We start from the raw sequence: 57,671 nt of genomic DNA on the forward strand, positions 1-57,671 counted from the left end.
ACAAAACGGAAATCCTTTGCCAATAAAATTTAATGAAACAGCGACTTCTGCTAGTGAATTTTCTTTTGTTGTCGACAAGATTCAAAGGGGAAACCAAGACGGCGTGATTAAAATCAAATGGGACGGGGACGAAGCGGGTATTGATAAAAAAGGCGAAAAAGAATTCCAAATTCCCGGAAAGGATAATTTTAAAATTGTGGATGTAAAAATCGGAGATGAAAATAACCAGTCCGTTCATATTAATTTTTCTGATCCGGTAAAAAAAGATCAAAATTTTAACGGATTAGTCGCTCTTGAAACGGCTAATAATCTGAGATACGGAGTTGATGGAAATGTTTTAAAAGTTTTCTCTGATGTTGCTTTAGACGGAAAATTATTGCTTGAAGTCTTCCAAGGAATTGAAAATACAGACGGCTTCAAGATGAAAAAAGGCTATGCTGCAAAAATCACTTTTGAGCAAATTAAACCAGAAGTTCGTTTTGTAAAAAGCGGAACTATTTTGCCTAGTTCCAACAATTTAAAAGTAAATTTTGAAGCCGCAAACTTGAAAAAAGTCGATGTAAAAGTCTATCGCATTTTTGAAAATAATGTACTTCAGTTTTTGCAAGACAATAACTTAAACGGCAATTATGATTTAAGAAAAGTGGCGCTTCCAATTGCGAAGAAAACATTAGAATTGACTACAAATAAATTGGCAAATTATAAAAAATGGAATACGTATTCTATTGATTTATCTACGTTAATCAAGCCAGAACCAGGCGCGATTTATCGTGTGGAAATGACCATTAAAAAATCGTATTCGTTATACAAATGTGACGCTTCCGCGGAAGAAGAGCCCGAAGAAGTTGAAGAAGAAACCGATGACGAAATGTCTGAATATGATTCGTACGATTACGATTATTACGACTATGATTACAATTGGAACGAACGAGAAAATCCTTGCGACAGAAGTTTTTATTCCAATAAAAAAATTGCCACAAATATCTTGGCGACAGACCTAGGCGTGATTGCCAAACGCGGTGAAAATAATTCTTATTTCTTTGCCGTAAATAATATTGTGACCACAGAACCAGTTTCTGGAGCAACGGTTGATTTGTATAATTATCAAAAACAAAAACTGGGAACTTTCACAACTGACGGCGACGGAACCGTGCACACCACGTTGGACAAGCGCGCCTTTTTTGCGGTAATTAAAAAGGACAACAACACGACTTACGTCAAATTAGATGACGGAAGTTCGCAGTCTGTAAGCAGTTTCAACGTCGATGGCGAAGCTTTGCAAAAGGGGTTGAAAGGATTTATTTATGGGGAAAGAGGCGTTTGGCGACCTGGCGATACCGTTTATTTGTCGTTTCTTTTGAACGATAAATCGAGCCGTTTGCCAAACACACATCCGATAAAATTAAAATTAACCGATCCAAATGGCAAAGTCGTATATCAAAAAGTACAGCAATATTCGGCTTTAAATCATTATAGATTTGCGTTCAACACACAGCAAAATTCACCTACGGGAAATTATGAAGCAGTGATTTCTGTCGGAGGCGCGCGTTTCTATAAATCCATAAAAATTGAAACAATTAAGCCAAATCGCCTTCGAATCAAAAACGGTTTTGAAGGAAAAACGCTTTCTGCTTTCCACCAAAATAACGCAACAGTCAACGTTGCATGGCTTCATGGAGCAATTGCAAAAGATTTGAAACTGGAAATGCAGGCAAAATTCACGCAACAAAAAACCGAGTTTAAAAACTACAGCAAATATATTTTCGATGATCCGTCACGCAAATTTTCCACGGAAGAAGTAAATATTTATTCCGGAAAAATTGACGAAACAGGAAAAGCAAATGTCAGCATTCAGCCAAGATTGCAATCGCAAGCGCCGGGAAGGTTGAAAGCCGCGTTTATTACAAAAGTCTATGAAAACGGAGGCGATTTTAGTACCGATGTGATTACCGCAAGTTATTCTCCGTTCGAAACTTACGTCGGCGTAAAAGTTCCAGAGCCAAACAAATATGGAATGCTGGAAACCGATAAAAGCAATCCTTTTGACGTAATTACGGTAGATGAAAATGGTCGTCCAAAAGCAGTCAGAAATCTGGAAGTTCGTGTGTATAAAGTCGATTGGCGTTGGTGGTGGGATGCTTCCGATGATTTGTCAAATTACAGTTCTTCGACCACAAATACGCCTTTTTATTCCCAAACTTTAAACACAGATTCATCAGGAAAAGCACGTTTTCAATTCAAAGCGGATGAAGACGAATGGGGAAGATATTTGGTGCGAGTTACCGACCCAAATGGCGGACATTCTGCCGGAGAAACCGTGATGATTGACTGGCCAAGTTGGTCTGGAAAAACAAGGAATGCAACCGGAGCAGAAGCCAAAATGTTGGTATTTTCTTCCAATAAAGAAAAATACAATGTGGGCGAAAAAGCAATTATCTCGTTCCCATCAAGCGAAGGAAGTCGCGCGTTGATTTCTTTGGAAAATGGCTCTCAAGTGGTACAAACGCTTTGGGCAAAAACCAAAAACGGAGAAACGCAAGTTGAAATTCCGATTACTGAAAAAATGGCACCGAACGTGTACATACACATTACGTTGTTGCAACCGCACGCGTCCACGAAAAATGATTCGCCGATTCGTTTGTACGGAATCATTCCGATTGAAGTTGTCGATAAAAATACCGTTTTAGAACCACAAATTGCCATGCCGGCCGTTTTAAAACCAGAACAAAAAACTACGATAAAAGTCAGCGAGAAAAACGGAAAAGCAATGACTTATACCATTGCAATTGTAGATGAAGGTTTGTTGGATTTAACTCGATTTAAAACACCAAACGCGTGGAACAGTTTTTATGCAAGAGAAGCTTTGGGCGTGAAAACTTGGGATGTTTATGACGATGTAATCGGAGCTTATGGTGGAAAGGTAAACCAAATTTTCAGCATTGGTGGTGATGAAGATTTAGGCGGAGGCGCGGCCAAAAAAGCAAATCGTTTCAAGCCAGTCGTGATTTATCTCGGACCATTTTCTTTGGCAAAAGGCCAAACAAAAGCGCACAATATTACGATTCCAAAATATGTGGGTTCAGTAAGAACAATGGTTATCGCTGGAAATGCAGAAACAAGTGCTTACGGAAGTGTGGAAAAAGCAACTCCGGTTAGAAATCCGTTGATGATTTTGGCTTCGTTGCCACGAAAAGTATCTCCTGGCGAAAAAGTGACGTTGCCGGTGACGGTTTTTGCAATGGAAAAACATGTGAAAAATGTTTCGTTGCAATTGAAAACAAATAACGGTTTCAGAGTAATCGGAAGCTCAAAACAAGCAATGTCGTTTGCAAATCCTGATGAAAAAATAGCTTATTTTGACTTGGAAGTCGGCGAAGTTACTGGAATCGGAAAAGTTACCGTCGTCGCAACTTCTGGAAAAGAAAAGGCAAGTTTTGATGTGGAATTGGATATTATGAATCCAAATCCAGTGACGCAAGATTACAAGGAATTGATTTTAGAACCAAATAGTTCAGGAACAATTGATTGGAATGCCTTTGGCGTAGCCGGAACAAATAAAGCCAAGTTGGAAGTTTCCGCGTTTCCTTCGATGGATTTCAATAAGCGCCTTGATTATCTGATCCAATATCCACACGGATGTTTGGAACAGACGACTTCCAGCGTTTTCCCGCAATTGTATTTGGCAGATATTGCTGATATTGACGCAACTCGAAAAGCAAAAATCCAGAAAAATGTAACGGCTGGAATCCAGAAATTATCACAATTTCAAGTCGCAAATGGCGGTTTTGCATATTGGCAAGGTCAGCAAAATCCAGACGATTGGAGCACTTCTTACGTCGGACATTTCTTGATAGAAGCCGAGCGAAAAGGATATGCACTTCCGGCAAATGTGAAGAAACAATGGATTTCATACCAATCGAAAATGGCGAAACAATGGCGTTATTACGAAGCATATCATAATGATTTCCCACAAGCTTACCGACTTTACACGTTGGCGTTGGCCGGTTCTCCAGATTTGTCATCGATGAACAGATTGCGAGAAACTTCGGGAATTTCTAATGAAACCAAGTTGAGATTGGCCGCAACTTACGCCTTATCCGGACAAAAGAATGTAGGCTTGGCGTTGCTAAATCAAAGTACAATAGACGAAGAACAGCAATACGGTTATTACTATTATTATGGTTCAAGCGAAAGAAATCGTGCAATGGCTCTAGAAACTTTATTATTATTAGGAAGAAAAGGCGAAGCGTTCACAATGGCAAATAAATTGGCTAAAAATATGTCGTCAAATCAATGGATGTCAACGCAAACGACGGCTTATTGTTTGTATTCAATGTCGAAATTTGCCTTGCAAAATGGTACAAAAGGCATCGATGTAACATTCACAAGTAAAGGAAAATCAGAAGCGATAAAAACAGCCAAGACTTTTGCTGACAGAACCTTACAGGTTTCAAACAATGGAAATTCGGTAACGATTAAAAACAATAAAAACACTACATTATATGTGAAAGTAATTTCAAGTGGCATTTTGCCAATCGGTCAAGAACAAACCGAACAGCGCGGTCTGGCAACTGATATCGTGTTCCGAGACAGAAAAGGAAATACAATAAATGTAAGTTCACTTTCACAAGGAACTGAGTTTGTGGCCGAAGTTACCGTTGCCAATATGAAAGGCGAAAGTGTTGAAAATGTTGCTTTGACGCAAATCATTCCGTCGGGTTGGGAAATCGTCAACACGCGTTTCACAGATTACGGAAATTTTGCAGAAAATAAAGTAGATTACACCGATATTCGCGACGACAGAACCAACTTTTATTTTACGCTAAAATCCAATGAAACCAAGACGTTCAAAATACTTTTAAACGCATCTTACCTCGGGAAATATTACCTTCCGGGCGTTCAATGCGAAGCGATGTATGACAATTCTTATTTTGCGAGAACGCAAGGTCAGTGGATAAACGTGGTGAAATAAAAAGGATTTGAAGCGAATGGCTCGGGCTTTTTCAGCAATCCATTTTCCCGGTGTTCAGCACTATCTTTCTTTTTTAAAGAAAAAAAAGAAAGGATAGTCACTGACATCGGGGCTATTTGAGAAACTATTTGAACTTTTGTAAACTTTGCTGAAGACGATAAAAGCGTTTCTAAAACGCATCCAAAATAAAATTAAAAGCAATCCGAAGAAATCTATTTTTTTCGGATTGCTTTTAATTGCCTATTATTTTTGTCTGCCAAGAACGCTTTTCGAACAACCTTATTCCACAGTTATCGAAAGCGAAGAAGGCGAACTTCTTGGTGCAAAAATCGCTCGTGACGGACAATGGCGATTCCCGGCACAAGATTCTATTCCAGAGAAATTTAAAAAGTGCATCGTTTATTTTGAAGACGAACATTTTTATAAACATCCCGGATTCAATCCAATTGCGATGGTCAAGGCCATTAAACAAAATCACGATGCCGGAAAAGTGGTTCGTGGCGGAAGTACATTGACACAACAAGTTATCCGACTTTCACGTGATGGAAAAAACCGTAGTTATTTTGAAAAAATCATTGAATTGGTTTTGGCTACAAGATTGGAATTTCGGTATTCTAAAGAAAAAATCATCGAATTATATGCGGCGCACGCACCTTATGGTGGCAATGTTGTTGGTTTAGAAATGGCTTCGTGGCGTTATTTCGGAGTGCAACCACATCAATTGTCTTGGGCAGAAACAGCAACTTTGGCAGTTTTGCCAAATGCGCCAAGTTTAATTTATCCAGGAAAAAATCAGCAGAAATTATTGAACAAAAGAAACGGTTTGCTACGAAAATTATATGATGAAAATGTAATAGACAAGACGACTTATGAATTGGCAATCTTGGAAGATTTGCCTCAAAAACCGTATGATTTGCCACAAATTGCACCTCATTTATTGCAAAATGTTGCCAAGAAAAATGAAGGCGAAAGAATAAAAACTACAATTAAATTTGCCTTGCAAAATAGGGCAAATCAAATCGCAACGCAATATTACAACCAATATCGACAGTCAGAAATTCATAATCTTGCGATTATAATTGTGGATGTCGAAACCAGAAATATCATCAGTTATATTGGAAACTCTCCAACGGATGTGGCACATCAAAAAGACGTGGATATCATCACAGCGCCACGAAGTACGGGAAGTATTTTGAAACCATTTTTGTACGCGTCAATGTTGGACGCGGGCGAAATTCTGCCAAATACTTTGGTTGCGGATATTCCAACACAGATTGCGGGTTATACGCCAAAGAATTTCGATTTGACTTATGACGGCGCGGTTCCGGCTCATCGAGCGTTGTCGCGGTCGTTGAATATTCCGTCGGTTTTGATGCTGAAAGATTTTGGCGTTTATCGATTTTATGACCAATTGCGACAGTTTAAATTGCGTGATATTAACAAACATCCGAATCATTATGGACTTTCGCTGATTCTTGGCGGAGCGGAAAGCAATCTTTGGGATTTGACAAAAACGTATGCAGGTTTGACTTCTACGGTAAATTATTTTACGACGCATTCGGCAAAATATAGGACGAATGAATTTACAGAATTGAATTGGTCGCTTGACAAAAAGATGGATTTTGGAAAAGAATCGTACGATAAAAAAAATCTTGGTGCAGGTTCCATTTGGCTGACGTACAATGCAATGAAAGAAGTAAACCGTCCGGAAGGTGATGAAGCTTGGAAATTCTATGATTCATCCTTAGAAATTGCTTGGAAAACAGGAACCAGTTTTGGGAATCGTGACGGTTGGGCCATTGGAACAAATTCGAAATATGTTGTCGGCGTTTGGGTTGGAAATGCTTCAGGAGAAGGTCGTCCGTCGTTGACTGGCGTTGGAAGTGCGGCTCCAATTTTGTTTGATGTTTTTAATTTACTGCCTAGAAAAAAATGGTTTGCGACTCCGTTTGATGATTTGGAAGAAGCCGAAGTTTGCCAATTAAGCGGTCATATTGCGGGAGAAAATTGTCCGAAAATCAAACAATGGATTCCGTTGAAAAGTAAAATGACCACGGTTTGTCCGTATCACAAAATGGTTCACTTGGATAAATCAGAACAGTTTCAGGTAAATAGTAACTGCGAGTCTGTGGACAATATGATTACGAAATCGTGGTTTGTTCTGCCTCCGGTTATGGAATTGTATTATAAAAGCAAGCATATTGATTATCAATCTCTGCCTCCGTTTCGAGCCGATTGCTTGGGGAATTCCTCTTCTTCAATGGATTTTATTTATCCGAAGGAAAACGGGAAAGTATATCTCACAAAGAATTTTAATGGAGAAATTCAGCCTTTTGTTTTGAAAGTGGCGCATTCTGATTTGAAAGCAAAATTATTTTGGTATTTGAATGATAAATTTTTGGGAACAACGCAGACTTTTCATGAAATGCAGGTGGAAGCGAAGACTGGGAAATATTATATTACAGTGACCGATGAAAGCGGGAATGAGATTAGTCGAAGGATTGAGATTGTTCGCGAATAGTTTTTTTATTTTAACGCAAAGATTCGCAAAGATTTTTCGCAAAGTTTCACAAAGCTAAATGAAAAAACTCTGTGAATCTCTGTGATAACTTCGTGAATCTCCGCGAAATAAATCCATAAAAAAACCGCCAATCTCACGAATGGCGGTTTTTTATTAATCCTTAATTTCATTTCCATTTTTATCATAGAAATGATATTCTAAAAACGTGTAAGCGTCACGAGGTATGATTTTCACCCACTTTTTATACTCAAAAAACCATTTTGAGCGTAATGATGGAAAACCTTTAGTAAGGTATGCTGCCACAAAAGGATGTGCATTTAGCACTATTTTCTTATGGACTTTCAATATTCTTTCAATGTCAGAAGAAATCTTATCGACTATCAAAATTGGTGCTTCGATTTCCCCATTTTCATTGTTAGGGTCTTCTTCTCTGGTTTTGATATTTACTTCTGGTCTTACTCTTTGTCTTGTGATTTGGACTAATCCAAATTTACTCGGAGGTAAGATCTTGTGTTTGGCTTTATCGTCGCTCATTTCGTCTCTCAAAAATTCGTAAAGTGTTTTACGATTTTCTGGATTTGACATATCAATAAAATCGACAACTATGATGCCTCCCATATCGCGGAGACGAAGTTGTCTTGCCACTTCTGCAGCGGCGATCATGTTAACTTCCAGCGCGGTGTCTTCTTGATTTGTAGCTTTATTTGAACGGTTTCCGCTGTTCACGTCAATAACGTGCAAGGCTTCTGTGTGTTCAATAATCAAGTAAGCTCCTTTGCTCATCGATACTGTTTTACCGAATGAAGTTTTGATTTGTCTCTCTATGTTATATTTTTCGAAGATAGGCGTGTCGTTTGATTGATAAAACTTAACTATTGATTGCTTTGAAGGTGCAATTTCTTGCAGATAATCCTTCGTTTCGTTGTACAACTCTTCGTCATCTATATGAATTCCGGTGAAGGAATCATTAAATACGTCTCTTAAGATAGAAGAAGCTCTGTTGAGCTCTCCTAAAACTTTTGACGGATGATGAGCAGTTGGTAATTTTTTACACATTGCAGTCCATCTGCTGAGCAGATTCTGCAAATCTTTGTCTAGTTCGGCTACTTTTTTGCCTTCTGCTACTGTTCTCACAATAACACCGAATCCTTTTGGACGGATTGATTGCACTAATCGTTTAAGACGATCTTTTTCTTCTTTGGATTCTATTTTTTGTGATATAGAAACTCTGTCAGAAAAAGGAACGAGAACAATAAATCGACCGGCAAGAGATAGTTCTGAACTAATTCTTGGGCCTTTTGTCGATATAGGTTCTTTGACGACTTGTACTAAAATGGATTGATTTGCACTAATTACATCAGTGATAACGCCATCTTTGTCAATCTCTTTCTCGAAAGGAAAGCTTTTTAGGGAGAAATCTTTTATTTTACCTGCGCTTACAAGTTTGATGAATTTCAATTGGGAAGCTAAATTGGGGCCCAAATCGTGATAATGTAAAAAGGCATCTTTTTCAAAGCCTACATTTACAAAAGCAGCATTTAATCCCGCAACTGGTTTTCTGATTTTGGCAATAAAAATATCACCAACCTGAAAGTTGCTTTTTTCTTCTTCTTTGTGTAATTCAACTAGTTTTCCATCTTTCAATAAGGCAAAATCTACGGCTTCCGAACCTGACCTGATGATCAGTTCTTTATTCACACTGTAAATTTTTATCCAAGGTGGTTGTCTGTTCTTAGTTTTTGGTTGTTAGAAAAAATCTGCCAACTGCGAACTAGTAACCGCCAACTAAACAAGGATGGATTAAACAATAATTTAACAGGTATTGTACCCGGAGAATTTCAGGCAGCAGAAGCCAGTTTATAATAAACAGTAGCTGTTTTTTGTAATCTTACTTCTGCAATCTGATTTTCAATTTCAATGAACTTTTTGTAATTCTTTTAAAAAAGAAAAAAGTAGTCAGACTACTTTTTCTTCTTGTGACGGTTAGCTCTCGCTCTTTTTTTACGTTTGTGCGTCGCTACCTTATGTCTTTTTCTTTTTTTACCACTTGGCATAGTGTGAAATTTTAGTGATTAATAATTAGTTTACTTTTGTTTCAGTATTCGTTTTAACTCCTTCAACAAAAACCTTAGCTGGTTTAAATGCAGGAATATTGTGTGCAGGAATTTTTATTGTAGTGTTTTTTGAGATATTTCTACCTGTTTTTTCAGCTCTAGTTTTGATAATAAAACTACCAAAACCTCTTAGATAAACATTATCGCCTGTTTCCAAAGAGTTTTTTACTTCGTCCATAAAAGACTCAACTGTTGCTTGAACGTCTCCTTTTTCAAGACCTAATTTTTCTGAAATTTTCGCAACGATATCTGCTTTCGTCATTTTCTTTCGTATTTAAATTTATTGTGTAAAATTTTGAGGTTGCAAATATATGAATTAAAAAAACAATATTTCAACCATAAACGATTAAAATTTAATAACATAAACTTTTACTTTTGCTAACCAATTTTCCTCAATGAATTTTTCTAAAACTCTTATTAAGTGGTATTTACAAAACAAGCGCGATTTGCCTTGGCGAAACACTACCGATCCATACCAAATTTGGCTGTCAGAAATCATGCTGCAACAGACGCGAGTTGCGCAAGGTTTGCCTTATTTTTTGTCTTTTACGTCTTCATTCCCAACAGTTTTTGATTTGGCCAAAGCCGATGAAGAACAAGTATTAAAGTTGTGGCAAGGTCTCGGATATTATTCAAGAGCCAGAAATTTACACGGAACTGCAAAACACATCGCATCTGAATTGAACGGAATTTTCCCCGATAATTATAACGACTTATTAAAATTAAAAGGCGTGGGGGAATATACCGCGGCAGCAATTGCTTCTTTTTCTCATAACGAAGTGGTTCCGGTTGTGGACGGAAACGTGTTCAGAGTGCTGTCTAGATATTTTGATATTGAAACCGATATTGCTTCCAGCAGAGCTAAAAAAGAATTTACGGCTTTGGCCAAAGAATTAATTCCGAAGGATAATCCGGCGATTTTTAACCAAGCAATTATGGAATTCGGAGCGCTGCAATGCGTTCCAAAAAACCCGAATTGTGAAATCTGCGTTTTAAATTCAGGATGCCTTGCTTTGAAATATAATAAAGTGAACGAACTTCCGGTGAAATTAAAAAAGACAAAAGTCAGAAATCGCTACTTTAATTATATTATCTTTTCAGATGAAAATCAAGACCTTATTATAAGGAAGCGAATCGAAAAAGGAATTTGGCATAATTTATATGAGTTTCCGTTGATCGAAACCGAGTCTGAAGTAGATTTTAAAACCATTTCGAAATTAATTTTGGAAGAATATTCAGGAAAAAATATGATTCTCTCAATAAAGCCGTTAAATAAAAGTAAGATTTTACATAAATTATCGCATCAACACTTGTTTGTTGATTTTTATAAAGTGGAAGTACAAGGTGTTTTAGAAGGGGCAATCTCTTATGAATCAATGATTTCATATCCTTTTCCCATAGTAATTTACAATTTTATCGAAAAAGATTTACTATAATATTTCATATTTAATTGAAATTGCTATATTTGAGGGTTTACTAACTCCCCACGAAAAAATGAACGGAACATTAAATAAAGTGATTTTAATTGGGCACCTTGGCGACGAAGTTAAGATGCACTATTTTGAAGGCGGAAACTGCATCGGCAGATTTCCATTGGCTACAAACGAAATTTATATCAACAAGCAAACGAACGAAAAAATTGCGTCAACAGAATGGCACAATCTTGTGGTTCGTAATAAAGCTGCAGAAATCTGTGAAAAATACCTTTCAAAAGGTGATAAGATTTATGTTGAAGGAAGAATTAAATCTCGTCAATGGCAGACTGAAGAAGGTGTTACAAAATACACTACAGAAATTCAAGTTACTGAATTTACTTTCTTAACTACGAAGAAAGATATTGACGGTGGAAAGCAAGGATCTTCTGTGGATGTGAAAACAGCCAACTTTGATTCTAGCAATCAGGCTGACGATGATATGCAATATTAAAAATGTTTAGAAAAAGTATATCTTTTCTGGTTTCTGGATTTATTTTGGCTTCTGTGTTTAGTTGCAATAACGATACGGTGCCAAAACCTGCAAGCCATTTAAGGTTAGAATATCCAAAAGCAAGGTACGTTGGCTTTGAAAATAATTGTCCGTTTTCATTTGAAATGAATGACGATGCGATTATTTCGGATAAAGGAAATTGTAATTTTACAATCAGTTATCCAAAAATGAAAGCTACAATTTACTTGACTTACAAGCCTGTGAAAAATGATATTGATGCGCATTTGAGAGATGCACAGAAATTGACTTACGGCCACACGGTCAAAGCAGATGATATCACAGAACAGCCTTTTTTAAACAAAGACAATAAAGTTTATGGAATGTTTTACAAAGTGGGCGGAAACGCTGCTACCAACGCTTTGTTTTATGCTACTGACAGTACGCGACATTTTGTAACGGGTTCGGTTTATTTTTATGCCAAGCCTAATTTTGATTCTATAATGCCGGCGTCCAGTTACGTCAAAAATGATATGCAGGTGATAATGGAAACATTACGCTGGAAATAAAAAAAGAGAACCAATTGGTTCTCTTTTTTGTTTTTATGTCTTTAAGAAATTAAGCGCTTTTTGCTTTTTTCTCGTCAGAAGAACAAGATTTTTTTCCTGCGCAACAAGCCGGTTTAGCATCTTTAGATTTTTCATCTTTTGAAGCGTCTGCCTTTTTCTTTTTGTCTTTCTCTTTGTAAAGCATCGCTTTGTCGCCAGACGATTTTACGTTAGATACTTTATATGTTTGTCCGTCAGCTTGTGCTTCAACAACTGTTGCAAGCGTTTCTGGAGTTTGTTTTGCCGAATCATAAGAAACAGTTGCAGTCTTTTTATCGAAATCAACTTTTGCATCTTGAACACCTTCAAGACCGGCTAATTTTTTCTCGATGGTTTTTGCACAGCCAACTGCACAAGACATTCCTTCAATGTTGAAGCTTGCGGTTTGAAGATTTTCTGCAGTAACTTTTGTTGCGGTTGTATCAGCTGGAGTATCTGCCGGCTCGCCAACTTGCGGTCTTCCGTCATTGTTTTTGCAACTCACGAACATAAATCCTGAAAGCGCAAGAACTAATAATGATTTTGAAAAATTCATAGTGTTGTAATTTAAATTAACAATTCCTTTGAAATTAAAGGTTTACAAAAATACTAAAAAATTAAAGTAGAAATCCATTAAAATAGCAGAATTTTGGGCTTCAAAAATTTTCCTATGAAAGCGGTGCAATCCAAATGGTTTTTCTTAATTTTTTTATCCTTGATTTGGGGAAGTTCCTTTATTTTGATCAAAAGAGGTTTGGTGGGTTTAACGCCATTTCAACTAGGATCGCTCCGAATGATTTTTGCAGCGACTTTTTTATTGATCGTAGGCTTTAAAAGTTTGAAAAAAATCAAGCAACATCAATGGAAGTTTATTGCGCTGACGGCAATGATGGGAACTTTTTTTCCGGCGTATCTCTTTGCGATAGCGCAAACCCAAATTGACAGTTCGATTAGTGCTATTTTAAATTCATTAACGCCATTGGGGACATTGGTTCTGGGAGCTTTGTTTTTTGGGCTAAGTTTTCAAAGAAGACAAATTTTTGGAGTACTGATCGGTTTGGCCGGAAGCGTACTTTTGGTTTTAAGCGGTGCCGTAAATCATCCGGGACAAAATTATTGGTTTGCGACTTTGGCGATTGCCGGAGCGCTTTGTTACGCGGTAAACGTCAATTTGATTAAAAAATATCTTTCAGATTTGACTCCTTTAAGTATTACCGTTGGGAATTTTGCAGTTTTACTAATTCCTGCTTTTGTAGTTTTGTGCTGTTCCAATTTCTTTGAGGTGGCGCATCTTCCAAATGTAAAAACCTCAATGCTTTTTATCGGAATTTTGGCCGTCGCCGGAACTTGCGTTGCCAATGTTGTTTATTTCAAATTGATCCAAATTTCATCACCAATTTTTGCTTCGTCAGTAACTTATATGTTGCCTTTGGTGGCTTGTTTCTGGGGAATTTTGGATGGAGAAAGTTTGACTTTGGTTCAAGGTCTTGGTGCATTTATTGTTTTGGTTGGCGTTTATCTTTCAGCTAGAAAATAGTCGGCAGTATTTAGAAAGCAGTGTTTTGAGTTTTGGTTTCCGCAAATAAATCTTAAATCAAAAATATAAAAAAAGACCGCCATTTCTGACGGTCTTTTTTCATATAAATTTTTAATTAAATTTTGAAATCAGCATCAGTAACACCTTCGTTTACTTTTACGCTAGTCGCATTTAATTCAATTTCAATTCCAACATTTAAAGCAGTTTTGTGTGCTACTTTTACGCCTTTTACATCTTTGTAATCAGAGAAAGTTATCACTTGTGTCATTTGCTGACCTTGAACTTCTTCTGTTTCAGATTGACCAATTTTCAAGCCAGTTGCCACATCATAATAAAGTGTTTTTTTACCATCTTTAATCGCGTAAGCATCTTTTCCGTCGAAAGTTTCGATTCCTGATAAAGTTACACCAGATTTTGTAGCCAAATTTAATTCTGGAAACGGAGTTGCATAGAATTTAACTTCAGCCAATTTATCAGCATCATAGTCTGTTTTTTGGCCTTGCGCTGATTCATAGCCTTTAGTTCCGTCAAAAACATCTTTGCTTAAAGTCTGACCCATTCCGGTAACTTCATCTAATTTTTTACCAGCAGAAGTTGACTTTCTTACCATGGTAATGTCGATTCCTTGTACTTTTCCTGTCATTGTTGCAAAAAGAGATTTTACTGATTTCGCGTTTTTCTCGCCACCAATTGCTTTGATGTAAGAATCAAGAACAGTTTTTGCAGTAACTCCAGCCGGAACTTGTTTTTTAGCAATCGGTTTTTCAATTGAGTTTCCGAATTTATCGAAATAGAACATCGGAATACCTAATTTTTCTAATGAAGGCAAAACTTCGCTTCCTTTTCCGGTAACGATAACTCTTGTGTTGTCAGCTAAGAAATATTTGTTCGCTGCTCTTTGAATATCGTCAACAGTAACTGCATTGATATTTTTAATGTAGTTTTCATAAAAATCTGCAGGAAGACCTTGAGTTTGTGTTTGCAAAGCATAACCAGCAACTGTTCCTGGTTTTTGGATTTGCATTACAAAGTTTCCGATATAACCCGCTTTTACGTTTTTCAACATTTCGTCAGAAACTTTTTCAGTTCTGATTCTTTTTAATTCTTTGAAAAATTCTACAACGGCGCTGTCTGTAACTGAGTTTCTAACTTGCGTTGACGATTTGAATTTTCCAACATATTTGTTTCCGCGGATTCCTGAACGCGCTCCATAAGTCCATCCGTGCGCTTCTCTCAAGTTCATGTTCAAATAGCTGTTGAAATCTCCACCAATGATTTGATTTGCCAAAATGGTAGCAAAATAATCTTTGTCAGTCATTTTTAGATTTGAAATATTTACCAAAGAAATCTCTGATTGAACAGCATTCGGCATGTCAATAAAATTGATTTGCGTGTACTGAACATCTTTTGGAGCCGCATAAACAACTTCTGGTGCGGCAGCTTTTTTCCAAGAGCCAAAATATTTCTCAACTGCTTTTTTAACGTCTTTAAATTTAACGTCGCCAATTACAACCAAATACGCTTTTGCCGGAACAAAATAAGTATTATAGTTTTGAACCGCATCGTTTAAAGTCACTTTGTTGATCACTTCTTCAGAAAGATATTCTCCCGCAGGATGATTTTTTCCATAAACCAAAACGTTTTCAACTCTTGCTGCAACAGCCTGAACGCTTTTTTCAGAAGTTTTTAACCCTTCGATTAATTTCGCTTTTTCTTTGTCAAATTCTTCTTGTGTGAAAACCGAATTTAAAGCTCCGTCAGCCATTAATTCAAGGATTCTGTCAGCATATTTTGAAAGTCCAGAAGCATAAGCGCCTTCTGAATTGAATCCTATGTTTGCTCCAAGGAAATCAATTTCTTCGTTAAAAACATCTTTCGACATTTTTTTAGTACCGCTTCCGATCAAAGCGCTTGTCAATTCAGAAACACCTTTTTTGTCGCCTTCAGCATATGGCATATTGTCCATAGTAAGGTTGAACGAAACTCTTGGAAGCTTGTTGTTTTCAACAACCATAACTTTTAATCCGTTTTTCAATTCAAAGGTTTGCGGTTTCCCGATATTTATCACCGGAGCTGGTCCTGGTTTTGGCTGTGGTCTGTCTTGTGCTTGCATAATTACTGTTAAAAACAAGCTTGATAAAATAAATATAGTTTTTTTCATGATGTATATCTTAGTTTTGAGCTTTGTCTTTTGCTGGTACATAATCCAAAATCAATCTCTGATTTGGGTTTAAATATTTTTTTGCTGCGTCTCTAATTTCTTCACGAGTAATCGATTGATAAATCTCATTCTCTGTGTTAATTAAGTTTACGTCGCCATAAAGCAAATAATATGTAGCTAAGTTTTCAGCGATTCCTTCAACAGAAGCATTGCTGTTTACATATTGATTCTCAAACTTATTTTGTAATTTTTGGAAATCTTTTTCAGAGATTAATTCGGTTTGAAGTTTTGTAACTTCTTCGTCAATTTCTTTTGTAAGACCTTCTAAAGTTGTTGGAGCCATCGGCAAACCATAGATGAAATAAACGCCATAATCTTCTTGGCTATAATTAAAAGCGCCAATTTCTAAAGCCATTTTCTTTTGGTCAACGATTTTTTTGTACAACCTTGAGCTTTTTCCGTCACTTAAAATTGAAGAAATCATATCAAGAACTTTAGCGTCACGTGTTTTCATTGACGGAGTTCTGTAAGCAGTTACCAACATCGGAAGCTGAATGTTTGGATCTTCAAACGTCGCCTTGATTGGCTGTGTGATTGGATCTTCTGTGAAAACAGTTTTTGTAAGATCTGTTTTTCCTTTTGGAATTGATCCAAAATATTGTTTCACCCATTTAATAGTCTGTGCATAATCGATGTCTCCGGCAACCACAAGAACTGCGTTATTTGGAACATAGAATTTTTTATTAAATGCTTGAAATTCCTCTAAAGTCGCAGCGTCTAAATGTTCCATAGAACCAATTGGAGCCCAACGGTAAGGGTGTTTTTTAAACATATTTTGTTTAACTGCCGTGAAAAGATTTCCGTAAGGAGAATTGTCAACACGAAGTCTTTTTTCTTCTTTAACGACCTCATTTTGTGTATCAACACCAATTTGGTTGATCACCGGATGCATTAATCTTTCAGATTCCATCCAAAGACCTAATTCTAAGCTATTGGAAGGGAAAACTTCAAAATAATAAGTTCTGTCGTCAGAAGTATTTGCATTGTTCGTGCCTCCGTTTCCAGAAACAATTTTAAACCATTCGCCACGGCCAATGTTTTTTGTGCCTTCAAATAATAAGTGTTCGAAAAAGTGTGCAAAACCAGTTCTTTCTGGATTTTCGTCTTTTGCGCCCACATGATACATTACAGAAGTGATTACAACCGGAGCCGATTTGTCTTGATGCAAAATAACATGAAGACCATTATCAAGTGTATATTCTTCGAAAGCTACTTTTTGAGCTGAAGCAACACCACCAAGCATGAGAACTGAACCCAAAGCCATTAATGATTTTTTCATAAAGATTAATAATTTGTTGTTTGATTTATTGTATTTGTATGCGGAATATAAAATTTGTTACGCCAAATTTAGTTTTTTTAAATTTATTCCTTTATATTATGGTAAAAATTATAGGTAACTTATTGTGGATTTGAAAGATGTGAAAATAATTTTTGTGGATGAATTGCAGGTTTGGGAAATAGTTGTATATTTGCAACCTTAAAAATTAACTAAACATCATTGTTATGTACGCAATCGTAGAGATAGCAGGGCAACAATTTAAAGTAAGCAAAGACTTAAAGGTTTATGTTCACCGTTTGGCTGACAAAGAAGGAGATGCAATTTCTTTTGCAAAAGTTCTTTTGTTAGACGATAACGGAACAATCACTTTAGGCGCCCCGGCTGTAGAAGGTGCTTCTGTAGAAGCTAAAGTGTTACAACACTTAAAAGGAGACAAAGTAATTATCTTCAAAAAGAAAAGAAGAAAAGGTTACAAAAAGAGAAACGGACACCGTCAATATTTGACTCAAATCCAAATCTCTGGAATCACTGCTCCAGGTGCTAAGAAAGCTGCTGCTAAAAAAGAAGCTGCTCCTGCAACTGAAGAAGCTGAAGCTCCAAAGAAAAAAGCTGTAAAAGCTAAAAAAGAAGAAACTCAAGAATAATTAACATTTAAAACTAATACGTCATGGCTCACAAGAAAGGTGTCGGTAGTTCCAAGAATGGTAGAGAATCAGAATCGAAACGTTTAGGTGTTAAGATTTATGGTGGTCAAGCTGCAATCGCTGGGAACATCATCGTTAGACAAAGAGGTTCTAAACATAATCCAGGTGAAAACGTTTACATGGGTAAAGATCATACTTTACATGCAAGGGTTGATGGAGTTGTTAAGTTCCAGAAAAAAGGAGATAATAAATCTTTCGTTTCTATCCTTCCATTCGAAGCATAAGAATCAAGATTTTTTGATACTAAAAAAGCCCATTCAATTGAATGGGCTTTTTTTATATTCTATAAATTTTAAATAAAAAAAACGCACCGAAGTGCGTTTTAAAAATTACTTAGCTTTTGCTTTTTCAAGAGTGCTATTATAACCTTCTTTCAAATCAGCTTTAGCTTTTGCAGAAGATTCTTTGATGTTTTCTTTTGCTTCGGCAGCAGAGGCTTTAATATCCTCTTTTGCTTCAGCGGCTTCAGCACTAATTTTTTCTGAAGCATTGTTTACCCCAGTTTTTGTAGCTTCCCAAGCACTTTTTGCATTGTCAACCGCAGCTTGAGCTAATCTTTCAGCTTCTTTGTCGCCTTTTGCTTTTGCTTCAGCCAATTTAACTTCAGCTGCGTCTAAATCAGCTTTTGCTTTTTCGCTTAGTTCAAGGTCAATAGTGTTCTCTGTTGTAGTTGTTGTAACAGTTGTAGTTCCGTCAGTCGCTTCTGTCGTTACAGTTTCTTCTTTTTTACAAGATGTAGCCATAAGCATTCCGCATACTGCTACTGATAACATGATTTTTTTCATTTTGTTTTTGTGTTTTAAAATTGTTATAAATTTATAATAAAAATTGTGCCAAAGTTATTTTTTTAGGAAATAAAAAACCCTCGCTTTTCAGCAAGGGTTGTATTTTTATTGAGATTGCTTCGTTTCTCGCAATGACAATCTAGTATCTGTAATATTCAGGTTTAAACGGACCTTGAACTTCAACTCCGATGTAAGCTGCTTGGTCATCTCTCAATGTTTCCAATTCAACTCCCAATTTCGCCAAGTGTAAAGCAGCTACTTTTTCATCTAAATGTTTTGGTAACATATAAACTTCATTTTTATAAGCTGCGCTGTTTTTCCATAATTCGATTTGAGCCAAAGTCTGGTTTGTGAATGAATTACTCATTACAAAACTTGGGTGACCAGTTGCACATCCAAGGTTTACCAAACGACCTTCCGCCAAAATGATGATGTCATTTCCAGCAATTGTATATTTATCAACCTGAGGTTTGATTTCGATTTTTGAAGCTCCGTGGTTTTTGTTCAACCAAGCCATGTCAATTTCATTGTCAAAGTGGCCGATGTTACAAACAACAGTTTTATCTTTCATTTTCTCGAAGTGAGAACCAAGAACGATGTCTTTGTTTCCAGTTGTCGTGATGATGATATCTGCGTTAGCGATAACTGTGTCAAGTTTTTTCACTTCATAACCGTCCATTGCAGCTTGAAGCGCACAAATTGGGTCAATTTCAGTAACCGTCACAATAGATCCAGCACCTCTGAATGAAGCAGCAGTTCCTTTTCCAACGTCACCATATCCACAAACGATTACTCTTTTTCCAGCCAACATCAAGTCAGTTGCACGACGAACCGCATCAACAGCAGATTCTTTACAACCATATTTGTTGTCAAATTTCGATTTAGTAACCGAGTCATTTACGTTAATTGCAGGCATTGGCAAAGTTCCAGCTTTCATTCTTTCATAAAGTCTGTGAACACCAGTAGTCGTTTCTTCAGAAAGACCTTTGATTCCAGCAACTAATTCTGGGTAACGATCGATAACCATATTTGTCAAATCTCCACCATCATCAAGAATCATGTTTAACGGCTGACGATCTTCTCCAAAGAATAAAGTTTGCTCGATACACCAGTCAAAAGATTCTTCGTCAAGACCTTTCCAAGCATAAACTTGAATTCCAGCAGCAGCAATTGCAGCAGCAGCCTGATCTTGAGTTGAGAAAATATTACAAGAAGACCAAGTAACTTCAGCCCCAAGAGCAATTAAAGTCTCGATCAAAACCGCAGTTTGAATTGTCATGTGAAGACAACCTGCAATTCTAGCACCTTTCAATGGTTGCTCCTCTTTATATTCTGCACGAAGCGCCATCAAACCTGGCATTTCAGCTTCCGCCAATTCAATTTCTTTTCTTCCCCAAGCCGCAAGAGAAATATCTTTCACTTTAAAAGCTACAAAAGGTAATGTCGTTGTACTCATCTATTTGTATATATTTGTATTATCAAATTTTTTGCAAATTTACGGAATTACTTTCTATTAAAATAATCTGAAATTTTTATTTAAGGTTTGTTTAATAGTAGGCAATTGAGCAAATTATAACTTCAAATAAAAAGCTTAGTGAACTTTGCGAAAACTTTACACCTTTGCGTTTAAATAATTCCAGTTAAAAATGCCCTTATATAAAACCATCCAATATAATCCCACCACAAAAATCTTAATCTGGAAAATCACAGAAACCTTCGACACGCTTTTCTCTGAAGTAATTTTAAAAGAAAAAACGCTAATAAGGCTTCAAGGAATGAAATCAGAAACGCACCAAAGAGCATTTTTAAGCGTCAGAAAATTACTCCAAGAAACTGGCCACAACGATGTTCAACTTCATTATGATGAATTTGGGAAACCGCATCTTGACAATGAAAATCATATTTCAATTACGCACTCTTTTGATTTTTCTGCCATCATTTTAAGCGATAAAAACGTGGGAATCGATATCGAACAGCGAAGAGAAAAAATCATCAGAATTGCCGATAAATTTGTCGATGATTCAGAATTTTTATTCTTAAACAAAGAGAATTTAGAAGAATACGTTTCAAAATTAACGGTAATCTGGGGCATCAAAGAAGCTGTTTTCAAAATCAGAAACGAAAAAGGAATCAGCTTCAAAGATCACATTTTTGTTGCTCCATTTGAAATGACAGATTTAAAAGCAGAAGCACTTTTGACTTTCGAAAATCTCAATATCAAATTTGATATCAGCTTTGAAGAAATCGAAAATTACACGCTGGTTTATGCCTTTGAAAAGTAATTTTCGATGAAGCTGAATCATTATGACATTATTCAATTGCCAAATTATCTGATTTTCTTTCCGTAGCTTTGTGAAAACTTAGCGAAGCTCTACGGAAAAAATGCAAAACATTTACCACGAAATATTCCAAGCAAAAAAAGCAAATAAGAAACTGTTAGCCATTCTTTTAGATCCAGATAAAGTTGATTTGAAAAATATAAAAAGCTTGGTTTCTAAAATAAAGCAATCTCCAGCGACACACATTTTCATCGGAGGAAGTTTGGTTTTAAATAATTCAATCGACCAAATTATCTTAGAATTAAAAAAAGAAATAAGTCTTCCGGTCCTGCTTTTTCCTGGGAATCCTTCGCAAATTTCAAATGAAGCGCACGGAATTCTATTCTTAAGTTTACTTTCCGGAAGAAACCCAGATTTTTTAATTGAACATCAGGTAAAAGCAGCTCCGATTTTAAAAAAATCAAACTTAGAAATTATTTCTACGGGATATATTTTGATCGAAAGCGGGAATAAAACTGCCGTTGCTTCGGTTAGTAAAACGATTCCGTTGCCACGTCATAACGCTGAAATTGCTGTTGATACCGCTTTGGCCGGAGAATTTTTAGGCAATAAATTAATTTATCTCGAAGCAGGAAGCGGCGCGAAACTTCAGGTTCCGTTAGAAACCATTTCCTTGGTGGCAAAAAATATTTCAATTCCACTAATCGTCGGGGGTGGCATCACAAATTTTGACGGAATCCATGAAGCTTTTCTTGCCGGAGCCGATTTAGTCGTGATTGGAACCGCTTTTGAAAACAACCCAAATTTCTTCACTAATTTCAACTTATAACTGATGATTGATTTTTTTCTTGAAGCCTATAAAAATAAAACCGCTTTTGATATCACAATGGAAGCAATCGTTTTTGTTTTCGGAATCTTAAGCGTTTATTATGCGAAAAAGGAAAATATTCTAGTGTATCCAACCGGAATTATCGCCACAATAATCACGGTTTATCTGTTGTTTCAAGCAGGATATTTCGCTGATATGACATTGAATATTTATTTTTCAATTATGAGTATTTATGGCTGGATAAATTGGTCAAAAGTCAAAGGAAACGAACACGTTTATAAAATTTCAAGAACGAATGATAAACAAAAAATCATTGGAGTCTTGCTATTTTTTCTTACTATTGTGGTAACATACTTTGTATATCATTTATTTGGGCAAGAAATTTTACCAGAAAATTATATCGATATAATCACGTCAGGGATTTTCTTTACAGGAATGTGGTATATGGCGATGAAAAAAATCGAAAACTGGACGCTTTGGATCATCGGTGACATCATCGCCGTTCCGTTATACGCGTATCGAGGCCTCGGAATGTTATCATTGCAGTATGTATTTTTTACAATTTTGGCTATTTTGGCTTATATCGAATGGAGGAAAATCTTAAACAACAAGGAACTGATAAAATAAAAATAGCTTTGTATGGACCCGAATCTACAGGGAAAACTACCTTAGCAGAACAATTAGCACAACATTTTCAAGCTACTTGGATTCCAGAATTTGCTCGAGAATATCTTCAGAATAAATGGAATTCTTCGCAAAAAATCTGTGAGCCAGATGATTTGCTCCCGATTGCTTTGGGACAGATGAAACTGGAAAATGACGCTCTGAAAACCACAAAAAAATATCTTTTTGTAGATACTAATTTGATGTGTACCAAAGTTTTTTCTGAAATTTATTATGGTTTTTGTGATCCAATTTTAGATAAAGCCGCAAGAAAACACAAATACGATTTGTTTCTTTTGACCAATGTCGATGTACCGTTTGAAAAAGATGATCTTCGAGATAAGCCGAATGAGCGCGAGATGCTTTTGGAGAAATTTGAAAAAGCGTTGGTCGACAATAAAAAACCTTATATTTTATTGTCTGGAAATCAAGAGGAAAGACTTGAAAAAGCAACTTTTATAATTGAAGAATATACAAAGGCAAAAGAACTCGGTTTTTCGTCGTATGATTTTATTCAGATTTATAACCAAGGAATAAAAATTGACGTCGTAAAAAACTGCCTTGACATTTTTAAAAACGGAATTCCGAAGATAATTCTAGAGAAGTCGGCTTCACTTCACAACGGAATCAAACTGCTTTCCGAAAATGAAGCTACTTATTATTCAAATTTATTTGACTCTAAAAAAGAAAAACTGAAGCTTCAGAAATTTGTTCCGGCTTCTGGAGCGGCAAGTCGAATGTTTAAGTTTTTGAGTGAGTTTTTAAACGAATTTAAGCTCGGCGAAGAAACGATAAACGCTTATATAAACCGAACAAAATGTATTTCATTGCCAATTTTTTTGATCGGAAAAAATAAGTTTCCGTTTTATAAAGATTTAAAAGAATACACAAAATCAAAATATCCAGAATATAAAAATTGGGACAGCGATACCAAGTCATATCATTTGATCAAGTCGCTTCTGGGTAAAAATCATTTCGATTTTGCTTCCAAACCAAAAGCAGTTTTGCCGTTTCACGAGTATAAAACGCACATTGCAACGCCAATCGAAGAGCATTTAAAAGAAAGCGGATTTTATGCTTCTTCAAAAGGAATTTCAAATCTTCATTTTACGATTTCTGAAGAACATCAGCAGGAATTTAAAGAGATTATCAACGAAATTAAGCCAAAAATTGAAGAGGAAAGTAAATCAAAAGTCAATGTTGATTTCTCATACCAACACAAAACAACCGACACAATTGCTGTTGATTTATACAACGATCCTTTTAGAAGTGAAGACGAAAAACTATTTTTCAGACCGGGAGGTCATGGCGCATTGATTGAAAATTTAGACAACCTTTATGCGGATATTATCTTCATAAAAAATATCGACAACGTTATTCAAAATCATATAGAAATCGTTGCATTGTATAAAAAAGCGCTCGCCGGAATTCTGCTTGAAATGCAAGAAAATATTTTTAACTTTCTAAAAATGCTCGATTCAGAAAGTATTTCTAAAGAAGTTTTCGACGATATTTTAGAATTTTTAAAATCGAAATTGCAGATTTTAGTAACATCTGAATTTAAAAAATATACAAAAGAATATCGCGTTGAATATTTAAAGGAAATTTTAAACAGACCAATTCGCGTTTGTGGAATGGTGAAAAACGAAGGCGAACCCGGCGGAGGTCCTTTTTGGGTAAAAGAAATTGATGGAAAAAGATCGCTTCAAATCGTTGAAAGTTCTCAAATTGATTTAGAAAACCCAGCACAAAAGAAGATATTGGCGAGTTCCACACATTTTAATCCGGTAGATTTGGTTTGTGCTACGAAAAATTACAAAGGCGAAAAATTCGATTTAATTGAATTTATCGATCACAAAAGTGGTTTTATCGTCGAAAAAACTAAAAATGGAAAACCAATTAAAGCCTACGAACTTCCAGGATTATGGAACGGTGCAATGGCAAAATGGATCACCATTTTTGTTGAAGTGCCGTTGATCACTTTTAATCCGGTGAAGACCGTCAATGATTTATTAAAACCGCCACACCAGCCTCAATAATTTGGACCAAGGAAAAATCATATCAGAATTAAGTTTCAAAGCAGTCAGAAGCAGCGGCGCCGGCGGACAAAACGTAAACAAGGTTTCGTCAAAAGTCGTGCTGTCTTTTGATTTATTAAATTCAAAAGTATTGTCTGACGATGAAAAATTACTTTTGGAACAAAATTTAGAACCAAGATTAACCAACGACAAAATCTTGATTTTAAACTGCGATGAAGACCGAAGCCAATTAAAAAACAAAGAAATTGTTATCAAAAGGTTCTTGCAAATCATCAACCAAAACTTAATTGTTCCAAAGGAAAGAAAGGCCACAAAAGTTCCTAAATCAGTGATTAAGAAACGAATCCAAAACAAAAGGAATCTCTCAGAGAAAAAGCAGAATAGAAGAAAACCTGATTTTTAAATTAGTTACCCAGAAAAAACTGCCTACTAATTACTGAAAACTGAATACTTTCTCTATATTTGTCCTGTCTCAAAGGGGTGCTCTAAATAACGAGCTGAGATTATACCCAAAGAACCTGGGCGGGTAATGCTGCCAAGGGAAAAAACGACAACTTTTTTAGAGTGCACGCTTGAAAATTGTCGTAGAACATCAATTTTAATTTTAACAACAGAATAATTACCCCTTTTATTTCGTAAAATTTTTACGAATGAAACCTTTATTCAAACAATTTCCTCTTTGCCGAAAGAGTCCTGAACGATCGGGATTTTTTACTGCAAAAACCATTTTTACCATCACATTATTTTCTTCCGTTTCCCTTTTTGCCCAAGAAGAAAAAGTGCTTGACACCACAAAAGTTACCGCTTTAGATGAAGTTTTGGTGTCCGCCGTTCGTGTCACAGCGCAGACTCCAGTGACTTTTACCAACATTACCAAAAAAGATTTAGAATCCAGAAATTTAGGCCAAGACATTCCGGCGTTGCTGAATTATTTGCCATCGGTTGTCACGACTTCTGATGCTGGAAATGGCATCGGTTACTCGGCGATTTCGGTGCGTGGTTCAGATTCGCGACGCGTGAATATTACGCTGAACGGAATTCCGTACAATGATTCAGAATCGCAAGGAACGTTTTGGGTAAATATGCCAGATTTCACTTCTTCGGTTCAAAGTATGCAGTTACAGCGCGGTGTCGGGACGTCCACGAACGGTGCGGGAGCTTTTGGCGCCAGCTTAAATTTGCTTACGGATTCGTATGCTTTGGAATCTAACGGAGAAATTTCGAATTCCTTCGGAAGCTTTAATACTAGAAAACATACGGTAAAATTCAGCACAGGCTTGATGAATGACCATTTTGAATTAGCCGGAAGAGTTTCCAATATCAAATCTGACGGTTATATCGACAGAGCAGAATCTGACTTGAAATCTTACTTTTTCCAAGGAACTTATGTTGGGAAAACGACTTTAATCAAGGCTTTGGTTTTTGGTGGAAAAGAAAAAACGTACCAAGCTTGGAACGGACTTGAAGACCCAGAAAAACTGGCAAATGACAGAACTTACAACGTTTCGGGAGAATATTATGACGACGAAGGAAACCTGCGTTTTTATGACAATGAAACCGATAATTATGACCAAGACCATTATCAATTGCATTGGAATGAAAAATGGGGCGATAACTGGAGCACGAACTTAGCGTTTCATTACACAAGAGGTTTGGGTTACTATGAAAATTATAAGCAAGGAGAAGATTTGTCAGAATATGGAATTGCGCCTCAAATTATTGACGGAGAAGAAGTTACCGAAAGTGATTTAATCCGAAGAAAATGGCTGGACAATGATTTTTACGGAACCACTTTTTCTGCAAATTACAAAACAGATACTATCGATTTTATTCTTGGCGGAGGCTTAAATAAATATGAAGGAAAACACCGCGGAAACGTGCTTTGGACCAGAAGCGTGGTTCTTCCAGAATATGATTTAGAATATTATAATGATTTTTCAACCAAAACAGATGCTAACTTTTTTGCAAAAGCGAATGCGAGAATCAACGAACATTTCAGTCTCTTTGGAGATTTGCAATACCGAAATGTGACGTATAAAGCCAACGGAAATGAAACCGGTTTGGTGGATGATAATTTCAATTTTTTTAATCCAAAAGCAGGAATCACGTACATCGTGAATGAAACAAACGACATTTACTTCTCTTACGCACGAGCAAATCGCGAGCCAAACCGAAGCGATTATGAGGGCGGAAATCCAAAGCCTGAAAAGCTGAACGATTTTGAATTAGGTTGGAGATACAACACGCCAAAAACCAAATTGAACATCAACGGATATTTCATGCGTTACAAGGATCAGTTGGTTTTAACCGGAGCTTTGAACGATGTGGGCGCGCCGATTCGTCAAAATTCAGGAAATAGTTATCGATTAGGTTTGGAAATTGACGCGACACTTTTGGTTACAGAAAAATTAATTTTGCGTCCGAATGTAACTGTAAGTTCGAACAAAAACGAAGATTTTTATTTCCAAAGAGATGGCGTTTTGCAGAATTTAGGAAACACAGATATCGCTTTTTCACCAAATTTAATTTTTGGAAACGCAATCACTTTTCTTCCTATAAAAAATATGCAGGTTTCGCTTTTGACAAAATTTGTCGGCGACCAATATATGGGAAATATTGATTCAGAGGGTTCAAAATTAGAAAGTTACACGGTTAGCGATTTGAATGTTTCGTATGAAATCAAGACGAATTCTATTTTTAAATCAATAATTATTTCAGGTTTGGTGAACAATATTTTTGACTATAAATATGAATCAAACGGATATTTTTATACTTATGATGACGATTTCTCAAATCCCGGAAGCGTGAGCACAATTGAAGGCGCAGGCTATTATCCGCAAGCCGGAATCAATTTCTTGGCCGGATTGACCTTAAAATTTTAAAGTTAGTTTTTTAATTTCCCCGAAAGGCTTGGCAGAAGTACCACATTCTGTCAAGCTTTTTTATTTCTATTTTATTGTAATATCTTTAGGCAATCGATTTCCCAAAACTACAATTCATTTCAGATGAGACACAAATTCTTGCTTTCAATCGCATTATTGCCTTTATTTTCGATAGCTCAAAAAACACAAAACTTCAAATACATCCGGCCTTTGATTGGAACGGAAAGAATGGGACACACTTTTCCGGGAGCGACAGTTCCGTTTGGTTCGGTGCAATTGAGTCCGGATACTGATACAATTTCCTACGAATTAGACGGAAAATACAACGGAAAAGTCTATGAATATTGCGCCGGATATCAATATGAAGACAAGACTATAACCGGTTTTAGCCACACGCATTTCAGCGGAACCGGACATTCTGATTTGGGCGATTTCTTGATTATGCCAACAACTGGTGAATTATTTCTAAATCCGGGAACGGCAACAAATCACGCAAAAGGCTATCGTTCGGCATATTCGCACAAAAATGAAATTGCAGAAGCCAATTATTACAAAGTAAAACTAGACGATTACAATATCACGGCAGAATTGACGACTTCACAGCGCGTCGGCTTTCATCAATATACTTTTCCAAAATCTGAAAAATCGCATGTGATTTTAGATTTGATGGCCGGAATTTACAATCACAACGAAAAAAATGTGTGGACATTCGTGCGTGTTGAAAACGACACTTTAATTACCGGATACCGACAAACACAAGGCTGGGGAAGAACCAGAACGGTTTATTTTGCGATGTCAGTTTCTAAACCTTTCAAAAGTTATGGTTTCCAAAATAATGATGACAAAAATATTTACAAAGGTTTTTGGAGGAAATTTGACCAATCAAAAAACTTTCCAGAAATGGCGGGTAGAAAATTGAAAATGTACTTGGATTTTGATACCAATGAAAACGAAAAAGTAAAAATAAAATTTGCGCTTTCACCAGTAAGCACTTCTGGAGCTTTGGAAAATATGAAAGCAGAAATTCCGCATTGGGATTTTGAAAAGACTAAAAATGAAGGCCAAATGCTTTGGGAAAAAGAACTGCAGAAAATTGAAGTTGAAACGATTTCCGAAGAAGATAAAATCAATTTTTATACGTCGATGTACCACGCTTTCATCAACCCGACGGTTTATATGGATGTGGACGGAAGCTATAAAGGCTTGGACCAAAATGTGCACAAAGCAGACGGTTTTACCAATTATACCACATTTTCACTTTGGGATACGTACCGCGCGCTTCATCCGCTTTTCAATGTAATTCAGCCTAAAAGAAACGCCGATATGATAAAGTCGATGTTGGCACATTATGACCAAAGCGTTCACAAAGCGTTGCCGGTTTGGTCGCATTATGCCAATGAAAATTGGTGCATGATTGGTTATCACGCGGTTTCTTTGATTGCCGATGCTGTCGCGAAAAACAATGCTGATTTTGACACGAATAAAGCATTGGAAGCCATGATTTCTTCTTCCAATTTAGATTATTATGACGGTTTGGAATATTATAAAAAACTGGGATATGTTCCTGAAGATAAAAACGGAGCTTCGGTTTCAAAGACTTTGGAATACGCTTATGATGATTGGTGTATTGCCCAAATGGCGAAGAAATTCGGAAGAAATGACATTTATGAAACGTATTCAAAACGTGCTGAAAATTACAAAAATGTGTTTGATTCTACCGTAGGATTTATGCGTCCGAAGTTAAGTGACGGAAGTTTTAAGAAAGAATTTGACCCGATGGATACGCACGGACAAGGTTTTATCGAAGGAAATGCTTGGAATTATAGCTTGTATGTTCCGCATAATCCAGAAAGTTTAATCGAATTAAATGGAGGGAAAGAAAAGTTTTCAAAACATTTGGACGAATTGTTTTCCATGAATCTTCCTGATAAATATTTTGCAAATACCGAAGATATCACAAGAGACGGAATCATTGGCAATTACGTACACGGAAACGAACCTTCACACCACGTCGCTTATTTGTACAATTGGACCAACCAGCCTTGGAAAACACAAGAAAAAGTGCGAATGATTATCAAAAGAATGTATCATTCTGGACCAGACGGTTTGGGCGGAAACGATGATACGGGACAGATGAGCGCTTGGTATATTTTCACGAGTTTGGGCTTTTATCCGGTCGCGCCTGGTTCGCCAGATTACGCTCTTGGAAGTCCGTTGGTTAAAAAAGCAACGTTGCGTTTTGAAAACGGAAAATTACTAGAAATTGATGCCAAAAATCAAAGCGATAAAAATGTGTACGTCAAAAAAATAGAATTAAACGGAAAGGAAATCTCCAAATTTATCACGCATGAACAGCTGATGAACGGCGGAAAATTGACTTTTTACATGGACAAAAAACCTAGTAAATAATATGAAGAAATTACTTTTAACTGCAATTCTTATCTCCAACATCAGTTTTGCGCAAGAAGTTGGAAAAGTTACCGATTTTGTGGAATGGGTGAATCCGTTAATAGGCACGATGTCAAAGCCTGATATGTCAAACGGTAACACCTATCCAGCGATTGCGTTGCCTTGGGGAATGAACTTTTGGTCGCCTCAAACCGGGAAAATGGGCGACGGCTGGATGTATTCGTACACCGCTGAAAAAATGCGCGGGTTTAAACAAACGCACCAACCTTCGCCGTGGATGAATGATTATGGACAGTTTTCAATTATGCCAACCGTTGGTAAAGTCAAATTTAACGAAGACGAACGCGCGAGTTATTTTTCGCATAAATCTGAGATTGCAAAGTCACATTATTATAGCGTTTATCTAGCGGATTATGATATGAACACTGAAATTGCGCCAACCGAAAGAGCTTCTATTTTTAGATTTACGTTTAAAAAAACCGATAGCGCGAATGTGGTTATTGATGCTTTTGACAAAGGTTCTTTTGTGAAAATCATTCCAGAGGAAAATAAAATAATTGGGTATTCGACCAAAAATAGCGGAGGCGTTCCTGCGAATTTCAAGAATTATTTTGTGATTCAATTTGAAAAACCATTTGCGTCGAAAGCCACTTTTGCAAATCAAATCTTGCAAGTAAATCGCGATGAAATTCAGGATTTGCACGTTGGAGCAGTTGTTAGTTTTAAAATTGAAAAAGACGGCGAGCCAATTATTGCCAGAATAGCTTCGTCATTTATCAGTCCAGAGCAGGCAGAACTCAATTTGAAAGAAGTTATTGGAAAAGATTTTGAAACCGTAAAATCAGAAGCGAAGCAAAAATGGAACGAAACGTTAGGAAAAGTAAGCGTGGAAGGCGGAACAGTGGACCAAATGCGCACTTTTTATTCGTGTTTGTACCGAAGCGTTTTGTTTCCGAGAAGTTTTTATGAAATTAATGCCGAAGGAAATCCGGTTCATTACAGTCCTTATAACGGACAAGTTTTGCCAGGTTATATGTTTACGGATACTGGTTTTTGGGATACTTTCAGAAGTTTGTTTCCGTTTTTAAATTTGGTTTATCCCGAAATAAATGTCAAAATCCAAGAAGGTTTGGTTAATTCGTACAGAGAAGGCGGTTGGTTGCCAGAATGGGCGAGTCCGGGTTTTCGAAATATTATGGTGGGAAATAATTCGGCTTCTGTGGTTTCAGATGCTTATATTAAAGGCCTCCGCGGTTATGAAATTGAAACATTGTACCAAGCTTTGATTAAAGGAGCCAATAATTCTGGACCAATGACTGCTGTGGGTCGTGCCGGAGTTGATTATTACAAAACGCTTGGTTATGTGCCTTATGATGTGAAAATCAATGAAAATGCGGCGCGAACTTTAGAATATGCGTACGATGATTTTGCGATTTATCAATTGGGAAAAGCTTTGGGGAAACCCAAAAAAGAAACAGAAATTTACAGAAAGCGAAGTTTGAATTATAAAAATCTTTTTGACAAATCATCTGGGTTGATGCGTGGCAAAAATAAGGACGGAAAATTTCAATCTCCGTTTAATCCTTTTAAATGGGGCGATGCTTTTACTGAAGGAAACAGCTGGCATTACACTTGGTCAGTTTTTCATGATATGAAAGGTCTGATTGGATTGATGGGCGGAAAAGAGAATTTTGTCAAAAAATTAGACAGCGTTTTTAAATTGCCTCCGGTTTTTGATGATACGTATTATGGTGGTGTAATTCATGAAATCAGGGAAATGCAGATTGCAGGAATGGGCCAATATGCGCACGGAAACCAACCGATTCAGCACATGCCGTATCTTTATAATTATGCTGGCCAGCCGTGGAAAACACAATATTGGACTCGGGAAATTATGAACAGAATGTATCTTCCCACGCCAGATGGTTATTGCGGTGACGAAGATAATGGGCAAACTTCGGCGTGGTATGTTTTTTCAGCGCTTGGGTTTTATCCGGTGGCGCCGGCCACAAATCAATATGTTTTGGGAGCGCCTTTGTTTAAAAAAGCGACGGTTAATTTGAGCAACGGAAAAACATTAGAAATCAATGCGCCAGAGAATAATTCGGAGAATAAGTATGTTGAAAAAGCTACTTTAAATGGCAGGGAATTTTTTGAAAATTATCTAAATCACGAAGATTTGATGAAAGGAGCTACCTTGGAATTTGAAATGACAAATAAGCCGAATACCAGAAAAGGAACTAAGGAAAACGATGCTCCGTATTCACTTTCTGATAAAAACTAAAGGTAATTTGTCAAGTTGCGGAGCGTGAGGGATTGAAGCGGAAATCCTTTTTCTGGCTTTTTTGCCAGGAAAAGATTGAGAGTGAAAAGCCCGACCCAAAGAAAATGCGCTAGCTTTTTGTTTGGGTCACGCCCAAAAAATTAATTGTAAATGCGAACGACGTTTCCGTTAACTTCGGTGCGGTATTGCAAAAGTCCGTATTGCATTGTAACCGTTGGAAGGCCTGTAAATAAAGAGTATTCAACATCATCACACGGACAAGTTGCAATTGGTTCTGAAAATTCTAGTCGCGAACAGGTTGTTGGAATTTGATTTGGGCAAGTTGCTTCCCAAGCTAAAAATCCAGAACCGGTGTTAAAAAGTATAATTCCGTTGATTCCGGCGTTTCCTTGATTGATTAAAACGGCGTTTCCGGCATAATTTAAATCGCTGTACAACGGAAGGTTTAGGTTTACTTCGACGTTCACGCTATAACTTGGTAAAAATTGGTTTCTGATTCGAACATCGTCGTCTGAACAGCTCAATATTGCGATTATGGCAACGAATAGGGTTATAATCTTTTTCATTTTAAAAATTTCGAGGTTTAATTTGTAGAAACAAATTTAATTTAATTAACTTTGGTTTTATATACGAACAGCGTATAAATTTAAATTGAACTAAAAAATAGTATCTTTGTGGAAAGAAATCCCGTGGTCATGGGATTTTTTCTATTTATATAAACGATGAAATTATGAGTAACGTATCTTATTATACCGCAGAAGGATTAAAAAAGTTGAAAGAGGAATTGGATCACTTGAAAAATATCGATCGTCCAAAGGCTTCACAAGATATTGCAGAGGCGAGAGATAAAGGTGATTTGTCTGAAAATGCAGAATATGACGCGGCAAAAGAAGCGCAAGGTTTGTTAGAAATGAGAATTTCTAAAATGGAAGAAGTGTATGCCAATGCACGTTTAATTGATGAGTCGCAATTAGATTTGTCAAAAGCATTAGTTCTGTCAAAAGTGAAGATCAAAAACCAAACTAATGGTATGGAAATGACTTATACTTTGGTGGCGGAAAGTGAAGCGGATTTAAAATCAGGGAAAATTTCGGTGACTTCGCCAATTGGTAAAGGTTTGCTTGGAAAATCTGTGGGTGAAATTGCTGAAATCACGGTGCCAAATGGTGTTTTGAAATTTGAGGTTTTAGAAATAACAAGAGAGTAAAGTTTAACCGTTTAATCGTTTTTCGTTTAATCGATTAAACGGTTATCCAAATCAAAAAATTAACGATGGCTTCTATTTTTACAAAAATAATCAACGGAGAAATTCCTGCTTATAAAATTACTGAAGACGAAAATTACTTGGCATTTTTAGATGTAAATCCAAATGCGAAAGGCCATACGCTTTGTATTCCGAAACAAGAAATCGACAAGATTTTTGATATGGAAGAAGCGCAGTATTTAGGTTTGATGCAATTTTCGAGGAAAGTTTCAAAAGCTTTAGAAAAAGCGGTCCCTTGCAAAAGAGTGGGAATGGCGGTAATTGGTTTGGAAGTGCCGCATGCGCACGTACACTTGATTCCGTTGAATGAAATGGACGAGATGCGCTTTCAGAATAAAGTAAAATTGTCTAAGGAGGAATTTGAAGAATTAGCAGAAAATATTAAACGAAATTTATAAAAAAGGGGCTGATTTTTCAGCCCCTTTTTTTATTGTTTTTTAATTAAACTGATTATCAAGAGCAGTAACCATGCTCCTGCAACGGCGATGATAATTTGCCAAAGCAAACCACCTCCACCGATTCCAAATTTTCCAGCAAGCCATCCGCCAACAAATCCTCCGATAATTCCGACGATAATATTGCCGATAATTCCAAATCCTGCTCCTTTCCAAATTTGACCGGCTAGCCAGCCCGAAATCGCTCCAATTAACAAAAAGTACAAAAAATCCATAATTTATTTTATTTGGTTATAGTTATATAAATATATAACCAAATTATTTATAAATAATCATTTTTTATTAAAACTTACAATTATGCAGGTTCCTTTGTTTATTTCTGACGAATAAACCTTGATTTTTCCGTCATGATATTCTTCTACAATTCGTTTGGTTAATGACAATCCAAGTCCCCAACCGCGTTTTTTGGTGGTAAATCCAGGCTCGAAAATTCGTTTGAATTGATTCTTCGGAATTCCTTTTCCAGAATCTTTTACTTTTATTTTTACAAATTTAGCGTCTTCCTCAATCTCAATCGAAAGTTTTCCGCGTCCTTTCATGGCATCGATGGCGTTTTTGACTAGATTTTCAACGGTCCAGCTGTGTAAAATTGGGTTTACTAAAACTAAAATCGGGTGTTGAGGCGCTTTAAACGTAAAATCAATTTGTTTCGAAAACCTTGATTTTAAATAGTCGTAAGATTCTTCTGTTTCCTTAATAATATCGCGTTGTTCCAAAACAGGTTCTGAACCAATTTTTGAAAAACGATCGGCAATAGTTTGCAATCTGACAATGTCTTTTTCGATCTCGGTTACCGTGGTTTCATCGACGTCATCGGTTTTCATAATCTCAATCCAACCTAGTAATGACGAAAGTGGCGTGCCAATTTGATGCGCGGTTTCCTTTGCCATTCCTGCCCAAAGCTTGTTTTGAGTTGCCATTCTGCTGGCGCGATAAAAGTTAAAAATCAATAATCCGAAAAGTAGTAAAATCAAGAAAAGTGCAATTGGATAATATTTCAAGTTGTTTAAAAGTTGAGAGTTCCCAAAATAAATATATCGAAATTCGCCCGGTAAAAACTCAATCTTTATTGGAATATTTTCATTTTTGAAATGCTTAAAAAATTCTTGTGATTTTATTGAATCATTAGCAATTTCATCGGCAATATTCCGCATTCCCATAACTGTTCCATTTTGATCTGTCAAAACAATTGGTATTGTGGTATTTTTGTCCATTATCTGTCTTGGAAGCTCGATGTCATCGTTTTCCAAATCAGCCATATTGAGTGTTTTGAGCGAAGAAGCCCAGATTTCCATTTTTTGTCTTTCCTCTTTTTTGAAAATTTGAAAAAACGTATAAGTGTTCCAAAGGATTAATGTTACAATTATAAAAGAGATTACGATGATAATCCATCGGGTGACATTTCTTTTTTCAGAAAACTGCATAAACTTTATTTTGAGGTATAAATATAAGGAAAAGAAATAAGCTGAAAATTTGAAACTGTTTCTAATCGTTAAATACTAAATTCTTATTTCAATTTATTACTTTTGTTTAAACGCAAAAATCTATGATTAGTATCGAGCCGAAAGAAATTTCGACAGCAAAATTACAAGGTTATCTTCAAGGTTCTGTGGGTCCAAGGCCGATTGCTTTTGCCAGCACGGTTGATGAAAACGGAAACCCAAATTTGTCGCCTTTTAGTTTTTTTAATCTTTTTAGTGCTAATCCGCCGATTTTGGTCTTTTCGCCATCGCGACGCGTGCGTGATAATACGATTAAACATACGCTAATAAATGCTCGCGCAACCGGCGAAGTCGTGATTAATGTGGTGAGTTATGATATGGTGCAACAAACTTCGCTATCGAGTACAGAATATGCTGACGGCGTAAATGAATTTGTAAAATCAGGCTTCACAGCTATTCCTTCTGATTCGGTAAAACCATTTCGAGTGAAAGAATCTCCGGTGCAATTTGAGTGTAAAATTCAGCAGATTATCAGCCTTGGAACCGAAGGCGGTGCTGGCAACTTAATCATCTGCGAAGTAATTAAAATGCACATTGATGAAAGTGTTTTGGATGAAAACGGAGGCATTGACCAGCATAAAATTGATTTGGTTTCAAGACTTGGAGGAAATTGGTATTCTCGTTCCAACGAAGGATTGTTTGAAGTTGAAAAGCCCTTGACGACATTAGGGATTGGAGTTGATGCTATTCCGAAATTCGTTAGAGAAAGTAGTGTTTTTGACGGAAATGATTTGGGTAAATTAGGAAACGTAGAAGCATTGCCTACAACCGAAGAAGTTGCTATCTTTGTAAAAGAAAATTTTGCGGTCAAAGGCGTTTTGAGTTCTGATGACCAAGAAAAAGTGCATTTGAAAGCAAAAGAATATCTTGACAACAACGAAGTGATTTCTGCTTGGAAAATGCTTCTGTCAGAGTGGAAATAATGAAAGGGCTGTAGTGTTACAAGCCATATAAATAACGAAAATTAATTAAGAAAATTATGGAAGTTTCAGGTAAAGTAAAAGTGATTAACGCAGAACAGCAGGTTAGCGCGGCGTTCAAAAAAAGAGAATTGGTTGTTACTACAGAAGAGCAATATCCGCAACACATTATGATTGAGTTTACTCAAGATAAATGTGATTTGTTGAACAATTATAGAGTGGGTGAGCCTGTGAAAGTTTCTATCAATTTAAGAGGTAGAGAATGGACAAATCCACAAGGAGAAACAAAATATTTCAACAGTATTCAAGGTTGGAGAATAGAGAAATTGCAAGCTGACGCGCCACAAGGACAAGTTCCTCCAATGCCAGCAAAAGAAGCTTTCGAGCCAGCTCCAAGCTTTAAAGACGAAGAGCACGACGATTTGCCTTTCTAGTTTTTTGAAGAAATAAATTATAAACCGCAGGAATTATTCTTTGCGGTTTTTTTATGTTTAGTTCGGATATTTTAACGCAAAGAAGCAAAGTTTTTTCGCAAATTAAAATAAGCCATGTTTTGGTAATTTTGTAAAGCTCTGTGAGATAATTGAAATTTTATTGAAATGTATTTTATTAGAAAAGAATTATATTTTCCGCCAGTTGAAGAAGCGAATGACGATGGGATTTTGGCCGTTGGAGGTGACTTGTCTCCTGAACGGTTGTTGCTTGCTTATAAAAGCGGAATTTTTCCATGGTTTGAAGATGACGAGCCAATTTTATGGTGGGCGCCAGAATATAGAATGGTGGTTTTTCCGGAAGAATTTGTGGTGTCAAAAAGTATGCGAAATATCTTGAACCGAAATATTTTCAGAATTACTTTCAATCAAAATTTTCGAGAAGTCATTTCCAATTGCAGTTCCATTAAAAGAGATGGTCAGAAAGGAACTTGGATTACCAATGATATGATTGAAGCCTATTGCAAATTGCACGAAATGGGAATCGCAAAATCAGTTGAGGTTTGGCAAGACGATGTTTTGGTTGGAGGCTTGTACGGAATTGATTTAGGGCATATTTTCTGCGGAGAAAGTATGTTTTCAAAAGTGTCCAATGCGTCAAAAGTGGCTTTTTCTTTTTTGGTTACTAAATTGAAAACAGAAAACTACAAACTATTAGATTGTCAAGTTCACAATGATCATTTAGAAAGCTTGGGTGCGAGAGAAATTACTCGAGATGATTTTATGAATTTGATTTAAAATATTATAAATTTAATTTTAACCCTATATTTTGAATGGCATAATAGCGTATATTTGATTAAATATAAAACATAGCCGTATGAAAATAGGGGTTACAAAAGAAATTAAAAATAATGAAAGCAGAGTTGGTCTGACGCCTGCCGGAGTTTTTGAGCTTGTAAAAAATAAACATACTGTTTATGTGCAAACTTCTGCCGGCGAAGGAAGTGGTTTTTTTGACAGTCATTATCGTGATGCTGGAGCAATTTTGCTTGAGACGATGCATCAGGTTTATGCCTTGAGCGAAATGATTGTGAAAGTGAAGGAGCCGATTGCAGAAGAATATCCGTTGATTAAGGAAAACCAAATTATTTTCACTTATTTTCATTTTGCTTCAAGTAAAGAATTGACGGATGCGATGATTGCGTCCAAATCGATTTGCATTGCTTATGAAACCGTTGAAGACGAAGACGGAACTTTGCCTTTGTTGACGCCAATGTCTGAAGTGGCAGGAAGAATGGCAATTCAGCAAGGTGCAAAATATCTGGAAAAACCAATTAAAGGAAGAGGAATTCTTCTGGGTGGCGTTCCTGGTGTTCCCCCGGGAAAAGTGCTGATTCTTGGCGCTGGAGTTGTCGGGATTCAAGCGGCGAAAATGGCGGCTGGCCTTGGAGCTCACGTGACCATTTTAGATATCAATATGAAACGCCTTCGTTATGTGAATGACGTGATGCCAAGCCACGTTGTTACTGAATTATCTACAGAATATACGATCAGAAAGCATATTAAAACCCACGATCTTATAGTTGGCGGTGTTTTAATTCCTGGAGCGAAAGCGCCGAAATTAATTACCAGAGATATGTTGAAAGATATGAATCCGGGTACTGTTTTGGTTGACGTTGCCGTGGATCAAGGCGGCTGTTTTGAAACTACAAAGGCTACAACCCACGAAGATCCGACTTACATTATTGACGACGTTGTTCATTATTGCGTGGCAAATATGCCGGGCGCGGTTCCTTACACGTCAACATTGGCGTTGACGAATGTCACGCTTCCTTATGTTTTGAAAATAGCAAATCTAGGTTGGGAGAAAGCCTGTGAATTAAATGCCGATTTGAGAAAAGGATTGAATATTGTAAAAGGTGAAATAGTTTACGAAGGTATCAGAAAATAGTTGTATTATAATATTTTTCTTTCAAATATGGCGAAAATACAATACCCAATATTAATTAACACATGAATTAGACCTTTTTTGTATTAAATTTTCGTTATGGTAAATATTTTTTTGTACTATTGCTAACGAATGCTTTTTTAAGAAGCAATCAAAGTTTTTAATTCTCAATACCACTAAGGATGAAACAACTACTACATTCTATTCCTGCAATTATTGAAAACGAAACAAGAGTGTCTTGGCTCGTTTTTAAAGTTGTATTTGTTATGGCGCTCTTTGCAAGCATTGCATTGTTTGTGATTGAGTAATCGCTGTAAAGCTACCGATTAAAAAACCTTTAGAAATTTCTAAAGGTTTTTTTATTTGGTAGAAATAAAAAACCCAATCTTAAAAAAGATTGGGTTTTAATATGTCTAAAAAGCAGTTAGATTATCCTAAAGCAACTCTTTTGAAACCTGTGATTTCAACGTTGAATCCTTTTACATAATCACCCACTTTTTTGCTATCGTCTTTGATAAAGTTTTGATCTAACAAAGCTTTTTCTTGATCTAAAGTTGTGTTGTCAGAGATGAAACGTTGCACTTTTCCTGGAATGATTTTGTCCCAAATTTGTTCTGGTTTACCTTCTGCTTTCAATTCAGCTTTAGCATCTTCTTCAGCTTGTTTTAAAACTTCCTCAGTTAACTGAGAATATGAAATGTATTTAGGAACGTTTTTCAATGTTTTTCCTAAACGTTTTGCTTCTTCATTGTCTTTTTCGATTACTGCAATACGAGCGGCAAGTTCAGATTCTACGAAAGTAGGATCAAAATCTTTGTAAGATAAAGTATCAGCTCCCATAGAAGCAACTTGCATAGAAACATCTTTAGTTAGTGTTTCAGCGTTCTCGATTTTTGCAGAAATAGCCGTTAAAGCAGCAATTTTGTTTACGTGAACATAAGATCCAACGAAAGTACCTTCTAAAATTTCAAAACCACCGATTTCGATTTTCTCACCGATAACACCAGTTTGCTCGATTAACTTTTCAGCAACAGTAATTCCGTTGAAATCTGAAGCCAAGAATTCTTCTTTAGAAGAGAAATTGATTGCTTTTTCAACTAATTCTTTAGCTAAAGATACGAAAGCTTCATTTTTACCCACGAAATCTGTTTCGCAGTTTAAAGTGATGATAGCTCCTTTAGTGTTATCTGCATTGATAAAAGAAACAGCAGCTCCTTCAGCAGACTCACGGTCAGAACGGTTAGCAGCAACTTTTTGTCCTTTTTCTCTAAGAATCTGGATTGCTTTATCAAAATCTCCATCAGCTTCAACTAAAGCTTTTTTACAGTCCATCATTCCGGCACCTGTAGATTGTCTTAATTTATTTACGTCTGCAGCAGTAATTGTTGCCATAATATTTTTTGATTTAAAGATGAAAAGATTGAAAAATTTAAGGATTAAAAGTAGTATTAATTCTAAAATCAATAATTACCTAATCATTAAATCTCTCAATCTTTAAATTTATTTATTATTCTTCAGTTGCAGTTTCTACTGTTTCACTTGGAGCAGCAGCAACTTCACCAGCTGGTTGTTCATCTTTGTTATCAGAAGAATTTCTATCAGAAAGACCTTCGATAACTGCAGAAGTTACTAAAGATAAAATTTTCTCAATTGATTTTGAAGCATCATCATTTGCAGGGATTACATAATCAACCTCTCTTGGGTCAGAATTTGTATCCACCATTGCGAAAACTGGAATGTTTAATTTTTGAGCTTCTTTAATTGCGATGTGTTCAGCTTTAATATCTACTACGAACAATGCAGCAGGAAGTCTTGACATATCAGCGATTGAACCTAAGTTCTTCTCTAATTTTGCACGAAGACGATCAACTTGTAAACGTTCTTTTTTAGATAAAGTCATGAAAGTACCGTCTTTCTTCATTCTATCGATAGAAGCCATTTTCTTAACAGCTTTTCTGATAGTTACAAAGTTAGTCAACATTCCACCAGGCCATCTTTCAGTGATGTAAGGCATGTTTGCTGCAGCTGCTTTTTCAGCTACGATATCTTTTGCTTGTTTTTTGGTAGCAACGAATAAAATTTTTCTACCTGATGCAGCGATCTTTTTCATAGCTTCGTTAGCTTCTTCGATCTTAGCTGCAGTTTTATATAGATTGATAATGTGAATTCCATTACGCTCCATATAGATGTAAGGAGCCATGTTTGGATCCCATTTTCTAGTCATGTGTCCAAAGTGAACACCTGCTTCTAGTAATTCTTTAACTTCTACTTTGTTTGCCATTTTAATGTAATAGTTTACGTTCTGTTGAATTAGCAATGTTCCTTTTGGGCTTTAAGCAGTAAGCTTTAGGCTTTAGGCTTCATTTAGATGCTAAACTAATTTCCTGCCTCGACAGGAACAACAACATTGTTTTTAAATAATAAATGAACGATGTCTTGTTCACTATGAACAAGACGGTAATATTAACGTTTAGAGAATTGGAATCTCTTACGAGCTTTTTTCTGACCGAATTTCTTACGTTCAACCATTCTTGGATCTCTTGTTAATAAACCTTCTGGTTTTAAGATAGCTCTGTTGCCTTCGCCAACTTCGCACATTACTCTTGCAAGTGCCATTCTCACAGCTTCTGCTTGACCAGTTGAACCTCCTCCATAAACGTTTACTTTTACGTCAAAGTTTGATACATTCTCTGTCATTGTAAGAGGTTGTAAAACTTTGTACTGTAAAGTTGCAGTCGGGAAGTAAGTTGTAAATTCTTTTTTGTTTACTGTGATGTTTCCAGTTCCTTCTGTAACATAAACACGAGCAACAGCAGTTTTTCTTCTACCGATTTTGTGAATTGTAGCCATTACTTAAGATCGTTAAGGTTAACAGTTTTAGGTTTTTGAGCTTCTTGTTTGTGCTCAGTACCTACAACAACATTTAAATTTCTGAAAAGTTGTGCTCCTAATTTGTTTTTAGGTAACATCCCTTTTACAGCTTTTTCTACCAAAGATGCAGGGTTTTTCGCCTGTAATACTTTAGCAGTCAAAGTTCTTTGACCTCCTGGGTAACCTGTGTGACGCATGTAAATTTTGTCGTCCATTTTTGTACCTGTAAGGTTGATTTTTTCTGCGTTGATAACAATTACGTTATCTCCACAGTCCACGTGTGGTGTGTAACTTGGTTTGTACTTACCTCTTAAAATCATTGCGACTTTTGAAGCAAGACGTCCTAAGTTATGACCGTCAGCATCAACAACGATCCACTCTTTTGTAACAGTGGCTTTGCTTGCTGATTGTGTCTTGTAGCTTAATGCGTCCATAATAAATTTTTAATTAAACATTCCATTCCCAATAAAGGGAGTGCAAAAGTACAATAAATTATTTTAAATGCAAACACCTATAAAAGATTATTTTAAGTGTTGATTATCAGAAAGATTTTTTAAAAAAGAAGTGTGCGAATTTAAGCATAAATTTTCAGAAATTTAAATTTACGTCTTGCGCACATTTATAAACGAAAAAAATCACCTGAAAATACATTCAGATGATTTTTTTGAATTTCGTAATTTTAAAATTTACGAAACAATAAATAAACTTGCAATGTCAACAGATTGTTGTGTTGTCAATGGTTCGTCAAAAGATTCTGATCCTGCTAATCCTGGAATTGCTGGTCCCATTGAATTTGTTACAGTACTTGTGTTAAATCCGGCTTGCATCACATTTTCCTCACCGTTATATACTGCTTGAGTAGCGTCTGGCATTCCAGCGCCTCTTTGGTTTCCTACAATCCATCCTTTTAAACCGCGCAATCTTCTTACTTCAGATGCGTGTCTTGCTTCCACAGAGTGAATTTGCAATGCTGCAGTTAATAAATCTGGCGTAGAAATTAAATTTCCGGCTTGACCTTTATATGCTCTAACTCCAGTGTCTTCAAAAGCTTGCGCTAATGCTAAAAATTGTTGGTATGCAGCTGCTTGCCCGATTCCTGTTGCATTAAATGGGTCAAACGCACCGCCTACTGTAAAGTCAAAAGTTGGCTTTGGAATTGAATTAGCTCCTAATCCTGAGATTAAAAACTCTACGTGATCAGCTTCGTGTTGTGCAATTTGCATGAAAACTTTTTCATCTCTACCGCCTGTTGGAATTACACCTGATTCCAATCCCATTTGGTAGAATTCGTCTTCAAGATATTCTAGTGTTAAAGCAAGTTGCAATGCGCCAACTGGCGTGCTTGGTGTTGGAGCAACTTGTGCATAAGATTTACTTGACAAGCCAGCTAATCCAAAAGGAATTGATGCCAATGCCATATTTTTTCCGATGTTTCCGAATTGACCAAAACTATCTCTTCTTGAGCCGTTCGCATTCATCAAATTATCATTTGTGAAAGACTCTAAAAATTTTAATATGTTCATAATTTCTAAATTTTGAGGTTGGAGATTAAACTAAGAATTGTGCTGTGAATGGAGTTTCAAAAAATCCTCCTGCTGCAGCAATAATTTGTGCCGGAGTTTTTGCTTGATCAAGACCATTTGATGCGCTAACAACGTCATCACCTGCAAAATCTTTTGAATCAGGATTCAATAAACTTCTAATTGCTGATGCGTGTCTTGCTTCAACAGAAACAATTTTTCCAGCCAATAAAAGATAATCGCCACTTGTGATCAATCTTCCTGCTCCATTATATGCAGCAACTCCTGTGTCTTCAAGGGTTTTTGCAGTATTCAAAACTGATAATCTGTCGCCAAAGTTAACAGTCCCATAATCAAATTCTAAGGCAGGAAGCAATTGAGAAGAAGGATTTGGCAAAGCTCCAGATAAGGCAGCTTTAAAGAATTCTCTGTGAATTACTTCGTGTGCATACAAATCTGAAAGCACTTGTTGTTCTTCTGCATTGAAAATAGTTCCAAAAGTGTTTCCGTTTACAACTCTTGTGTAAAAATCGGCTTCCAATTGTTCTAATGCATACGCATAAGTTAATACTCCAAAATCACCTCCGCCCAAATCAAATACGCCATTTCTTACACCTGGCAATTGATTTGAAGCTGGTGGAGTTGTACCTCTATCATCGTCGTCACTACATCCGGTCAAGATTAAACCTGTTGCCGCCATTGTGAGCCCGCTGATCTTTAAAAAACTTCTTCGGTTGGTTCCCGAGGTAAGCTGTTCTTTTACAGTTACTACGTTTTTCATAATTTAACATTTAAAAGTTAATAATTAATATTGGTTCGATTGATTTAGCTCTGTGGTAGAGAGCATTATTTTAATAGGTACGTTAAAATTATGTTAGTGGTTTTAAGAAAAGTTTATATAATTCACATATTAACTTTTGCTTGGCAATTGTTGACGTTTTTTTAAAGTTAAAATTTTGTAAGATTATCAATTTAGTATTTGTAGTCAATAATTCTGTGAACTACAACGTTTTATAAGATGTTGCAAGGATTTTGGTTGCAGTGTTTTCGGGGATTCTCTGAAAATAAAAAAATACACTTTATAAAATCTTTGACATAAATTTTAAGAATATTTTACATTTTTTTACTTACTTTACAATTCCTTACACAATTAATGATGAAACCAAAAGCGACCTTAAAGCAAATTGCTAAAGAATTAAATGTATCTGTTTCAACAGTTTCTAAAGCGTTGAGCAACAGTCCTGAAATTAGCGAGCCCACAAAAATCAAAATTCAGGAATTTGCAAAGCTTAAAAATTACAAACCAAACAATGTTGCGATCAACTTAAAAAATCGAAGCACTAAAACGATTGGTGTAATTATTCCAAATATTTTGAATCCGTTTTTTGCCAAAGTTTTTTCTGGAATTGAGAAAATGGCGAACGAAAAAGGATATAATGTGATCACTTGCATTTCAAATGAATCTTTGAAAAAAGAAATTCACACGATGGATATGTTGAGCAATGGAACAATTGACGGTTTTATTCTTTCGATTTCTGAGGAAACTCAAAAAGAGCAGGAATTCAAACATTTTAAAGAAACTATTTCTGAAGGCGTGCCAATCGTGATGTTCGACAGAATTTCTGACGAAGTAAATTGCGACAAAGTAATTGTGGATGATTTTGATTCTTCGGTTAGTGCCGTGAATCATTTGATTAAATTGAAATGTAAAAACATCGCATTAGTTTCTTCAATCGATAATTTGAGCGTTGGGAAATTGCGCGCGCAAGGTTATGTGAAAGCGTTAAATGACAACGACTTACCCATAAATAAGGACTTGATTATCAGAACTGACAATCCAGATGAGTTTGATTTTAAAATGCAAGAGCTTTTAGACAAACATAAAATTGACGCTGTTTTTGCTTTAGACGAACATACTTCTACAATGGCAATGAAATTGGCAATCAAAAAAGGAATAAAAATCCCAGAAGATTTGCAAGTAATTGGCTTTGCTGACGGAGTTTGGTCAAGAAGAATGACGCCAAGCTTATCTACAATTAGCCAACACGGAGTTGAAATTGGGGAAGAAGCGGCAAGATTGCTGATCGAAAAATTAGAAAGCAAAGAAGAAGAATACACTTATACGACAACGGTTATCAAAACTGAATTGCGCCAAAGAGATTCTACTAAAAAATTATAAGTTTTTTAGCCACAAATTCACGAATTGATTATTACAAATTCGTGAATTCGTGGCTAATTTTTTTAGTTCTCTTTCGTAAGTTTAAATTCTTGTCCGCCTTGCAAAATTGTCATTGCATTTGGAGAAAAAACCAATTCTAATCCAGCCGGATCAAAATTGAATTTCGTTTCACTCAACGGATTTAAAGGAAAAGATTCCTGGCCAGTCGCTTGACAAATCAAAACGCCGTTTTCTTCGGTAATAGAAATTTTTAACGGAAAGTTTGCTGCGCCATAAGTTCCTTCGTATTTTTTCAAAATTGCAATGTCAACATTTGCCGACTGCAAATTTGGAAAACGATATGGCATCTTGTAATAAATACTCAAAACACCAATCATAATATCATTCATTCCATAAGCTTGCCCGTTATCAAGCAAAGCAATCGAGAATTTTTCCTTTGGATAATAACCTAAAGTCGAAGTGAAATCTTCAATGCCACCGGTGTGTCCAAAGAATTTTCGTTCTCCAAAAGGCATTGTCAAAATTCCTTTTCCATAACCTTTTTCAGTTGTTGTCATCGCCAGTAATGAAGGTTGGCTGATCAATTTCCCAGAATATAAAGCGTTTATGAACTTCGTCAAATCAGAAGCATTTGATAAAATAGCGCCCGCACCACCCGGAATCGACATGTCTTCTTTTTCAGCTTGTTCCCAAGTTTTTCCGTTCGAATGATAAGAAATCGCCTCGTTTTTTATTTCAGAAGCAAAACCTGTGTTTTTCAAGCCGGCTTTCTGGATAATTCTGGATTTAATATTTTCTGCGTAAGTTTTCTTGGTCAAATCTTCAATAATCCAACCTAATAAAACAAAATTTGAATTGCTATATTCGGCACTTTCGCCTGGTTCAAAAACCGGATTTCCGGCTTTGATTTTCTTCATTAGTTCTGCACGAGTTTTCGGAAGTTTTGCATATTCCTTATAATCGGCATCATTAGTAAAACTATAAATCCCGCTTGAATGTTCCAATAAATTTTCAATGGAAATATTTTCAGAATTTTTTATCGAAGGAAAAAACTTTGAAAGTTTGGTGTCAAGCGTCAATTTTTTTTCGTCCACCAATTGAAAAATCACCGCCGAAGTAAACATTTTGGTAATCGAACCAATCTTATATCGAGTCAAAGCATCGGCCTTGATTTTATTCTTGACATCTGCAAAACCATAGTTTTTTTCAAAAACAACTTTGTCACTTTCTTGAATGGCGATCGATCCCATAAACTTATTATTGGAAGCTAAATAAGTCAAAAGGCTGTCAATTTTTTCAAATTTAGTTTCGCTTTGCCCAAAAGAATTTAGGGAAAAAGCCACAAACAAAACTGCGATTATTTTTTTCATAAGAATTGGTTTATTAGTAAAACGGAAATCTTAGTTATTTATGATAAGCACTTTTTTCTGAAGGTCAATCGTGATTTTGTCGCCAAGCCAATTGATGCTTCCGATGGCTTCATAAATCAGTCCTTCAATGAAAGTAGCTTTAAAATCTTCCACCTTAATTTTATCGTTTGAAGCTGGATTGATTTTAGCCAATTTGGTAAAATAATAATTATTTCCTTCGGATGGTTTAAAATCGCTCGCTCTGTATTTTTTCTCCACTTTTGTAGAGTCAACATCCAGTTTTTCCATGTATCTTGAACTGAATCTGAAAACGTTGAAACCCGCGCCACTGTCTAAATTCATCTGCAACGTAAGCTTGTCATTTAGTGTAATATAAGTCGAAATGCCTAAAGTTTTTTCAGCGTCATCAGATATCTGAATTGGTAAAGAAGTTCCGGTTTTAACCAAAGCTTTCAACGATTTATCCGTTTCCAAAACCAAGACTTTATTTTTGTAATCAATAGTAAACGCAGTTTCTTTAAAAGGCAATAACGAAATTAATCCGTCCACAGGAAAATCCATATCGATTGTAGTGAACTTCTGTTTTTTCGAGCTAAAACTTCCAATTTCAAGTGTTTCTGAATCCCAAAGATCGCAATCGATTGCTTCGCCCGTTGCGCGATGGCCTGTGTAAAATCCATCGGTCTTTTTTAGATTTGTGACTTTATCAGCAAATTTTTTGGTCAATAAATTAAGTCCGGCGCCAGTATCAAAAATAAATTTTCCTTCGATATTGTTGACTTTTGCCGTAATTAAAATATGTCCGCCTCCTAACAATTCAAACGGAATGGTAATCGTTTTTGAGTTTTTATTTTGTCCAAATGAATTTATAGAAAGTGTAATTAACAGGAATAAAAATATTTTTTTCATAGAATTTGTTTACAAAGAAAAGTCTTAAATCAAAAATCAAAAAATTAATGCGCTTCTAGCCAATTTTCGCCAACTCCCATATCCACAATCAATGGCACACTCAAAGTAAACGCGCCTTCCATTTCTTCCTTAATCATCGGTTTTATTTTCTCTAATTCGCTATTGTGAACGTCAAAAACAAGCTCATCATGAACCTGAAGCAACATTTTACTTTTCCAATTTTCGGCAATTAATCTTTTGTGGATATTGATCATCGCAATTTTAATGATATCAGCAGCGCTTCCTTGAATTGGAGCGTTGACTGCATTTCGTTCAGCGCCACCGCGAACCATTGCATTTTGCGAATTAATATCTTTTAAATAACGTCTTCTTCCTAGGATCGTCTGCACATAACCATTTTCTCTTGCAAATTCCACTTGCTCCTGAATGTACGCTTTCAATCTTGGATACGTCACATAATAAGCGTCAATCAAATCTTTAGATTCCGCTCTTGAAAGTGAAGTCTGGTTGCTTAATCCAAAGGCAGAAACGCCATAAACAATTCCGAAATTCACTGTTTTTGCGTGACTTCTTTGCTCGCGAGTCACTTCTTCCAAAGGAATATTAAAAACCTGCGCCGCCGTTGAAGCGTGAATATCTTCACCGTTTTGAAACGATTTGATCATATTTTCTTCACCGCTCAAAGCAGCAATAATTCGAAGTTCAATTTGAGAATAATCGGCAGAAACTAACGTGTAATTTTCATCTCTTGCGATAAAAGCTTTCCTAATTTGACGACCTCTTTCTGTTCGAATCGGGATGTTTTGCAAGTTTGGATTGTTCGAACTCAACCGTCCTGTTGCCGCAACAGTTTGCATATAATCGGTGTGGACTCTTTGTGTTTTTCCACAAACTTGCAACGGAAGCGCGTCAACATACGTGTTTTTCAATTTCACCAACTGGCGCCAATCTAAAATATCCTGCACAAACGGACTCGTCAAAGCCAGATATGAAAGGACTTCCTCACCAGTCGCATATTGTCCGGTTTTGGTTTTCTTCTGTTTTGCACCGCCGATTTTTAATTTGTCAAAAAGTATTTCTCCTAATTGTTTCGGCGAAGCCAAATTGAATTTTTCGCCCGCATTTTCATAAATCTGATTTTCTAATTTTTGAATATCACTTTCTAAATCGGCAGAAAGCGATTGCAAAAACGGAACATCAAGATTGATTCCTTCCATTTCCATCGCAGCTAAAACAGGAACCAACGGCACTTCAATCTCTTCGAATAATTTCTTGGTATTTGTTCCGTCTAATTCTTTGTCGAAAAAATCTTTTAATTGCAACGTTACATCGGCATCTTCCACCGCATATTCTTTGACTTCTTCGACAGCAACATCGCGCATTGTCTTTTGATTCTTGCCTTTTTTTCCAATCAAATCTTCAATCGGTTTTGGAGAATATTGCAGATAAGTTTCCGATAAAATGTCCATATTGTGGCGCATATCTGGATTAATCAGATAATGCGCAATCATCGTATCAAAGATTTTTCCTTTGACTTCTACATTATAATTGGCTAAAACTTTTAAATCGTATTTTAAATTTTGTCCGATTTTCTCAATTTCTTCCGAATGAAAAAACGGAAGGAATTTGTCAACAATTACTTGTGCTTCCGCTTGATTTTCTGGAACCGGAACATAAAATCCTTTTCCTTTTTCCCAAGAAAATGAAAGTCCGACTAATTCTGCCGTCAACGGATCGATTCCGGTAGTTTCAGTATCAAAGCTGACACTTTTTTGTTTCAAAAGATTTTGCAACAGAAATTTTATCGCCATATCGCCTTCCACAGTTTGGTAGAAATGTTCTGTATCGGCCAATGTTTTGTAAAAACTTGTTCTGATTTCTTCGCCATTTTCTCCTTCGGATGGAATGGCAAAAAGATCAAACTGGTCGTCGCTTTTTGGCTGTGGCTTCTTATACAATCTCGCTTCTGCCGGATTATTTGTAACCGATGCGTTGTGATCTACTCTAAATAAATTGTCAAACTGTTCGGCCATTCTTCTGAATTCTAATTCTTGAAAAATAGCTTCGGTTTTTTCAATGTCTGGTCTTGTCAAAGCGTAATCTTCTTCATGGAAAGTCACGTTGCAATCGGTAATAATTGTCGCCAATTTCTTTGATAGAATTCCTTTTTCTTTATTCGCTTCGATGTTTTCTTTCATCTTTCCTTTTAGCTCGTGCGTGTTCGCCAAAAGGTTTTCCATCGAACCATATTCTTTCAAGAATTTTTTCGCCGTTTTCTCGCCAACGCCCGGCAATCCTGGAATGTTATCCACGGCATCGCCCATCATTCCAAGGAAATCAATCACTTGTTCTGGACGATCAATTTCAAATCTTTCCAAAACTTCTGGGATTCCCCAAATTTCGATTCCGTTGCCCATTCTCGCAGGCTTGTACATGAAAATATTTTCAGAAACCAACTGTGCAAAATCCTTATCTGGAGTTACCATAAAAACCTGGTAATTCTGTTTTTCAGCTTGTTTGGCAATGGTTCCAATCAAATCATCGGCTTCACAACCTGCAATTTCAATAATAGGAATGTGCATCGCCTTCAATAATTCTTGGATATAAGGAATCGCAATTTTGATCGCGTCAGGAGTTGCGTCGCGATTTGCTTTGTATTCAGTAAACATTTCTGTTCTGGCCTGACTTCCATCTTTGTCAAAAGCAACCGCCAAATGATCAGGTTTTTCTCTTTTAATTACGTCTAAAAGTGAGTTCATAAAACCCATGATAGCACCAGTATCCATTCCTTTTGAGTTGACTCTTGGGTTTTTTATGAATGCAAAATAACCACGGAAAATTAAGGCATAAGCATCGAGAAGAAAAAGGCGTTTTTGTGACATAATTTTTTATTTATAGCTTCCAAAAATACAAAACTTAGGCACTAAAAAAGAAAAACCGACGCTAAATAAATAACATCGGTTTTTCAAAAAAAAACAAAAAACTAACTAAAAAGAAAATGAAACAGATTTCAAGTTATTTCTTAATGATTTTTTGAACTGATTTTTGTCCGTTCTCAAAATCTAAGTGAAGAATGTAAATTCCAGAAGCAACATTCGACAGATCAACTTGTGTGCTCTTTTGAGTAGAAATTAATTGGCCAAGTTGATTAAAGACATTTATATTTTTAACTTCTAGATTGGTTTCAATTGTTGCAAAAGAAGCTGTTGGATTTGGATAAATTTTAAATGATTTTTCGATGAAATCACCAATTCCCAATGATGCGCTTTTCAAGCATCTAACCGACATTCCCAATTCACGATAAGATCCTGAATTTGCATTAATAATTGCGCTACTGTAATAAAGGTGTTTTGCATAACCAGTTGTGGTGGTTGTGGTATTGCTCCAATAATAACCTCGAACGCCAACAAAATTGAATGTTCCAGAAGAAGTTCTGCTACCGCCAACGGTTAGCTTTAAATTACTGTCGAATGCTTTTTGAACGCTGATAATTTGCTCGCTAGAAATTGCCGTTGCCCATTCTGTTTGTGTAGGTAAACTCCAACCATTTCCTAAAGCTTTACAAGGATCGCAACCATTTTGTGATGATGTTTCTGCAACAGTTGACGCTTCCCATTTATCTGTAATTGTTCCGGTTTTCCACCATTCAGCGCTTCCGGTTAAGAATTTTGAATTTCCGTCAGTCAAACCATTTGGATTATTTGGTTGAGGCGCGATTGAAGACGTCTGTGAATCGCGAAATTGGTGTCCGTCGTCCCATCTTCCCCATTGAAACATATCGCCGTAAGCATTTTCGTCAGTGGCAGAAGTAGCAACCGCATTGCTTCCTAAGTTTTGTTGTAACCAAACTTTTCCGTCGGCACCTCGAACTGTTACCAAAGTTTTTGTAGTTCCATTGTAAGTAAAAATCACGCAACCCAAATCACCAGGATTATTTCCGGGATCATTGCAAACTTGCGGAGACGCTGTGATTACAAGAGTATATTCTTCAGTTTGTCCTGCTCTTAAATCTGATGCGCAAGGGCCAGAAATAGAATTTGGAGCAGAAGGATCGCTTAAAGCGGCAACATTTGTGTTTTTTACAATTCTAAGTTTGGTATTGCCCGCAAGAGCTGTTGCTGGAATTGAAATTGTTGAGGTAATTGTAAAAGCATTTGCTGGATTTGCGGGAGCAATTCTTCCGGCATAAAAACTTTCGCCTTCGTCAGAAAAACTTCCGTTTTGATTAAAATCTATATAAACCATCACATCACTTGGAAAAGTGCTTGACGGACCTTTTATTGAAATTGGAAAACTGTCTCCAGCGTTAAATGAAGCCGATTGCGCAGTAAAATCTTCATAAACTGGCGTGGTTCCCGATGTAAAAGGGGAGGTGTTATTTATAGTTGCGAACTGCACATTGGTAATCATATTACTGTCAGCGCCATATTGAAATGTTGGCAGACAAGTTTGGGCATTTGCTTGAGAATTTGCGAGAAATAAGGCAAAAAAAGACAGCTTAAAATAATGTTTTTTCATAGTGGTAGAAATTTAAGCCGCAAAGTTATTTATTTAGATTAAATAAAAATAACGAAAATTAAAAATTGCCGAATATTCTTTTTTTGAAGATGTAAAATTTATATTATTAATATTTTTAACATACAATTTTCGATATGTTATAAATCGATGGTAAATTCTATTCATAAATCGATTGCGAAAATCAGCTTAGTTAAAATTTATCCAATTAATCAAAAACGGCGTTTATTATTTATTTACTTTGCTTAAATTCAAAAACAACTTATGCTTCGCTGGATATTTTTTATCGCTTTTGTCCTCCTCGTAGAACTTTATGCCTTTCAAGCCTTTAAAACCATAACAAGAGCCAAATGGATTTTAATTCCATATCAATTTATTTCTCTTGCCATCATCGTTTTCGTCATTTATTCTTTTACGCAATTTGATAAAACAGTTGGTCAAAATAGACAATCGTTAATTACTTTAGGATTGGTTTTAATTACTTTTTTGCCAAAATTAGTTGTAACGCTATTTTTATTTGGAGAGGATATTTACCGCGTTTTTTCTGGAGTTATCACAAATTTTACCGGAGACAATTCAACTGGATCGGGCGGATTTTTGCCAGACAGAAGAAAATTTGTCAGTCAAGTAGCGCTTGGTGCGGCTGCGATTCCGTTTCTTTCTTTATTGTATGGAATGACCGTTGGGAAATATAATTTTAAAGTGATGAAGCAATTTGTCTATTTTCCAGATCTTCCGGATAGTTTTGATGGAATGACAATTACCCAAATTTCTGATATTCACTCTGGAAGCTTTGATAATCCTGAGAAAATTCAATATGCGATTGACTTAATCAACGAGCAAAAATCTGATATTGTGCTTTTTACCGGAGATATTGTAAACACGCACGCCACAGAAATGCATCCGTGGATTGATACTTTTAAGAAAATTTACAATCCAAAATTCGGAAAATATTCTGTCTTAGGAAATCACGATTATGGCGAGTATGTGACTTGGCCTTCCGCGAAAGCGAAAAACGATAATTTTGAAGCAATAAAAGATTTGCATCGCCAAATTGATTTCAAATTGCTTTTAAACGAAAATATAAAAATCAATAACGGCCAAGAAGAAATTGCCTTGATCGGATTGGAAAATTGGGGACATAATTTCAAGCAAGCTGGAGATTTGGGAAAAGCTTCCGCAGGATTGACCGATTCTGATTTTAAAATTTTGATGAGCCACGATCCATCGCATTGGGAATATGAAGTGAAAAACCACAAAACAAAATACCATTTGACTTTAAGCGGACACACGCACGGACTGCAATTTGGAATTGAAATTCCGGGTCTATTTAAATGGAGTCCAGTACAATACGTTTATAAGCAATGGGCTGGATTGTATGAAAATCTAGGAAGATATGTTTATGTAAATCGCGGTTTTGGTTTTCACGCCTATCCGGGTAGAGTGGGGATTATGCCAGAGATTACAGTGCTTACGCTAAAAAAAGGTAAAAATGTAGCATAATTCAGTAAAAATGCTACATTTGTATTAGAAATTGTTGTAAATTAGAATTAAAAGTCAAAGTAAACTTTCAATTATATGTCAAAATTCGGAGAACTTATTAACACCGCAGTGCCTGTTTTAATTGACTTCTATACAGAATGGAATGAGCAATCTGTGTCAATGCATCCGGTGATCAGAGATGTCGCTGCTGCTTTGGGAGACCGAGCAAAAGTGATTAAAATTGATGTGGATAAAAATCAGGAATTGGCCGACGCGCTTCGTATCAAAGGACTTCCAACACTGATGATTTATAAGGAAGGCCAAATGATCTGGAGACAATCTGGTGAAATGGACGCCAATACAATCATTGGTTTGGTTCAAGAACACGTTTAGTCGATTCGTTCAAACACAAATCCTTTATTTTTTAAATATTCAATTGCTTTTGGCAACGCATATTCAAGGTTTTTAAAAGCCTTTAAGCTGTCGTGGCAGGCAATTATGCTTCCGGAAACTGTATTTTGGACTATATTTTCAAAGCATTGTTCTGGTGAAATTTCTTTGTCATAATCCACGCTCAAGACATCCCACATTATTATTTTGTAGCCCATTTTTCGCAGTATTTCTGATTGCGAAGGTTTTATCTTGCCATAAGGTGGACGAAAAATCTTTGACTTTAGATTTTTGATTTCCGAATTTGAAGTGATTGCGTTTTCACATTTCAGAGTGTTTTCAATATATTCTTCGGTAGAAAAATTCCAGCCTTTTAAATGATTAAACGTATGATTTCCGATGGAATGACCGTTTTGGATTATTTTCTGAAAGATTTCGGGATGCTTTTCGATATTATCTCCGATGCAAAAAAAAGTGGCTTTTACTTCGCATTTACTTAAAACTTCCAAAACCCATTCTGTCACTTCAGGGATTGGTCCGTCGTCAAAAGTCAAATAGATTTTATTATCTGAATTTTTTATATCCCAAATATATTTTGGAAAAATCCATTTTATAAATCGGTTGGTTTTCACCCACATTAAATCCATAATCCAAATCTTATTAAATTAAAATGTGCCAAAACTTTTGAGGAATTGGCACATTTTTATTCTCCATTATGAAGAAATTATTCTGCGTTTTTACGTTGAAATTGTTTGAACATCGCATTATAAGAATTGAATGTTTTCTTATTTTGCTCATAGAATTCAGCGTCTCCACGATCTTTCATCACATCTAGCAAGCTTCTGTATCTTTCAATATCAGTTACGATATCAATATAATGATCTTCTTGCGCGGCCATGCTATATGTTTTAAAATGCGTCAAGCTTTCTTGGTATTTCTTAGAAACTTTAGTCAAAATATCTCTCGCTTTTTGTTTTTCGCCAACTTCATAATAACCGCCAGCAAAAGGCTCTAAAAAAGTATAGAAACCAAATTCGTCTATCGGCATTTCTTTCATTGCAAGATCAATAATGTCTTTTGCCTTCTTAGTTTTTCCTTCGTTAATCAGAAGCTCCATTAAACGTGCCAAGTTGGTTCTATAAGTGATGCTATTTTTGCGAGTTTCGGTATCGTGGTAGATTTTTTTACTACCGCTATTTCCCCAATCCCATTTCATCACGATATCATACATTTTATCAGAATCAATCTGTCCCATGTCCATCGGGCTCGCCGCTTTTGCAAGAGGCGTTTTAATTGGAACCAATTTATAAACCATTCCGTCTAGTTGCAAGTAATCTTTCATCCAAAGATAATCATCGTCACCAAAGCTTCCTCCTGTGAAATAAATTGGGCGTTTCCAGTTGTTTTGAGCCACAATGTCAAGCATCATTACTCTGTTTTTATACAGCGCACCTTCTTTAATATCGATGTCAATATAAGGAACAATTGAATCGTAATACTTTGGAGAAACGCCTTTGTTTTTAATGATTTCTTCCTTGTTTACAGGAATTCTCAATTTGTTTGTTGGGAAGAAATGAATCTTCTGTCCATTCGGAATTTCATATAAAGTTCTTGGATCATCTAACGCTAAAAAGCTGATGAAATCTTTGATTGCCCAACGATTTTCTGTCTGCGGACGGTAAATTGAATAGTCTAATTTATCTCCTACATATTGATCGTGCGTGAAGCTAATTGGCAGTCCTTCAGATTCATATGCTTTTGCTTTCATTTGGTCAATATACCAATCGGTCATGAATAAGCTGGTATTCACGATTCTAATATCGGTTCTGACTTTTTCAATTTCTTGGGCATACCAAAGTGGGAACGTGTCATTATCGCCAATCGTAAATAAAATGGCGTTTGGCTCACACGATTCAAGATAGGCTTTTGCCATTGCAATTGCCGTATATTTATCAGAACGGTCGTGGTCATCCCAGTTTTGAGAAGCCATTAAAACCGGCGCTGCCAATAATGTTACCGCGATTACAACTGGTCCGGCGATCTTTGGACTCAAGTAATTTTTGATTCCGTCGTAAATGGCATAAACTCCAAAACCAATCCAGATTGCGAAAACATAAAAGGAACCAACCAAAGCATAATCTCTCTCGCGAGGTTCAAACGGTCTTTCGTTCAAGTAAATTTTCAAGGCTAGACCTGTGAATAAAAATAGTGCTAGCAACACATAAAATCCTTTTAAATCTTTATTTGCGTGGTAAACTAAACCAATAATTCCGAGAATAAACGGCAAGAAATAGTACAAGTTTCTTCCTTTGTTATTCAAGACATCTGAAGGAAGATTTTCTTGCGAACCCAAACGCGCTTCGTCAATAAAATTGATACCGCTCATCCAGTTTCCGTCTAGATTATCGTATTTTCCTTGGTTGTCGTTTTGTCTTCCGGTAAAATTCCACATTAAATATCTCCAATACATATATCCAAATTGGTATTCGAACATAAAAGAAATATTATCGCCGGTTGTTGGCTTATCGATGATCAGATAATCACCATAATTCTTCAAAAATTTGTGGTAACCGTCAGTGTCAATTTGTCCCGAAGCATACGCTTTTCTAAAATCAGACACGTTTTTCTCCATTTCTGCACGAAGTTGTGACGTGTAATGCGCCAATTCTTCTTCAGACAATTCATTTGGATTTACGCCATATCTTGGAAGTTCTTCTTCGTAAGAATAATTTGGATCTAATCTAAAATTTAAAACATGCGTAAAAGTCATGTAGTTTGCAGCGTGATCGGTACTCCACATTCTCGGAAGAAATGCTTTGTGGTTGTCATCAGTATTTTGTTCTGCATTTTTGAAATTGTTTACAATAACATATTTTCCTGTTTTGTAATCTCTTTCGTAGTTCGGCTTTTTGTCTAAGTAAGGATTTTCTTTGTCTAATCCTGCATAAGTATCAGAAAATTGCGGACCATAAAAAAGTGGATTGGCACCATATTGTTCTCTATTATAGTAAGCCAAAACCTCTCTTGCGTCAGAAGGTTTGTTTTCGTTAATAACCACATTGGCGTTGGCACGAATCGGAAGCATCATCCAAGTTGAGAAACCAATCAAGATGAAAAGAACGCATAATATCATCGTATTAAATTGCACATATCCTTTTTGTTTCGTGTATTTTAATCCGAAATAAAACGCAGCGATAAATAATAAAGCAACGAAAATTGTTCCTGAATCAAAAGGGAGTCCTAGTGAATTTACCATGAAAACCTCTGTTTTTCCGAAGAATCCCATAGTCAAAGGCAAAAGCAATTGGAATATAAATAGCAAAACAGAAACCACTACAATATTTGCAATGATGAAGTTTTTAACTGTAACTGTTTTGTAATGTTTGAAATAATATAAAAATCCGATAGAAGGAATGGTCAATAAAGCCATAAAGTGAACTCCGAAAGAAAGCCCAACAACCAATGAAATCAGTAATAACCAGCGGTTTCCTCTTGGCGTGTCCATATCTTGCTCCCAACGCAAGCCTAACCAAAATAAGACCGCAATCAGTAAACTTGCCATGGCATAAACTTCTGCTTCAACGGCATTGTACCAAAAACTATCTGAAAAAGTGTAAGCCAAAGAACCAACGAATGCGCTTCCTAAAATGGCGATAGAATTATTGTTATCGATCTCGGTAAATCTAGAAACTAGCTTTTTTAAGATCATTGTCATGGACCAAAACATAAAAAGAATGGTAAAGGCACTTGAAAAAACCGACATCATGTTCACCATCAAAGCGACTTTTGAAGCTTCGGTTGCAAACATTGCGAAGAAGGCTCCCATCATTTGATAAAGCGGTGCGCCAGGTGGGTGACCAACCTCCAATTTTGCAGCAGTTGAAATG

General features: G+C 36.2%; 48 protein-coding genes (2 of these 48 cut by a window edge). 26 read left to right on the forward strand and 22 right to left on the reverse strand.

Annotation, left to right across the window (positions count from 1 at the left end):
- Together ACFPVY_RS11315 and pbpC are read left to right on the forward strand one after the other, a co-directional pair.
- A protein-coding gene (locus ACFPVY_RS11315) for an alpha-2-macroglobulin family protein (protein ID WP_379792121.1) crosses the window boundary here: on the forward strand, nucleotides 1-4,972 show its 3' portion. The gene continues 524 nt to the left of window position 1, outside the view; the window shows 4,972 of its 5,496 coding nt (coding positions 525-5,496); the start codon falls outside the window, past its left edge; its stop codon occupies nucleotides 4,970-4,972.
- A 145-nt stretch (nucleotides 4,973-5,117) separates the two neighbouring features.
- Nucleotides 5,118-7,493, forward strand: coding sequence for a penicillin-binding protein 1C (gene pbpC / locus ACFPVY_RS11320; protein ID WP_379792123.1), 2,376 nt, complete (start codon nucleotides 5,118-5,120; stop codon nucleotides 7,491-7,493).
- 153 nt (nucleotides 7,494-7,646) lie between these two features.
- On the opposite strand, the gene ACFPVY_RS11325 is transcribed toward pbpC, so the two are convergent.
- Both ACFPVY_RS11325 and ACFPVY_RS11330 read right to left on the reverse strand, forming a co-directional pair.
- Nucleotides 7,647-9,191, reverse strand: coding sequence for an Rne/Rng family ribonuclease (locus tag ACFPVY_RS11325; protein WP_379792124.1), 1,545 nt, complete (start codon nucleotides 9,189-9,191; stop codon nucleotides 7,647-7,649).
- A gap of 381 nt (nucleotides 9,192-9,572) precedes the next feature.
- Entirely contained in the window at nucleotides 9,573-9,869 is a 297-nt protein-coding gene (locus ACFPVY_RS11330) for an HU family DNA-binding protein (RefSeq protein ID WP_296142668.1), read from the reverse strand.
- A 133-nt stretch (nucleotides 9,870-10,002) separates the two neighbouring features.
- Here ACFPVY_RS11330 and mutY point away from each other — a divergent pair, with 133 nt between their 5' ends.
- The 3 genes from mutY to gldD are packed head-to-tail and all read left to right on the forward strand — an operon-like array spanning nucleotide 10,003 to nucleotide 12,099.
- Nucleotides 10,003-11,043 (forward strand): A/G-specific adenine glycosylase, encoded by a 1,041-nt coding sequence (gene mutY / locus ACFPVY_RS11335; protein WP_379792126.1) that lies wholly within the window; start codon nucleotides 10,003-10,005, stop codon nucleotides 11,041-11,043.
- Nucleotides 11,044-11,101: 58 nt separating this feature from the next.
- Nucleotides 11,102-11,533: a single-stranded DNA-binding protein gene (locus ACFPVY_RS11340; RefSeq protein ID WP_379792127.1), complete on the forward strand. Its 432-nt coding sequence runs from the start codon at nucleotides 11,102-11,104 to the stop codon at nucleotides 11,531-11,533.
- Between the two features lie 2 nt (nucleotides 11,534-11,535).
- Nucleotides 11,536-12,099 carry a gliding motility lipoprotein GldD gene (gldD, locus tag ACFPVY_RS11345; RefSeq protein WP_379792128.1) on the forward strand — a complete coding sequence of 188 codons (564 nt, stop codon included), beginning with the start codon at nucleotides 11,536-11,538 and terminating at the stop codon, nucleotides 12,097-12,099.
- Nucleotides 12,100-12,148: 49 nt separating this feature from the next.
- Here the strand turns inward: gldD and ACFPVY_RS11350 are convergent, their stop codons facing one another.
- Entirely contained in the window at nucleotides 12,149-12,673 is a 525-nt protein-coding gene (locus tag ACFPVY_RS11350; protein WP_379792129.1) for a heavy-metal-associated domain-containing protein, read from the reverse strand.
- 114 nt (nucleotides 12,674-12,787) lie between these two features.
- On the opposite strand from ACFPVY_RS11350, the gene ACFPVY_RS11355 reads away from it, so the two are divergent.
- Nucleotides 12,788-13,654: a DMT family transporter gene (locus ACFPVY_RS11355; protein WP_379792130.1), complete on the forward strand. Its 867-nt coding sequence runs from the start codon at nucleotides 12,788-12,790 to the stop codon at nucleotides 13,652-13,654.
- 115 nt (nucleotides 13,655-13,769) lie between these two features.
- Here ACFPVY_RS11355 and ACFPVY_RS11360 read toward each other — a convergent pair whose 3' ends face one another.
- Together ACFPVY_RS11360 and ACFPVY_RS11365 are read right to left on the reverse strand one after the other, a co-directional pair.
- Nucleotides 13,770-15,815: a M16 family metallopeptidase gene (locus ACFPVY_RS11360; RefSeq protein WP_379792131.1), complete on the reverse strand. Its 2,046-nt coding sequence runs from the start codon at nucleotides 15,813-15,815 to the stop codon at nucleotides 13,770-13,772.
- A 10-nt stretch (nucleotides 15,816-15,825) separates the two neighbouring features.
- Nucleotides 15,826-17,154 carry a M16 family metallopeptidase gene (locus ACFPVY_RS11365; RefSeq protein ID WP_379792132.1) on the reverse strand — a complete coding sequence of 443 codons (1,329 nt, stop codon included), beginning with the start codon at nucleotides 17,152-17,154 and terminating at the stop codon, nucleotides 15,826-15,828.
- 224 nt (nucleotides 17,155-17,378) lie between these two features.
- Here ACFPVY_RS11365 and rplU point away from each other — a divergent pair, with 224 nt between their 5' ends.
- Together rplU and rpmA are read left to right on the forward strand one after the other, a co-directional pair.
- A complete protein-coding gene (rplU, locus tag ACFPVY_RS11370; protein WP_379792133.1) occupies nucleotides 17,379-17,798 on the forward strand; it encodes a 50S ribosomal protein L21 in 420 nt (139 codons plus the stop codon).
- Nucleotides 17,799-17,821: 23 nt separating this feature from the next.
- On the forward strand, nucleotides 17,822-18,082 hold the full coding sequence (gene rpmA, locus ACFPVY_RS11375; RefSeq protein ID WP_125012465.1) for a 50S ribosomal protein L27: 261 nt from the start codon (nucleotides 17,822-17,824) through the stop codon (nucleotides 18,080-18,082).
- Nucleotides 18,083-18,187: 105 nt separating this feature from the next.
- Here the strand turns inward: rpmA and ACFPVY_RS11380 are convergent, their stop codons facing one another.
- Together ACFPVY_RS11380 and ahcY are read right to left on the reverse strand one after the other, a co-directional pair.
- Nucleotides 18,188-18,643, reverse strand: coding sequence for a prolipoprotein diacylglyceryl transferase (locus tag ACFPVY_RS11380; RefSeq protein WP_379792134.1), 456 nt, complete (start codon nucleotides 18,641-18,643; stop codon nucleotides 18,188-18,190).
- Nucleotides 18,644-18,782: 139 nt separating this feature from the next.
- Entirely contained in the window at nucleotides 18,783-20,099 is a 1,317-nt protein-coding gene (ahcY, locus tag ACFPVY_RS11385; protein ID WP_379792135.1) for an adenosylhomocysteinase, read from the reverse strand.
- A 190-nt stretch (nucleotides 20,100-20,289) separates the two neighbouring features.
- Here ahcY and ACFPVY_RS11390 point away from each other — a divergent pair, with 190 nt between their 5' ends.
- The 8 genes from ACFPVY_RS11390 (at nucleotide 20,290) to ACFPVY_RS11425 (ending at nucleotide 32,028) form a co-directional block, all read left to right on the forward strand.
- Entirely contained in the window at nucleotides 20,290-20,925 is a 636-nt protein-coding gene (locus ACFPVY_RS11390) for a 4'-phosphopantetheinyl transferase family protein (RefSeq protein WP_379792136.1), read from the forward strand.
- A gap of 100 nt (nucleotides 20,926-21,025) precedes the next feature.
- On the forward strand, nucleotides 21,026-21,751 hold the full coding sequence (locus ACFPVY_RS11395) for a phosphoglycerol geranylgeranyltransferase (protein WP_379792137.1): 726 nt from the start codon (nucleotides 21,026-21,028) through the stop codon (nucleotides 21,749-21,751).
- 3 nt (nucleotides 21,752-21,754) lie between these two features.
- Entirely contained in the window at nucleotides 21,755-22,378 is a 624-nt protein-coding gene (pnuC, locus tag ACFPVY_RS11400; protein ID WP_379792138.1) for a nicotinamide riboside transporter PnuC, read from the forward strand.
- On the forward strand, nucleotides 22,339-24,453 hold the full coding sequence (locus ACFPVY_RS11405; RefSeq protein WP_379792139.1) for a DUF4301 family protein: 2,115 nt from the start codon (nucleotides 22,339-22,341) through the stop codon (nucleotides 24,451-24,453). The genes pnuC and ACFPVY_RS11405 overlap by 40 nt, the downstream gene beginning before the upstream one ends.
- A gap of 1 nt (nucleotide 24,454) precedes the next feature.
- On the forward strand, nucleotides 24,455-24,856 hold the full coding sequence (gene arfB, locus ACFPVY_RS11410; RefSeq protein WP_379792140.1) for an alternative ribosome rescue aminoacyl-tRNA hydrolase ArfB: 402 nt from the start codon (nucleotides 24,455-24,457) through the stop codon (nucleotides 24,854-24,856).
- Nucleotides 24,857-25,103: 247 nt separating this feature from the next.
- Complete coding sequence (locus ACFPVY_RS11415) at nucleotides 25,104-27,335, forward strand: TonB-dependent receptor (protein WP_379792141.1); 2,232 nt, start codon at nucleotides 25,104-25,106, stop codon at nucleotides 27,333-27,335.
- Between the two features lie 123 nt (nucleotides 27,336-27,458).
- Nucleotides 27,459-29,744: a GH92 family glycosyl hydrolase gene (locus ACFPVY_RS11420; RefSeq protein ID WP_379792142.1), complete on the forward strand. Its 2,286-nt coding sequence runs from the start codon at nucleotides 27,459-27,461 to the stop codon at nucleotides 29,742-29,744.
- A 1-nt stretch (nucleotide 29,745) separates the two neighbouring features.
- Entirely contained in the window at nucleotides 29,746-32,028 is a 2,283-nt protein-coding gene (locus ACFPVY_RS11425) for a GH92 family glycosyl hydrolase (RefSeq protein WP_379792143.1), read from the forward strand.
- Between the two features lie 140 nt (nucleotides 32,029-32,168).
- Here the strand turns inward: ACFPVY_RS11425 and ACFPVY_RS11430 are convergent, their stop codons facing one another.
- Complete coding sequence (locus tag ACFPVY_RS11430; RefSeq protein WP_379792144.1) at nucleotides 32,169-32,594, reverse strand: Rieske (2Fe-2S) protein; 426 nt, start codon at nucleotides 32,592-32,594, stop codon at nucleotides 32,169-32,171.
- Between the two features lie 164 nt (nucleotides 32,595-32,758).
- Here ACFPVY_RS11430 and greA point away from each other — a divergent pair, with 164 nt between their 5' ends.
- Both greA and ACFPVY_RS11440 read left to right on the forward strand, forming a co-directional pair.
- Nucleotides 32,759-33,235: a transcription elongation factor GreA gene (gene greA, locus ACFPVY_RS11435; RefSeq protein ID WP_379792145.1), complete on the forward strand. Its 477-nt coding sequence runs from the start codon at nucleotides 32,759-32,761 to the stop codon at nucleotides 33,233-33,235.
- A 65-nt stretch (nucleotides 33,236-33,300) separates the two neighbouring features.
- On the forward strand, nucleotides 33,301-33,690 hold the full coding sequence (locus tag ACFPVY_RS11440; RefSeq protein ID WP_379792146.1) for an HIT family protein: 390 nt from the start codon (nucleotides 33,301-33,303) through the stop codon (nucleotides 33,688-33,690).
- 29 nt (nucleotides 33,691-33,719) lie between these two features.
- Here ACFPVY_RS11440 and ACFPVY_RS11445 read toward each other — a convergent pair whose 3' ends face one another.
- Together ACFPVY_RS11445 and ACFPVY_RS11450 are read right to left on the reverse strand one after the other, a co-directional pair.
- Nucleotides 33,720-33,962, reverse strand: coding sequence for a GlsB/YeaQ/YmgE family stress response membrane protein (locus ACFPVY_RS11445; RefSeq protein ID WP_379792148.1), 243 nt, complete (start codon nucleotides 33,960-33,962; stop codon nucleotides 33,720-33,722).
- Nucleotides 33,963-34,019: 57 nt separating this feature from the next.
- Nucleotides 34,020-35,171, reverse strand: coding sequence for a sensor histidine kinase (locus ACFPVY_RS11450; RefSeq protein WP_379792149.1), 1,152 nt, complete (start codon nucleotides 35,169-35,171; stop codon nucleotides 34,020-34,022).
- A gap of 122 nt (nucleotides 35,172-35,293) precedes the next feature.
- Here ACFPVY_RS11450 and ACFPVY_RS11455 point away from each other — a divergent pair, with 122 nt between their 5' ends.
- The 5 genes from ACFPVY_RS11455 (at nucleotide 35,294) to ACFPVY_RS11475 (ending at nucleotide 38,856) form a co-directional block, all read left to right on the forward strand.
- Entirely contained in the window at nucleotides 35,294-36,172 is an 879-nt protein-coding gene (locus ACFPVY_RS11455; RefSeq protein WP_379792150.1) for a flavin reductase family protein, read from the forward strand.
- 56 nt (nucleotides 36,173-36,228) lie between these two features.
- Nucleotides 36,229-36,603 (forward strand): DUF3127 domain-containing protein, encoded by a 375-nt coding sequence (locus ACFPVY_RS11460; protein WP_379792151.1) that lies wholly within the window; start codon nucleotides 36,229-36,231, stop codon nucleotides 36,601-36,603.
- A 165-nt stretch (nucleotides 36,604-36,768) separates the two neighbouring features.
- Nucleotides 36,769-37,398: a leucyl/phenylalanyl-tRNA--protein transferase gene (aat, locus tag ACFPVY_RS11465; protein WP_379792152.1), complete on the forward strand. Its 630-nt coding sequence runs from the start codon at nucleotides 36,769-36,771 to the stop codon at nucleotides 37,396-37,398.
- A gap of 79 nt (nucleotides 37,399-37,477) precedes the next feature.
- Complete coding sequence (gene ald, locus ACFPVY_RS11470; protein WP_379792153.1) at nucleotides 37,478-38,551, forward strand: alanine dehydrogenase; 1,074 nt, start codon at nucleotides 37,478-37,480, stop codon at nucleotides 38,549-38,551.
- A 179-nt stretch (nucleotides 38,552-38,730) separates the two neighbouring features.
- Nucleotides 38,731-38,856 carry a hypothetical protein gene (locus ACFPVY_RS11475; protein WP_379792154.1) on the forward strand — a complete coding sequence of 42 codons (126 nt, stop codon included), beginning with the start codon at nucleotides 38,731-38,733 and terminating at the stop codon, nucleotides 38,854-38,856.
- Between the two features lie 121 nt (nucleotides 38,857-38,977).
- On the opposite strand, the gene tsf is transcribed toward ACFPVY_RS11475, so the two are convergent.
- The 6 genes from tsf to ACFPVY_RS11505 form a co-directional block, all read right to left on the reverse strand.
- Nucleotides 38,978-39,940 carry a translation elongation factor Ts gene (gene tsf / locus ACFPVY_RS11480; RefSeq protein WP_379792155.1) on the reverse strand — a complete coding sequence of 321 codons (963 nt, stop codon included), beginning with the start codon at nucleotides 39,938-39,940 and terminating at the stop codon, nucleotides 38,978-38,980.
- Between the two features lie 115 nt (nucleotides 39,941-40,055).
- A complete protein-coding gene (rpsB, locus tag ACFPVY_RS11485; RefSeq protein WP_379792250.1) occupies nucleotides 40,056-40,829 on the reverse strand; it encodes a 30S ribosomal protein S2 in 774 nt (257 codons plus the stop codon).
- A gap of 182 nt (nucleotides 40,830-41,011) precedes the next feature.
- Nucleotides 41,012-41,398, reverse strand: coding sequence for a 30S ribosomal protein S9 (gene rpsI, locus ACFPVY_RS11490; RefSeq protein WP_379792156.1), 387 nt, complete (start codon nucleotides 41,396-41,398; stop codon nucleotides 41,012-41,014).
- Complete coding sequence (gene rplM / locus ACFPVY_RS11495) at nucleotides 41,398-41,853, reverse strand: 50S ribosomal protein L13 (RefSeq protein ID WP_379792157.1); 456 nt, start codon at nucleotides 41,851-41,853, stop codon at nucleotides 41,398-41,400. Before rplM ends, rpsI begins: the two co-directional genes overlap by 1 nt.
- 252 nt (nucleotides 41,854-42,105) lie before the next feature.
- Nucleotides 42,106-42,942 carry a ferritin-like domain-containing protein gene (locus tag ACFPVY_RS11500; RefSeq protein ID WP_379792158.1) on the reverse strand — a complete coding sequence of 279 codons (837 nt, stop codon included), beginning with the start codon at nucleotides 42,940-42,942 and terminating at the stop codon, nucleotides 42,106-42,108.
- 25 nt (nucleotides 42,943-42,967) lie between these two features.
- Nucleotides 42,968-43,720, reverse strand: coding sequence for a ferritin-like domain-containing protein (locus ACFPVY_RS11505; protein ID WP_379792159.1), 753 nt, complete (start codon nucleotides 43,718-43,720; stop codon nucleotides 42,968-42,970).
- 375 nt (nucleotides 43,721-44,095) lie between these two features.
- Between ACFPVY_RS11505 and ACFPVY_RS11510 the strand changes: the two genes are divergently transcribed.
- Nucleotides 44,096-45,118, forward strand: coding sequence for a LacI family DNA-binding transcriptional regulator (locus ACFPVY_RS11510; RefSeq protein ID WP_379792252.1), 1,023 nt, complete (start codon nucleotides 44,096-44,098; stop codon nucleotides 45,116-45,118).
- Nucleotides 45,119-45,180: 62 nt separating this feature from the next.
- Here ACFPVY_RS11510 and ACFPVY_RS11515 read toward each other — a convergent pair whose 3' ends face one another.
- The 4 genes from ACFPVY_RS11515 to ACFPVY_RS11530 all read right to left on the reverse strand — a co-directional run bounded on the left by ACFPVY_RS11515 (nucleotide 45,181) and on the right by ACFPVY_RS11530 (nucleotide 51,915).
- On the reverse strand, nucleotides 45,181-46,488 hold the full coding sequence (locus tag ACFPVY_RS11515) for a serine hydrolase domain-containing protein (protein WP_379792160.1): 1,308 nt from the start codon (nucleotides 46,486-46,488) through the stop codon (nucleotides 45,181-45,183).
- Between the two features lie 30 nt (nucleotides 46,489-46,518).
- On the reverse strand, nucleotides 46,519-47,397 hold the full coding sequence (locus ACFPVY_RS11520) for a retropepsin-like aspartic protease (protein WP_379792161.1): 879 nt from the start codon (nucleotides 47,395-47,397) through the stop codon (nucleotides 46,519-46,521).
- Nucleotides 47,398-47,441: 44 nt separating this feature from the next.
- Nucleotides 47,442-50,282: a DNA polymerase I gene (gene polA / locus ACFPVY_RS11525; RefSeq protein ID WP_379792254.1), complete on the reverse strand. Its 2,841-nt coding sequence runs from the start codon at nucleotides 50,280-50,282 to the stop codon at nucleotides 47,442-47,444.
- A gap of 130 nt (nucleotides 50,283-50,412) precedes the next feature.
- Complete coding sequence (locus ACFPVY_RS11530) at nucleotides 50,413-51,915, reverse strand: T9SS type A sorting domain-containing protein (protein WP_379792162.1); 1,503 nt, start codon at nucleotides 51,913-51,915, stop codon at nucleotides 50,413-50,415.
- Nucleotides 51,916-52,176: 261 nt separating this feature from the next.
- Here ACFPVY_RS11530 and ACFPVY_RS11535 point away from each other — a divergent pair, with 261 nt between their 5' ends.
- Both ACFPVY_RS11535 and ACFPVY_RS11540 read left to right on the forward strand, forming a co-directional pair.
- Nucleotides 52,177-53,415: a metallophosphoesterase gene (locus ACFPVY_RS11535; RefSeq protein WP_379792163.1), complete on the forward strand. Its 1,239-nt coding sequence runs from the start codon at nucleotides 52,177-52,179 to the stop codon at nucleotides 53,413-53,415.
- A gap of 75 nt (nucleotides 53,416-53,490) precedes the next feature.
- Nucleotides 53,491-53,787: a thioredoxin family protein gene (locus ACFPVY_RS11540; RefSeq protein WP_379792164.1), complete on the forward strand. Its 297-nt coding sequence runs from the start codon at nucleotides 53,491-53,493 to the stop codon at nucleotides 53,785-53,787.
- Here the strand turns inward: ACFPVY_RS11540 and ACFPVY_RS11545 are convergent.
- Both ACFPVY_RS11545 and ACFPVY_RS11550 read right to left on the reverse strand, forming a co-directional pair.
- Complete coding sequence (locus ACFPVY_RS11545) at nucleotides 53,784-54,431, reverse strand: polysaccharide deacetylase family protein (RefSeq protein ID WP_379792165.1); 648 nt, start codon at nucleotides 54,429-54,431, stop codon at nucleotides 53,784-53,786. The genes ACFPVY_RS11540 and ACFPVY_RS11545 overlap by 4 nt on opposite strands.
- A 77-nt stretch (nucleotides 54,432-54,508) precedes the next feature.
- Nucleotides 54,509-57,671, reverse strand: the 3' portion of a protein-coding gene (locus ACFPVY_RS11550) for a DUF2723 domain-containing protein (RefSeq protein ID WP_379792166.1). It continues 122 nt past the right edge of the window; 3,163 of the gene's 3,285 nt are visible here — the last part of the coding sequence; its start codon lies beyond the right edge, outside the window; its stop codon occupies nucleotides 54,509-54,511.

It is taken from the genome of Flavobacterium qiangtangense (genome assembly GCF_042658345.1).
Lineage (GTDB): Bacteria > Bacteroidota > Bacteroidia > Flavobacteriales > Flavobacteriaceae > Flavobacterium > Flavobacterium qiangtangense.

What these genes read in the sequence shown, in the direction of transcription:
- ACFPVY_RS11340 (WP_379792127.1), top strand. Translation starts at nt 11,102, where the DNA reads ATGAACGGAACATTAAATAAAGTGATTTTAATTGGGCACCTTGGCGAC.
- ACFPVY_RS11330 (WP_296142668.1), bottom strand. Translation starts at nt 9,869, where the DNA reads ATGACGAAAGCAGATATCGTTGCGAAAATTTCAGAAAAATTAGGTCTT.
- ACFPVY_RS11395 (WP_379792137.1), top strand. Translation starts at nt 21,026, where the DNA reads ATGCAAAACATTTACCACGAAATATTCCAAGCAAAAAAAGCAAATAAG.
- ACFPVY_RS11405 (WP_379792139.1), top strand. Translation starts at nt 22,339, where the DNA reads ATGGAGGAAAATCTTAAACAACAAGGAACTGATAAAATAAAAATAGCT.
- ACFPVY_RS11360 (WP_379792131.1), bottom strand. Translation starts at nt 15,815, where the DNA reads ATGAAAAAAACTATATTTATTTTATCAAGCTTGTTTTTAACAGTAATT.
- ACFPVY_RS11365 (WP_379792132.1), bottom strand. Translation starts at nt 17,154, where the DNA reads ATGAAAAAATCATTAATGGCTTTGGGTTCAGTTCTCATGCTTGGTGGT.
- rpsB (WP_379792250.1), bottom strand. Translation starts at nt 40,829, where the DNA reads ATGGCAAACAAAGTAGAAGTTAAAGAATTACTAGAAGCAGGTGTTCAC.
- ahcY (WP_379792135.1), bottom strand. Translation starts at nt 20,099, where the DNA reads ATGAGTACAACGACATTACCTTTTGTAGCTTTTAAAGTGAAAGATATT.
- gldD (WP_379792128.1), top strand. Translation starts at nt 11,536, where the DNA reads ATGTTTAGAAAAAGTATATCTTTTCTGGTTTCTGGATTTATTTTGGCT.
- ACFPVY_RS11540 (WP_379792164.1), top strand. Translation starts at nt 53,491, where the DNA reads ATGTCAAAATTCGGAGAACTTATTAACACCGCAGTGCCTGTTTTAATT.
- mutY (WP_379792126.1), top strand. Translation starts at nt 10,003, where the DNA reads ATGAATTTTTCTAAAACTCTTATTAAGTGGTATTTACAAAACAAGCGC.
- ACFPVY_RS11440 (WP_379792146.1), top strand. Translation starts at nt 33,301, where the DNA reads ATGGCTTCTATTTTTACAAAAATAATCAACGGAGAAATTCCTGCTTAT.
- ACFPVY_RS11415 (WP_379792141.1), top strand. Translation starts at nt 25,104, where the DNA reads ATGAAACCTTTATTCAAACAATTTCCTCTTTGCCGAAAGAGTCCTGAA.
- ald (WP_379792153.1), top strand. Translation starts at nt 37,478, where the DNA reads ATGAAAATAGGGGTTACAAAAGAAATTAAAAATAATGAAAGCAGAGTT.
- ACFPVY_RS11535 (WP_379792163.1), top strand. Translation starts at nt 52,177, where the DNA reads ATGCTTCGCTGGATATTTTTTATCGCTTTTGTCCTCCTCGTAGAACTT.
- ACFPVY_RS11450 (WP_379792149.1), bottom strand. Translation starts at nt 35,171, where the DNA reads ATGCAGTTTTCTGAAAAAAGAAATGTCACCCGATGGATTATCATCGTA.
- ACFPVY_RS11430 (WP_379792144.1), bottom strand. Translation starts at nt 32,594, where the DNA reads ATGAAAAAGATTATAACCCTATTCGTTGCCATAATCGCAATATTGAGC.
- ACFPVY_RS11515 (WP_379792160.1), bottom strand. Translation starts at nt 46,488, where the DNA reads ATGAAAAAAATAATCGCAGTTTTGTTTGTGGCTTTTTCCCTAAATTCT.
- rplM (WP_379792157.1), bottom strand. Translation starts at nt 41,853, where the DNA reads ATGGACGCATTAAGCTACAAGACACAATCAGCAAGCAAAGCCACTGTT.
- ACFPVY_RS11545 (WP_379792165.1), bottom strand. Translation starts at nt 54,431, where the DNA reads ATGGATTTAATGTGGGTGAAAACCAACCGATTTATAAAATGGATTTTT.
- ACFPVY_RS11425 (WP_379792143.1), top strand. Translation starts at nt 29,746, where the DNA reads ATGAAGAAATTACTTTTAACTGCAATTCTTATCTCCAACATCAGTTTT.
- ACFPVY_RS11420 (WP_379792142.1), top strand. Translation starts at nt 27,459, where the DNA reads ATGAGACACAAATTCTTGCTTTCAATCGCATTATTGCCTTTATTTTCG.
- tsf (WP_379792155.1), bottom strand. Translation starts at nt 39,940, where the DNA reads ATGGCAACAATTACTGCTGCAGACGTAAATAAATTAAGACAATCTACA.
- rpsI (WP_379792156.1), bottom strand. Translation starts at nt 41,398, where the DNA reads ATGGCTACAATTCACAAAATCGGTAGAAGAAAAACTGCTGTTGCTCGT.
- rplU (WP_379792133.1), top strand. Translation starts at nt 17,379, where the DNA reads ATGTACGCAATCGTAGAGATAGCAGGGCAACAATTTAAAGTAAGCAAA.
- ACFPVY_RS11505 (WP_379792159.1), bottom strand. Translation starts at nt 43,720, where the DNA reads ATGAAAAACGTAGTAACTGTAAAAGAACAGCTTACCTCGGGAACCAAC.
- ACFPVY_RS11460 (WP_379792151.1), top strand. Translation starts at nt 36,229, where the DNA reads ATGGAAGTTTCAGGTAAAGTAAAAGTGATTAACGCAGAACAGCAGGTT.
- ACFPVY_RS11350 (WP_379792129.1), bottom strand. Translation starts at nt 12,673, where the DNA reads ATGAATTTTTCAAAATCATTATTAGTTCTTGCGCTTTCAGGATTTATG.
- ACFPVY_RS11510 (WP_379792252.1), top strand. Translation starts at nt 44,096, where the DNA reads ATGAAACCAAAAGCGACCTTAAAGCAAATTGCTAAAGAATTAAATGTA.
- ACFPVY_RS11500 (WP_379792158.1), bottom strand. Translation starts at nt 42,942, where the DNA reads ATGAACATATTAAAATTTTTAGAGTCTTTCACAAATGATAATTTGATG.
- ACFPVY_RS11475 (WP_379792154.1), top strand. Translation starts at nt 38,731, where the DNA reads ATGAAACAACTACTACATTCTATTCCTGCAATTATTGAAAACGAAACA.
- ACFPVY_RS11355 (WP_379792130.1), top strand. Translation starts at nt 12,788, where the DNA reads ATGAAAGCGGTGCAATCCAAATGGTTTTTCTTAATTTTTTTATCCTTG.
- ACFPVY_RS11530 (WP_379792162.1), bottom strand. Translation starts at nt 51,915, where the DNA reads ATGAAAAAACATTATTTTAAGCTGTCTTTTTTTGCCTTATTTCTCGCA.
- rpmA (WP_125012465.1), top strand. Translation starts at nt 17,822, where the DNA reads ATGGCTCACAAGAAAGGTGTCGGTAGTTCCAAGAATGGTAGAGAATCA.
- ACFPVY_RS11380 (WP_379792134.1), bottom strand. Translation starts at nt 18,643, where the DNA reads ATGAAAAAAATCATGTTATCAGTAGCAGTATGCGGAATGCTTATGGCT.
- greA (WP_379792145.1), top strand. Translation starts at nt 32,759, where the DNA reads ATGAGTAACGTATCTTATTATACCGCAGAAGGATTAAAAAAGTTGAAA.
- ACFPVY_RS11445 (WP_379792148.1), bottom strand. Translation starts at nt 33,962, where the DNA reads ATGGATTTTTTGTACTTTTTGTTAATTGGAGCGATTTCGGGCTGGCTA.
- aat (WP_379792152.1), top strand. Translation starts at nt 36,769, where the DNA reads ATGTATTTTATTAGAAAAGAATTATATTTTCCGCCAGTTGAAGAAGCG.
- ACFPVY_RS11390 (WP_379792136.1), top strand. Translation starts at nt 20,290, where the DNA reads ATGCCCTTATATAAAACCATCCAATATAATCCCACCACAAAAATCTTA.
- ACFPVY_RS11520 (WP_379792161.1), bottom strand. Translation starts at nt 47,397, where the DNA reads ATGAAAAAAATATTTTTATTCCTGTTAATTACACTTTCTATAAATTCA.
- pnuC (WP_379792138.1), top strand. Translation starts at nt 21,755, where the DNA reads ATGATTGATTTTTTTCTTGAAGCCTATAAAAATAAAACCGCTTTTGAT.
- ACFPVY_RS11455 (WP_379792150.1), top strand. Translation starts at nt 35,294, where the DNA reads ATGATTAGTATCGAGCCGAAAGAAATTTCGACAGCAAAATTACAAGGT.